This window comes from Streptomyces sp. EDA2-14, assembly GCF_054963755.1.
In genome coordinates, this window is record NZ_JBUEGE010000007.1 from 167,905 (window position 1) to 223,195 (window position 55,291).

Annotated in this window: 57 protein-coding genes (2 of these 57 running past the window's edge); 30 read left to right on the forward strand and 27 right to left on the reverse strand. The window is 71.7% G+C overall.

Going from position 1 to position 55,291, the window contains the following annotated elements; genetic code table 11:
* A protein-coding gene (locus tag ACY34M_RS20045; protein ID WP_462722305.1) for a cytochrome P450 crosses the window boundary here: on the forward strand, positions 1-991 show its 3' portion. It extends 236 nt beyond the left edge of the window; the window shows 991 of its 1,227 coding nt (coding positions 237-1,227); the start codon falls outside the window, past its left edge; its stop codon occupies positions 989-991.
* A 192-nt stretch (positions 992-1,183) separates the two neighbouring features.
* Entirely contained in the window at positions 1,184-2,254 is a 1,071-nt protein-coding gene (gene trpS, locus ACY34M_RS20050) for a tryptophan--tRNA ligase (RefSeq protein ID WP_462722304.1), read from the forward strand.
* A 185-nt stretch (positions 2,255-2,439) separates the two neighbouring features.
* Here trpS and ACY34M_RS20055 read toward each other — a convergent pair whose 3' ends face one another.
* On the reverse strand, positions 2,440-2,721 hold the full coding sequence (locus tag ACY34M_RS20055) for a zinc-ribbon domain-containing protein (protein ID WP_462722303.1): 282 nt from the start codon (positions 2,719-2,721) through the stop codon (positions 2,440-2,442).
* Between the two features lie 239 nt (positions 2,722-2,960).
* On the opposite strand from ACY34M_RS20055, the gene ACY34M_RS20060 reads away from it, so the two are divergent.
* Positions 2,961-3,452, forward strand: a complete 492-nt coding sequence (locus tag ACY34M_RS20060) for a peptidylprolyl isomerase (protein WP_462722302.1) — start codon at positions 2,961-2,963, stop codon at positions 3,450-3,452.
* 156 nt (positions 3,453-3,608) lie between these two features.
* A complete protein-coding gene (locus ACY34M_RS20065; RefSeq protein ID WP_462722301.1) occupies positions 3,609-4,928 on the forward strand; it encodes a S28 family serine protease in 1,320 nt (439 codons plus the stop codon).
* Positions 4,929-4,939: 11 nt separating this feature from the next.
* On the opposite strand, the gene ACY34M_RS20070 is transcribed toward ACY34M_RS20065, so the two are convergent.
* The 5 genes from ACY34M_RS20070 to ACY34M_RS20090 all read right to left on the reverse strand — a co-directional run bounded on the left by ACY34M_RS20070 (position 4,940) and on the right by ACY34M_RS20090 (position 10,639).
* On the reverse strand, positions 4,940-5,695 hold the full coding sequence (locus ACY34M_RS20070; protein WP_462722300.1) for a ferredoxin reductase: 756 nt from the start codon (positions 5,693-5,695) through the stop codon (positions 4,940-4,942).
* On the reverse strand, positions 5,688-6,299 hold the full coding sequence (locus ACY34M_RS20075; protein ID WP_462722299.1) for a sulfite oxidase-like oxidoreductase: 612 nt from the start codon (positions 6,297-6,299) through the stop codon (positions 5,688-5,690). The genes ACY34M_RS20070 and ACY34M_RS20075 overlap by 8 nt, the downstream gene beginning before the upstream one ends.
* Positions 6,296-7,588 carry an amidohydrolase gene (locus ACY34M_RS20080; protein ID WP_462722298.1) on the reverse strand — a complete coding sequence of 431 codons (1,293 nt, stop codon included), beginning with the start codon at positions 7,586-7,588 and terminating at the stop codon, positions 6,296-6,298. Before ACY34M_RS20080 ends, ACY34M_RS20075 begins: the two co-directional genes overlap by 4 nt.
* Positions 7,585-8,319, reverse strand: a complete 735-nt coding sequence (locus ACY34M_RS20085; protein ID WP_462722355.1) for a nucleoside phosphorylase — start codon at positions 8,317-8,319, stop codon at positions 7,585-7,587. The genes ACY34M_RS20080 and ACY34M_RS20085 overlap by 4 nt, the downstream gene beginning before the upstream one ends.
* A 124-nt stretch (positions 8,320-8,443) precedes the next feature.
* Positions 8,444-10,639 (reverse strand): FUSC family protein, encoded by a 2,196-nt coding sequence (locus ACY34M_RS20090; protein ID WP_462722354.1) that lies wholly within the window; start codon positions 10,637-10,639, stop codon positions 8,444-8,446.
* 258 nt (positions 10,640-10,897) lie between these two features.
* Between ACY34M_RS20090 and ACY34M_RS20095 the strand changes: the two genes are divergently transcribed.
* Both ACY34M_RS20095 and ACY34M_RS20100 read left to right on the forward strand, forming a co-directional pair.
* Positions 10,898-12,190, forward strand: a complete 1,293-nt coding sequence (locus ACY34M_RS20095) for an alpha/beta hydrolase (protein ID WP_462722297.1) — start codon at positions 10,898-10,900, stop codon at positions 12,188-12,190.
* Between the two features lie 69 nt (positions 12,191-12,259).
* Positions 12,260-12,832: a transcriptional regulator gene (locus ACY34M_RS20100; RefSeq protein WP_462722296.1), complete on the forward strand. Its 573-nt coding sequence runs from the start codon at positions 12,260-12,262 to the stop codon at positions 12,830-12,832.
* Positions 12,833-12,866: 34 nt separating this feature from the next.
* Here the strand turns inward: ACY34M_RS20100 and ACY34M_RS20105 are convergent, their stop codons facing one another.
* Positions 12,867-13,745, reverse strand: a complete 879-nt coding sequence (locus ACY34M_RS20105) for an SGNH/GDSL hydrolase family protein (RefSeq protein WP_462722295.1) — start codon at positions 13,743-13,745, stop codon at positions 12,867-12,869.
* A gap of 345 nt (positions 13,746-14,090) precedes the next feature.
* Here ACY34M_RS20105 and ACY34M_RS20110 point away from each other — a divergent pair, with 345 nt between their 5' ends.
* On the forward strand, positions 14,091-16,484 hold the full coding sequence (locus tag ACY34M_RS20110; RefSeq protein WP_462722294.1) for an ATP-binding cassette domain-containing protein: 2,394 nt from the start codon (positions 14,091-14,093) through the stop codon (positions 16,482-16,484).
* 71 nt (positions 16,485-16,555) lie between these two features.
* Here the strand turns inward: ACY34M_RS20110 and ACY34M_RS20115 are convergent, their stop codons facing one another.
* On the reverse strand, positions 16,556-16,957 hold the full coding sequence (locus ACY34M_RS20115) for a hypothetical protein (protein WP_462722293.1): 402 nt from the start codon (positions 16,955-16,957) through the stop codon (positions 16,556-16,558).
* Between the two features lie 380 nt (positions 16,958-17,337).
* Positions 17,338-18,123, reverse strand: coding sequence for a glucose 1-dehydrogenase (locus ACY34M_RS20120; RefSeq protein ID WP_422428666.1), 786 nt, complete (start codon positions 18,121-18,123; stop codon positions 17,338-17,340).
* A gap of 115 nt (positions 18,124-18,238) precedes the next feature.
* Here ACY34M_RS20120 and ACY34M_RS20125 point away from each other — a divergent pair, with 115 nt between their 5' ends.
* The gene (locus ACY34M_RS20125; RefSeq protein ID WP_462722292.1) at positions 18,239-18,826 is read left to right on the forward strand and encodes a TetR/AcrR family transcriptional regulator; all 588 of its coding nucleotides are present in this window, start codon (positions 18,239-18,241) and stop codon (positions 18,824-18,826) included.
* A gap of 166 nt (positions 18,827-18,992) precedes the next feature.
* Here ACY34M_RS20125 and ACY34M_RS20130 read toward each other — a convergent pair whose 3' ends face one another.
* From ACY34M_RS20130 to ACY34M_RS20140, 3 genes are all read right to left on the reverse strand, one after another.
* On the reverse strand, positions 18,993-20,585 hold the full coding sequence (locus tag ACY34M_RS20130) for an MFS transporter (protein WP_462722291.1): 1,593 nt from the start codon (positions 20,583-20,585) through the stop codon (positions 18,993-18,995).
* Positions 20,586-20,712: 127 nt separating this feature from the next.
* Entirely contained in the window at positions 20,713-21,189 is a 477-nt protein-coding gene (locus ACY34M_RS20135; protein ID WP_462722290.1) for a MarR family winged helix-turn-helix transcriptional regulator, read from the reverse strand.
* Positions 21,190-21,221: 32 nt separating this feature from the next.
* Entirely contained in the window at positions 21,222-22,127 is a 906-nt protein-coding gene (locus ACY34M_RS20140) for a LysR family transcriptional regulator (protein ID WP_462722289.1), read from the reverse strand.
* Positions 22,128-22,254: 127 nt separating this feature from the next.
* Here ACY34M_RS20140 and mdlC point away from each other — a divergent pair, with 127 nt between their 5' ends.
* The 5 genes from mdlC (at position 22,255) to ACY34M_RS20165 (ending at position 28,799) form a co-directional block, all read left to right on the forward strand.
* Positions 22,255-23,838, forward strand: coding sequence for a benzoylformate decarboxylase (mdlC, locus tag ACY34M_RS20145; protein WP_462722288.1), 1,584 nt, complete (start codon positions 22,255-22,257; stop codon positions 23,836-23,838).
* Positions 23,839-23,840: 2 nt separating this feature from the next.
* Positions 23,841-25,298 carry an aldehyde dehydrogenase family protein gene (locus tag ACY34M_RS20150; RefSeq protein ID WP_462722287.1) on the forward strand — a complete coding sequence of 486 codons (1,458 nt, stop codon included), beginning with the start codon at positions 23,841-23,843 and terminating at the stop codon, positions 25,296-25,298.
* 93 nt (positions 25,299-25,391) lie between these two features.
* On the forward strand, positions 25,392-26,621 hold the full coding sequence (locus ACY34M_RS20155) for an MFS transporter (RefSeq protein WP_462722286.1): 1,230 nt from the start codon (positions 25,392-25,394) through the stop codon (positions 26,619-26,621).
* 43 nt (positions 26,622-26,664) lie between these two features.
* A complete protein-coding gene (locus ACY34M_RS20160) occupies positions 26,665-27,150 on the forward strand; it encodes an N-acetyltransferase family protein (RefSeq protein WP_462722285.1) in 486 nt (161 codons plus the stop codon).
* Positions 27,151-27,248: 98 nt separating this feature from the next.
* Complete coding sequence (locus tag ACY34M_RS20165) at positions 27,249-28,799, forward strand: MFS transporter (RefSeq protein ID WP_462722284.1); 1,551 nt, start codon at positions 27,249-27,251, stop codon at positions 28,797-28,799.
* Here ACY34M_RS20165 and ACY34M_RS20170 read toward each other — a convergent pair.
* The 5 genes from ACY34M_RS20170 to ACY34M_RS20190 all read right to left on the reverse strand — a co-directional run bounded on the left by ACY34M_RS20170 (position 28,783) and on the right by ACY34M_RS20190 (position 32,580).
* Positions 28,783-29,718: a PDR/VanB family oxidoreductase gene (locus tag ACY34M_RS20170; RefSeq protein WP_462722283.1), complete on the reverse strand. Its 936-nt coding sequence runs from the start codon at positions 29,716-29,718 to the stop codon at positions 28,783-28,785. The two genes, ACY34M_RS20165 and ACY34M_RS20170, sit on opposite strands and share 17 nt — an antisense overlap.
* Entirely contained in the window at positions 29,715-29,885 is a 171-nt protein-coding gene (locus ACY34M_RS20175; protein ID WP_462722282.1) for a hypothetical protein, read from the reverse strand. The genes ACY34M_RS20170 and ACY34M_RS20175 overlap by 4 nt, the downstream gene beginning before the upstream one ends.
* Entirely contained in the window at positions 29,882-30,895 is a 1,014-nt protein-coding gene (locus ACY34M_RS20180; RefSeq protein ID WP_462722281.1) for an aromatic ring-hydroxylating dioxygenase subunit alpha, read from the reverse strand. The genes ACY34M_RS20175 and ACY34M_RS20180 overlap by 4 nt, the downstream gene beginning before the upstream one ends.
* 95 nt (positions 30,896-30,990) lie before the next feature.
* The gene (locus tag ACY34M_RS20185) at positions 30,991-31,758 is read right to left on the reverse strand and encodes an IclR family transcriptional regulator (protein WP_462722280.1); all 768 of its coding nucleotides are present in this window, start codon (positions 31,756-31,758) and stop codon (positions 30,991-30,993) included.
* 9 nt (positions 31,759-31,767) lie between these two features.
* Positions 31,768-32,580: an alpha/beta fold hydrolase gene (locus ACY34M_RS20190; protein WP_462722279.1), complete on the reverse strand. Its 813-nt coding sequence runs from the start codon at positions 32,578-32,580 to the stop codon at positions 31,768-31,770.
* A gap of 223 nt (positions 32,581-32,803) precedes the next feature.
* Here ACY34M_RS20190 and ACY34M_RS20195 point away from each other — a divergent pair, with 223 nt between their 5' ends.
* The 3 genes from ACY34M_RS20195 to ACY34M_RS20205 all read left to right on the forward strand — a co-directional run bounded on the left by ACY34M_RS20195 (position 32,804) and on the right by ACY34M_RS20205 (position 35,648).
* Entirely contained in the window at positions 32,804-33,661 is an 858-nt protein-coding gene (locus tag ACY34M_RS20195; protein ID WP_462722278.1) for a Cof-type HAD-IIB family hydrolase, read from the forward strand.
* Between the two features lie 177 nt (positions 33,662-33,838).
* Positions 33,839-35,176 carry a lipase family protein gene (locus ACY34M_RS20200; RefSeq protein ID WP_462722277.1) on the forward strand — a complete coding sequence of 446 codons (1,338 nt, stop codon included), beginning with the start codon at positions 33,839-33,841 and terminating at the stop codon, positions 35,174-35,176.
* 64 nt (positions 35,177-35,240) lie between these two features.
* The gene (locus ACY34M_RS20205) at positions 35,241-35,648 is read left to right on the forward strand and encodes a RidA family protein (RefSeq protein ID WP_462722276.1); all 408 of its coding nucleotides are present in this window, start codon (positions 35,241-35,243) and stop codon (positions 35,646-35,648) included.
* A gap of 61 nt (positions 35,649-35,709) precedes the next feature.
* On the opposite strand, the gene ACY34M_RS20210 is transcribed toward ACY34M_RS20205, so the two are convergent.
* The 3 genes from ACY34M_RS20210 to ACY34M_RS20220 all read right to left on the reverse strand — a co-directional run bounded on the left by ACY34M_RS20210 (position 35,710) and on the right by ACY34M_RS20220 (position 38,189).
* Positions 35,710-37,191, reverse strand: a complete 1,482-nt coding sequence (locus tag ACY34M_RS20210) for a SulP family inorganic anion transporter (RefSeq protein WP_462722275.1) — start codon at positions 37,189-37,191, stop codon at positions 35,710-35,712.
* Positions 37,192-37,199: 8 nt separating this feature from the next.
* Positions 37,200-37,781 carry a carbonic anhydrase gene (locus ACY34M_RS20215; protein ID WP_462722274.1) on the reverse strand — a complete coding sequence of 194 codons (582 nt, stop codon included), beginning with the start codon at positions 37,779-37,781 and terminating at the stop codon, positions 37,200-37,202.
* A 72-nt stretch (positions 37,782-37,853) separates the two neighbouring features.
* Positions 37,854-38,189 carry a hypothetical protein gene (locus ACY34M_RS20220; protein WP_462722273.1) on the reverse strand — a complete coding sequence of 112 codons (336 nt, stop codon included), beginning with the start codon at positions 38,187-38,189 and terminating at the stop codon, positions 37,854-37,856.
* A 202-nt stretch (positions 38,190-38,391) separates the two neighbouring features.
* On the opposite strand from ACY34M_RS20220, the gene ACY34M_RS20225 reads away from it, so the two are divergent.
* The gene (locus tag ACY34M_RS20225) at positions 38,392-39,126 is read left to right on the forward strand and encodes a nitroreductase family protein (RefSeq protein WP_462722272.1); all 735 of its coding nucleotides are present in this window, start codon (positions 38,392-38,394) and stop codon (positions 39,124-39,126) included.
* Position 39,127: 1 nt separating this feature from the next.
* Here the strand turns inward: ACY34M_RS20225 and ACY34M_RS20230 are convergent, their stop codons facing one another.
* The 5 genes from ACY34M_RS20230 to ACY34M_RS20250 all read right to left on the reverse strand — a co-directional run bounded on the left by ACY34M_RS20230 (position 39,128) and on the right by ACY34M_RS20250 (position 44,229).
* The gene (locus ACY34M_RS20230) at positions 39,128-40,768 is read right to left on the reverse strand and encodes an ABC-F family ATP-binding cassette domain-containing protein (RefSeq protein WP_462722271.1); all 1,641 of its coding nucleotides are present in this window, start codon (positions 40,766-40,768) and stop codon (positions 39,128-39,130) included.
* 83 nt (positions 40,769-40,851) lie between these two features.
* A complete protein-coding gene (locus ACY34M_RS20235; RefSeq protein ID WP_462722270.1) occupies positions 40,852-42,486 on the reverse strand; it encodes an ABC-F family ATP-binding cassette domain-containing protein in 1,635 nt (544 codons plus the stop codon).
* 215 nt (positions 42,487-42,701) lie between these two features.
* Positions 42,702-43,190: an HPP family protein gene (locus ACY34M_RS20240; RefSeq protein WP_462722269.1), complete on the reverse strand. Its 489-nt coding sequence runs from the start codon at positions 43,188-43,190 to the stop codon at positions 42,702-42,704.
* Positions 43,191-43,375: 185 nt separating this feature from the next.
* Entirely contained in the window at positions 43,376-43,540 is a 165-nt protein-coding gene (locus tag ACY34M_RS20245) for a hypothetical protein (protein ID WP_462722268.1), read from the reverse strand.
* Positions 43,541-43,671: 131 nt separating this feature from the next.
* Positions 43,672-44,229 carry a Dps family protein gene (locus tag ACY34M_RS20250; RefSeq protein ID WP_462722267.1) on the reverse strand — a complete coding sequence of 186 codons (558 nt, stop codon included), beginning with the start codon at positions 44,227-44,229 and terminating at the stop codon, positions 43,672-43,674.
* Positions 44,230-44,444: 215 nt separating this feature from the next.
* On the opposite strand from ACY34M_RS20250, the gene ACY34M_RS20255 reads away from it, so the two are divergent.
* Genes ACY34M_RS20255 through ACY34M_RS20265 form a run of 3 tightly spaced genes read left to right on the forward strand, consistent with a single transcriptional unit; the run spans position 44,445 to position 48,284 of the window.
* Positions 44,445-45,245, forward strand: coding sequence for an ABC transporter ATP-binding protein (locus tag ACY34M_RS20255; RefSeq protein ID WP_462722266.1), 801 nt, complete (start codon positions 44,445-44,447; stop codon positions 45,243-45,245).
* Positions 45,242-46,225 carry an ABC transporter substrate-binding protein gene (locus ACY34M_RS20260; protein ID WP_462722265.1) on the forward strand — a complete coding sequence of 328 codons (984 nt, stop codon included), beginning with the start codon at positions 45,242-45,244 and terminating at the stop codon, positions 46,223-46,225. The genes ACY34M_RS20255 and ACY34M_RS20260 overlap by 4 nt, the downstream gene beginning before the upstream one ends.
* 4 nt (positions 46,226-46,229) lie before the next feature.
* A complete protein-coding gene (locus ACY34M_RS20265; RefSeq protein WP_462722264.1) occupies positions 46,230-48,284 on the forward strand; it encodes an iron ABC transporter permease in 2,055 nt (684 codons plus the stop codon).
* A 20-nt stretch (positions 48,285-48,304) separates the two neighbouring features.
* Here ACY34M_RS20265 and ACY34M_RS20270 read toward each other — a convergent pair whose 3' ends face one another.
* The gene (locus ACY34M_RS20270) at positions 48,305-48,778 is read right to left on the reverse strand and encodes a peroxiredoxin (RefSeq protein ID WP_462722263.1); all 474 of its coding nucleotides are present in this window, start codon (positions 48,776-48,778) and stop codon (positions 48,305-48,307) included.
* A gap of 124 nt (positions 48,779-48,902) precedes the next feature.
* Between ACY34M_RS20270 and ACY34M_RS20275 the strand changes: the two genes are divergently transcribed.
* The 3 genes from ACY34M_RS20275 (at position 48,903) to ACY34M_RS20285 (ending at position 50,264) form a co-directional block, all read left to right on the forward strand.
* Positions 48,903-49,109, forward strand: a complete 207-nt coding sequence (locus ACY34M_RS20275) for a hypothetical protein (RefSeq protein WP_306321985.1) — start codon at positions 48,903-48,905, stop codon at positions 49,107-49,109.
* Positions 49,110-49,396: 287 nt separating this feature from the next.
* Positions 49,397-49,867, forward strand: coding sequence for an SsgA family sporulation/cell division regulator (locus ACY34M_RS20280; RefSeq protein WP_462722262.1), 471 nt, complete (start codon positions 49,397-49,399; stop codon positions 49,865-49,867).
* Between the two features lie 112 nt (positions 49,868-49,979).
* Positions 49,980-50,264 (forward strand): hypothetical protein, encoded by a 285-nt coding sequence (locus ACY34M_RS20285; protein WP_462722261.1) that lies wholly within the window; start codon positions 49,980-49,982, stop codon positions 50,262-50,264.
* Positions 50,265-50,342: 78 nt separating this feature from the next.
* Here the strand turns inward: ACY34M_RS20285 and ACY34M_RS20290 are convergent, their stop codons facing one another.
* A complete protein-coding gene (locus tag ACY34M_RS20290) occupies positions 50,343-51,089 on the reverse strand; it encodes an IclR family transcriptional regulator (protein ID WP_462722260.1) in 747 nt (248 codons plus the stop codon).
* 165 nt (positions 51,090-51,254) lie between these two features.
* Here ACY34M_RS20290 and ACY34M_RS20295 point away from each other — a divergent pair, with 165 nt between their 5' ends.
* The 7 genes in view from ACY34M_RS20295 to ACY34M_RS20325 are tightly spaced (at most 47 nt apart) and all read left to right on the forward strand, a layout consistent with a single transcriptional unit that may run on beyond the window.
* Complete coding sequence (locus ACY34M_RS20295) at positions 51,255-52,472, forward strand: amidohydrolase/deacetylase family metallohydrolase (RefSeq protein WP_462722259.1); 1,218 nt, start codon at positions 51,255-51,257, stop codon at positions 52,470-52,472.
* Positions 52,469-52,864, forward strand: a complete 396-nt coding sequence (locus tag ACY34M_RS20300; protein ID WP_462722258.1) for a hypothetical protein — start codon at positions 52,469-52,471, stop codon at positions 52,862-52,864. The genes ACY34M_RS20295 and ACY34M_RS20300 overlap by 4 nt, the downstream gene beginning before the upstream one ends.
* Positions 52,865-52,888: 24 nt before the next feature.
* Positions 52,889-53,257 (forward strand): SFCGS family glycine-rich protein, encoded by a 369-nt coding sequence (locus ACY34M_RS20305; RefSeq protein ID WP_462722257.1) that lies wholly within the window; start codon positions 52,889-52,891, stop codon positions 53,255-53,257.
* Entirely contained in the window at positions 53,254-53,589 is a 336-nt protein-coding gene (locus ACY34M_RS20310) for a DUF4312 family protein (RefSeq protein ID WP_462722256.1), read from the forward strand. Before ACY34M_RS20305 ends, ACY34M_RS20310 begins: the two co-directional genes overlap by 4 nt.
* Before the next feature lie 4 nt (positions 53,590-53,593).
* A complete protein-coding gene (locus ACY34M_RS20315) occupies positions 53,594-54,382 on the forward strand; it encodes a DUF4311 domain-containing protein (RefSeq protein WP_462722255.1) in 789 nt (262 codons plus the stop codon).
* Between the two features lie 13 nt (positions 54,383-54,395).
* Positions 54,396-55,133, forward strand: a complete 738-nt coding sequence (locus tag ACY34M_RS20320) for a DUF4310 family protein (RefSeq protein WP_462722254.1) — start codon at positions 54,396-54,398, stop codon at positions 55,131-55,133.
* 47 nt (positions 55,134-55,180) lie between these two features.
* Positions 55,181-55,291 carry the beginning of a DgaE family pyridoxal phosphate-dependent ammonia lyase gene (locus ACY34M_RS20325; RefSeq protein ID WP_462722253.1) on the forward strand. The gene runs 990 nt beyond the window's last position, so the window shows 111 of its 1,101 coding nt (coding positions 1-111); its start codon is at positions 55,181-55,183; its stop codon lies off the right edge, out of view.

Genomic DNA, 55,291 nt, shown 5'->3' on the forward strand with positions numbered 1-55,291 from the left:
GATGAGCGGGCGGGAGCACTCGGTGCGCCGCGCGCTCGTCGCCCCCGCGTTCCGCGGCAGCGAGTTGCAGGAGAAGTTCCTGCCGGTCATCGAGCGCAACTCCCGTGAGCTGATAGACGAGTTCAGGGGCAGGGGAGAGGCCGACCTCGTCACCGACTACGCGACCCGCTTCCCGGTCAACGTCATCGCCGACATGCTCGGCCTCGACAAGGCCGACCACGCGCGCTTCCACGGCTGGTACACCGCTGTGGTCGACTTCCTCTCCAACCTGTCGGGAGACCCGGAGGTCACCGCGGCGGGGGAGCGCACCCGCGTCGAGTTCGCCGAGTACATGATCCCGATCATCCGGGAGCGCCGCGAGAACCCGGGCGACGACCTGCTCTCCGCCCTGTGCGCCGCCGAGGTCGACGGGGTGCAGATGAGCGACGAGGACATCAAGGCGTTCTGCAGCCTGCTGCTCGCCGCGGGCGGCGAGACCACCGACAAGGCGATCGCCAGCATCTTCGCCAACCTGCTCGCGAACCCGGACCAGCTCGCGGCCGTCCGCGCGGACCGCTCGCTGATCCCGCGGGCCTTCGCCGAGACGCTCCGCCTCACCCCGCCCGTGCACATGATCATGCGCCAGTCGGCCGTGGACGTGGAGCTGACCGGCGGCACCGTGCCCGCCGGGGCCACCGTCACGCTCCTCATCGGCGCCGCCAACCGCGACGAGAACCGGTACAAGGACCCCGACCGCTTCGACCTGTTCCGCGAGGACCTCACCACCACGACCGCGTTCTCGGCCGCCGCCGACCACCTCGCCTTCGCGCTCGGCCGGCACTTCTGCGTCGGCGCGCTGCTTGCCAAGGCGGAGGTGGAGATCGGGGTGAACCAGCTCCTCGACGCCATGCCGGACGTGCGGCTGGCCGACGGCTTCGACCCGGTCGAGGCGGGCGTCTTCACACGCGGGCCCAAGGCGCTGCCGGTGCGGTTCACGCCGGTGGGAGCGTGACTTTCACGCGCCGTGAGATGTACGATTGCGGCATGCATCGTTCCTCGTGCCTGAACTGGTGGCGCCTCACTTAGAGGCGGCCGCACAGTCAAGCACGTACAAGGGCCGTCCCCGGACGGCCCTTTTCTCATGTCCTCCCACCACAGAGGTCACGCCGTCCCGAGGACGCCCGTGACCAGGGGAGAGACCATCATGAGCAGCACCACCGACGCCCTCGGCACGTCCGCCGCGCAGGTCCGCAGCGCCGAGCTCGAACAACTGATCCGCAAGGACCCCGGACAGTTCCGCATCCTCACCGGGGACCGGCCCACCGGGCGCCTGCACCTCGGGCACTACTTCGGCACCCTGCACAATCGCGTACGGCTCCAGGACCTCGGCGTCGAGACCTTCGTCCTGATCGCCGACTACCAGGTCCTCACCGACCGCGACATCGCCGAGAACCTCACGGCGCACGTCGAGGAACTGGTCCTCGACCACCTCGCCGTCGGCATCGACCCCGAGCGCTCCACGATCTTCACGCACAGCGCCCTGCCCGCCCTGAACCAGCTGCTGCTGCCGTTCCTCAGCCTCGTCTCCGTCGCCGAGCTCCAGCGCAATCCCACCGTCAAGGACGAGATCGCCCACTCCCGGCAGTCCGCCGTGAGCGGGCTCATGTTCACCTACCCCGTGCACCAGGCCGCCGACATCCTCTTCTGCCGGGCGAACCTCGTGCCCGTGGGCCAGGACCAGCTGCCGCACCTGGAGGTCACCCGCACCGTCGCCCGCCGCTTCAACGACCGCTACGGCAACGGCACCGAGGTCTTCCCGCAGCCCGACGCGCTGCTCTCCACGGCGCCGCTGCTGCTCGGCACCGACGGCACCAAGATGAGCAAGTCCCGCGGCAACGCCGTCGCCCTGTCCGCGACGCCCGACGAGACCGCGCGCCTGATCCGCGGCGCCAAGACCGACGCCGAGCGCCACATCACGTACGACCCGCAGGCCCGCCCCGAGGTCTCCTCCCTGATCCTGCTCGCCGCCCTGTGCGAGGGCATCGACCCGCACACCGTGGCGCAGGAGATCGGCGCCGGGGGCGGCGCCGCGCTCAAGCGGCGCGTCACCGAGTCCGTCAACGAGTACCTGGCGCCGATCCGCGCCCGCCGCGAGGCGTACGCCCGGGACCGAGGCCTGGTCAGGAGCGTGCTGCGGGCCGGGAACGAGCGGGCGGGGGCGATCGCCGACGCGACGCTCAAGGAGGTGCGGGCCGCCATGAACGCCGACTACTGAGAGGGTGTCGACGGCCGACAAGACGATTCTGCAGACGGCGTGCATGCTCGGCCGGATCGCGGGCAGCAGGAGGGTAGACGCTCAAGCGGCCCACCCCCCCCGGGCGCTCGAGCCTGTGGCCCTGTCGCCCCCTCTCCCCCCCTGGGAGGCGGCAGGGCCCCCTTCATGTCGCAGGGTCCGATCAACTAGCCCTGGTGGTGCTGTTGCTGCTGCGGCGCCCCGGCCTGCGGCCCCGTGGCCTGGGCCAGCATCCCGTCCACGTGCTCTTTGGGCACCTTGTGCGCGGCCCCGCAGAACGTGCACTGCGCCTGGTACTTCGTCGAGACCGGGAACAGCGGGATGAAGAACAGCGTGAACTTCGTGACGAACTTGCGCAGCGTGTGCGCCGCGGGGTTGCCGCAGTTTCCGCACACGTACGTGAGGATCGCGAGCTGGTACGCATAGCCCCGCGTGCCAAAGATGATCATTGGTTCCCTCCCGTGGTGTGGCCGCCGCAGAGCATTCGGCGTCCGCCCGTCATCGTAAGCGGCCGTGCCCTACGGCGTGCGGCCTCTCGGTGAGGGCGTGCAGGCGCGGGACCGGCTTGCGGCCTGAATGCTCGCGCCCCGCAAGCAAGGGGTCACGGAGCGTGCGAATGGCGTACGAAAATGGCCATGGCGACGGGCCGAATCGGCAATCCGGGCTTCGTGATGAAAGGATTGCGTCCATGGCAATCAAGACCTACTTCGACATCACGATCAACGACGAGCCCGCCGGGCGGATCACGTTCAACCTCTTCGAGGACGTCGTCCCGAAGACCGCGGAGAACTTCCGCGCCCTGTGCACGGGCGAGAAGGGCTTCGGCTACGCCGGCTCCTCCTTCCACCGCGTCATCCCGCAGTTCATGCTGCAGGGCGGCGACTTCACCGCCGGCAACGGCACCGGCGGCAAGAGCATCTACGGCGAGAAGTTCGCCGACGAGAACTTCCAGCTCAAGCACACCAAGCCGGGCCAGCTGTCCATGGCCAACGCCGGCCCGAACACCAACGGCTCGCAGTTCTTCATCACCACCATCGTCACCGACTGGCTGGACGGCAAGCACGTCGTCTTCGGCGAGGTCGAGGACGGCATGGAGCTCGTGAAGAAGATCGAGTCCCTCGGCTCGCGCAGCGGTGCCACCTCCGCCAAGATCACGATCGCCGAGTCCGGCCAGCTCTGATCCAGGCCGCACCGGCACGAGGAGCCGGGACCCCACTCGGGGTCCCGGCTCCTCGCATGTTCGGGGCGAGTCCAACTCCGTTGTCGGCGCCAGGGGTTAAGGTCTCGGTCGGTGGATCACCGATCCACCGCACCGTTCCCTACCAGGGAGGCTCTCGTGCGCCTGCGCGCCATACCCACGCTGCTGCTGTCCGCCGCCCTCACGGCGGGCGCCCTCGCCGCCACCGCGGCACCGGCGACCGCCGCGCCCGCCTCGTTCGAGGACCAGCTCCGCGCCCTGCCCGGCGTGAGCGTCACCGGCGTCACCGACAAGGAGGGCTTCCCGCTCTACTCCCTGTCGATCACGCAGCCGGTCGACCACAACAGACCCGGCCTCGGCACGTTCCAGCAGCGCTTCACGCTCTGGCACAAGGCCAAGGACAAGCCCGTCGTCGTCTACACCGGCGGCTACGGACTGTCCTCCTCGACCCGCGAACCCACCACCCTGCTCGACGCCAACCAACTCAGCGTCGAGCACCGCTTCTTCGGCCCGTCCGTGCCCTCCGGCGGCACCCCCTGGGACAAGCTGACCATCCAGCAGGAGGCGGCCGACGAGCACGGCATCGTGAGCGCCGTGCGCCCCCTGTACGAGAAGACGTCGAAGTGGCTCGCGACCGGCGGCTCCAAGGGCGGCATGACGGCCACCTACCACTACCGCTTCCACCCCGAGGACTACGACGGGGTCGTCGCCTACGTCGCCCCGAACGACGCCAACAACGCCGACGACAGCGGCTACGAGGACTTCTTCAAGCGGGTCGGCACCAAGGAGTGCCGCGACGCGCTGGCCGCCGTGCAGCGCGAGATGCTCGCGCGCCGCGACACCCTGCTGCCCAAGTTCGAGAAGACCGCCGAGGACGAGGGCTACACCTTCACCAACACCCTCGGCACCACCGACCGGGCCTACGAGTTCGCCGTCCTCGACCAGGTGTGGAACTTCTGGCAGTCCGGCTCGGCCGACGACTGCCCCACCGTGCCCGACGCGAAGACCGTCTCCGACGACGAGCTCTACAAGTGGTCCCTCGGCCACGGCCTGTCCGTCTACGAGGACTCCACTCTCGGCCCCAACAGCACGGGCCCGTACTACCGGCAGGCCGCCGCGCAACTCGGCTGGGCCGACCTCAAGTTCAAGAACCTCAAGGGCGTCCGCCACTACCCGGACATCTACCAGCCGAACTCGGTGCTGCCCGCCGACATGCGCACCACGTACGACGGCGCCGTGGTCAAGGGCGTCGACAAATGGGTGCGCACGCAGTCGCAGCGCATGCTGTTCGTCTACGGGCAGAACGACCCGTGGAGCGCCGAGCAGTTCACGCCCAGCAAGCGCGACTCGTACAAGTACGTGGTGCCGGGCTCCAACCACGGGGCCCGCATCTCGGCGCTGCCCGCGAAGGAGCGGGACGCCGCGACGGCCACGATCAAGCGGTGGGCCGGCCAGTAGGCACGTGAGGGTCAGCCGAAGCGTTCGATGCGGATGCGGTCCACCGGCTGACCGAGGTCGACGAGGAGCCGCGAGGCGTGCTCGGCGAAGGAGTTGGAGCCGCACACGTACGCCTCCCACTCCGGCGCCCCCGCGCCGAAGCACGGCGCCAGATGGTCGGCCGCCAGGCGCCGGTGCTCGCCCTCACGGGTGAGCACCGGCGTCGTCTCGGCGCCGTACTCGTCCGCGTAGATCAGCTCGGCCCGCGTGCGCGCCGACACGAACAGGCGCAGCGGGACGGTCAGCCGGTGCTGCCTGTGGTGACGGATCATCGACATCAGCGGCACCACGCCCGACCCGGCGCCGAGCAGCAGCGCCGGCCGGTCGCCCGGCCACGCGAAGAATCCGCTGAGCGGGCCGCGCACCTCCACCTCGTCGCCGACCCGCGCCTCGCGGTGCAGAAAGCCGGAGACCTCGCCGTCCTCCACATGGTCGAGGGTCAGCTCGATGTGCCCCGAGTCGTCGGGGGCCGAGGCGAGCGAGTAATGGCGCTGGGCGGTGTACCCGTCCTCGGCGGTGAGCCGCAGCATCAAATGCTGGCCGGGCAGATGCCCCTGCCAGCCGGGCACCGCGAAGCGGAACGTCGACGCGTGCGCCGTCTCCCGGCGGACCTCGGTGAGCACGGCACGCTGCCACAGGGCGGCGCCCTGGCCGGCGGCGATGCGCCCCGGCACGGCGAACCGGGTCGGCGGGGTGAAGGCGGTGGTCTGCGGCACGGTCTCAGTCACCTGCGTATCGCTGTTCTTCCCACGGGTTGCCCCGCGCGTGGTACCCGTTCTGCTCCCAGAAACCGGGCTCGTCGTGGTCGAGCAGCCGCAGGCCCGCGACCCACTTCACGCTCTTCCAGAAGTACAGGTGCGGCACCAACAGACGGGCGGGCCCGCCGTGTTCGGTCGGCAGCGGCTCGTCCTCGTAGGTGAACGCGATCCACGCCCGGCCGCCCGTCACATCGGCGAGCGGCAGGTTCGCCGTGTAGCCGGTGTGCGAGTACGCCATGATGTGCGTCGCCCGCGGGGAGGGACGTACGGCGTCGAGGAACGTGTCGAGCGAGACACCACCGAAACGCACCCCGAACTTCGACCACGTCGTCACGCAGTGGATGTCCCCGCTGTACGTCGACGGGGGCAGCGCCCGCGCCTCCTCCCGGGTCCAGGTGCGGGGCTCGGCGACCAGGCCGTCGATCCGGAACGTCCAGTCCTCGGGGGCGAGACGCGGTGTCACCTCGGCGGACAGCACCGGCCAGTCGTCGCCCGCGTCGTACTGGCCGGGCGGCAGACCGGGGTTGTGGACGCGGGGGCGGCCGACGAAGCCGCGGGTGGCGTGGCCGTTCATACGAGGGCCTCCAGATCGGCGAGGACCGCGCTCTCGTCGAGCGTCGTGAGCGTACGGTCGCGCATCAGGACCCTGCCATCGACGACGGTGTCCCGCACGTCGGAGGCCTGCGCCGCGTAGGCGAGCATCGCGTACGGGTCGTGGCGCGGGGTGAGGTGCGGCCGGTTGGTGTCGAGGACCACCAGGTCGGCGCGCTTGCCGGGCTCCAGGGAACCCAGCCGGTCGCCGAGGCCGAGCGCGCGGGCGCCCTCGATGGTCGCCATCCGCACGGCCTGCTCGGCGCCCACCGCCGTCGGGTCGCCGCCCGCCTTGTGCACGAGCGCCGCCTGCCGCACGGCGCCCAGCATGTCCAGCGTGTTCGAGCTGACGGCGCCGTCCGTGCCGAGGCCGACCGTGACGCCCGCGCTCAGCAGCCGGGGGACCGGCGCGATGCCGCAGCCCAGCTTCAGGTTCGACACCGGACAGTGGGCGACCGAGGCCCCTGCGCGGGCGATGGCCGCGATCTCGCCGCCGGTCAGGTCGACGGCGTGCGCGAGCACCACGTCGGGCCCCAACAGGCCGAGGGATTCCAGGAGTTCCACGGGGCGCCTGCCGTGCGCCACCTCGACGCCCGCGACCTCCGCGGCGTTCTCCGCCGCGTGCAGGTGGATCAGCGCACCGAACTCGCGGGCCAGCGCGAAGCACTCGACGAGCTGTTCGGGGGAGAGGGTGTACGCGGAGTGCGCGAACAGGACCGGGCGCTCGCCCTCGGCGCGCGCCGCGAGGTCCCGGCGCGCCCACTCCATGCGCTCCTTGTACGGCCGACCGTCCGGCGGCCCGGGGACGTCCATGAACAGCGGCCCGGTGTGCAGCCGCCAGCCCGCCGCACGCGCGGCCTCCTCGGCGGCCTCGTGGAACCAGTACATGTCGAGCGCCGAGGTCACTCCGGCCCGCACGCTCTCCGCGACGGCGACGCGCACGGCGGCGGCCACGGTGCGCGGGTCGAGCAGGCGGGACTCCGCCGGCACGACACGGCCCAGGAACTCCTGAAGCGTCACGTCGTCGGCGGTGCCGCGCAGCAGCGTCATCGCGAGGTGGGTGTGCGTGTTGATCAGTCCGGGCAGCACCAGGGCCCCGGACGCGTCCAAGGTCTCCGTGGCGGTGTGCCGGGCGCGCAGCTCGTCGGCCGGGCCGACCGCCACGATCTCCCCGTCGCGCACGGCGACCGCGCCGTCGTCGAGCACGCTCGACGCGTCGTCGACGGTGAGGACGGTGCCGCCGTGGACCAGCAGATCGACGGACTCGGTCACAGTTGCTCCTCGGTCAGAATGCGCAGTGCCTCCAGGGCCACGACGCTGCCGCGCGCCACGCCCTCGGCGACGACCTCTCGGTGCGGGTCGTAGCCGCCAGTGCTTTCCCGGTCCACCAGCTCGTCGGCGTTCACGCCGTCGACGACGAGCACGGCGCCCGCGACGAGTCCGCGCAGCGACGCCGTGACGAACAGCGCGGACACCTCCATCTCGATCGCCGCGAGCCCCGCCCCGTCGTACTGGTTCAGCGGGATGAGTCCCGGCTGGAACGCGGCCCGCGTCCACACGAGGCCCCGGTGGTGCGGCGCCCCGGCCTCGCGTGCCGCCCGGGTCAGGGCGAGGACGGCCTCCGGCGTCGACACCGCGGGGTACTCGGCGGGCACCAACTGCCCGGTCACCCCGTCGTCGCGCACCGCCGCCTCGGCCACCACCAGATCGCCGTCGCCGATCCCCGGCCGCATCGCGCCCGCCGTACCGAACCGCACGAACGTCCCTACGCCGGCGTCCGCCAGCTCCTGGAACAGCAGGATCGCGCCGGGCCCGCCGACGCCGTGCGAGGCGACGACGACCGGCATGCCGTGCCACGTCCCGCTGAACGTGCGGTACTCGCGCCGGTACGACACCTCCACGGCATCGTCGAGCAGCGCGGCGACGGCCTCGGCGCGGGCCGGATCGCCCACGACGACGGCGCGCGGCGGCAGGCCCGTGCGCGGGACACCGGACAGCGGCATGCGGGGCGGGGAGTCTGGTACGGCGGCACTCACGCGGGGGCTCCAGTCGGCGCTCATCGAGGTGCAAAGACGTGATCCGATGATCGTATCCCCAGGTCGGAGCGGTTCCGAAGCCAGGCCCTCGCTATGTGCGCGGTCCCACAGACACGCCGAGCGGACGGGCCAGACCCGAGATTCCCTCGTCGAGCCGCTGGAGGTGACGCAGCACGCGGTAGGTCACGGTGTTCGCGGCCGGCACGCCCTGGCCGTCCGTCTCCAGCATCGCCGCGATGCTGGCACCGGCCTCCACGCTGCCCGCGGTGTCCTCGTCGTTCACCTGCGCCAGCAGCACATCGATGTTGTGCGCGATGCGCCGCGCCGCCCGGCCGAGCCGCGGATCGGCCGCCACGTGCTTGCTGTACGGGACCAGCTCGGCGGTCGCCGCCAGGGAACGCGCGTGGTACGCCGACGTCTCCAGGAGCGCCACCAGATAGCGCACGGTCTGCCGCCGCTCGCGCTGCGGCGCGATGGCGTGGGTCAGCGGCCTGGTGGAGGCCCGCAGGTCGTCCAGGGCGGTGTCCAGATCGCGCGCCCGGTCGAGCAGATCCGCGGCCGGACCACCACTGAGCTGCTCCACGGCGCCCGCGACGACGTCGCCGAGCCGCTCGAGGACGGTGGCGAGCAGCTCGTCGGTGCGACTGTCGGTACGCACCGGAAGCACCAGGATCGCCGCGATGATGCCGCAGGCCGCGCCGAGCGCCGTCTCCTCGATGCGCAGCACCAGCACGTCGAAGCTGTAGGTGTTCAGGAGTGTGTACAGCAGGCCGAGCATCGCGGTCACGAAGAACGACATCAGCGCGTACGACAAGGGCGCGGTGAAGAACGCGGCGAACACGCACAGCAGTACCAGGACGAACGCCAGCCACGTGTGATTGCCGACCGCTCCCGCGAGCAGCACACCGGCGAGGACGCCGAGCACCGTGCCGAGGACCCGGCGGTACCCCTTGATGACGATCTCGCCCGTGGAGGCGGTGTTGAGGAACACGACCCAGCAGGTCAGGACAGCCCAGTACCAGCGCTGGCTGGAGAGGAACTCGCCGCCGACGATCGCGAGACCGGAGCCGACCGCCACCTGGAACGCGGCGCGGGTGGTGGGCCGGTCGAGGCCCGAGCGGTCGTCCTCCTCCTCGCCGACCGCCTTCTCCGTGCTGGTCAGGGCGACGGTGCCGGTGATCGACATGTCCTCCGCCTCCAGCTCCTCGCGCGAACGCGTCGTGGCGGGGGAGTCGTCGGACTCGTCCTGCGGCCCGTCGAGCGCGATCCGCAGACCCATCACCGCGCGGGCCGCCTCACCGATGCCGCGGAACACGTCCTGCACGGCGAGCGTCGCACCCGGCGGCATGCGCTCCTCGTCGCGGTAGCCGAGCAGCCGGTTGCGGACGTGGGCGACGGCGGTGCCCCGGTTGGCCTCGGCGGGGCGCGCCACCATGAGGTGCAGGGCGCTCAGGTCACGGCGGAGCGTGGCCGTCGCCTCGTCCTCCTGGCGCAGCAGCTTGCCGAGGGCGGGCGCGGGCGCGTGCGGCAGGTGCAGCGTCAGGGTGTCGGCGCGCTCGGTGCTGCGCGCGTTCAGCAGCAGCATGCCGAGGCGCTCCGCGGAGATCTCGGCGTCGGCGATACGCCGCTGGATCAGCGAGGCGGTCGCCGCGTCCCCCGCACCGTCCTCCAGGCGCCCCTGGATCATCAGCGCGGTCTCGTGCAGCCGCGCCGTGTGGTGCCGCAGCTCGTTGAGTACGTCGTCCAGGTCCTCGGGCGCGGCGTCGAGCAGCCGGGTCTGCGCGATCACCAACTGTGCGAGCCGCGCCCGGAACGCGCCGCGCAGCCGCCCGAGCACGCGCTGCGGTGTCTCCGGCACCAGCGCGAAACGTGCCAGCGCACTGGAGAGGAAGGCCACGGCCAGCGTCCCGGCGAGCACCGGCAGTTGATCCACGGTCGCGTTCACGAACAGCGACACGAAGTAGACCTGGAAACCCATGAGCCCGAGGGCCGTGCCGCGGTCGCCGAACCGGCGGAAGTACACCGCGCTGAAGATCAGCGCGATGAAGAAGAGGTCACCCGCGACGACCTTGCTGTGCAGCAGCGCGCCGAGCGACACGGCAGCGAGCGCCACCGGGAATCCCCACGCGAGCGTGATCGCCTGTCCCCGCAGATTCTTCTCACGGATCGCGAAGGTGCTCACCATCGCGGACATCGCGCCCGCGACCATGTGCGTCACATCCGTGCCGATCAGCGCGAGCACGGCGAGCGTGAGCCCGATGGCCGCGACGATGCGCAGCCCCGCCATCAGGCGCAGCAGCCCCGGATCGGATGCGATGAAGCGGTCCCAGGTGTCCCTCGGCCGTCGCGCCACCAGTGTTCACTCCAAGATCAGTCCGTCGGCGTCGCCCCCGAGCATACGAGGAGGTGGGCGGGGCTTTGACGCGAGTATCGACAGGTGGACAGCGTGCGACCTGGCCACATGGTGACTTCTGGGGGATTGCCCCCGACACGAAGGGGCGCTGGCCGGATGGTGCGCCGGGCGCGGGGCCGTGAATCTTGCCGCATGAATGATCGCGGCACGATCTCGACGCGTGGACCGGCCCGGCGCGGCGTACTGGCGGCCGGTGCGGCCCTGTTGGCCTATGGTGCGGCGCCACCGGCCGTGGCCGACACCGCGCCACGGCGGGTGCGCCCGCGGCTGCCGGCGCCGAGCGGCCCGTACCCGGTGGGCAGGGTGACACTGCGCCTGGTGGACCGGGCCCGCCGCGACCCGTGGACATCCGCGGCCGCGCGGGAGTTGCTGGCCGACGTGCGGTATCCGGCGCGCACGGTGGCCGGACACGCACGGGCGCCGCAGCTGACGGCGCGGGAGGCGGCGGTCTTCGACCGGCTCAACAACTTCGCGGGCCTGCCCGCGGGCCGCGTCGACTGGGCGGCCACGCGCACCTTCGCCCACACCGCCGCACCCCTCGACCGCCGCGCGGCCCACCCCGTGGTCCTGTACTCGCCGGGCGTCCTCGATCCCCGCTCCCTGGGCACGACCCTCACGGACGATCTGGCGTCCCGCGGCTACGTCGTGATCGCCGTCGACCACCCCTACGACGTGTCGGCCGTGGAGTTCCCCGACGGGCGCGTGGTGGCCTCCCGCCTCCCGCAGGAGTTCGAGCGGGCCCAGCAGGCAGGCCCGGCCGCGGTGACCGCACTGCTGAAGAAGACGGCGGACGTACGGGTCGACGACGCCCGCTTCGTCCTCGACGTGGTCCAGCGGGCCTTCGCCACGCACCGGCTGCGCAGGGCGCCGATCGGCATGTTCGGGCAGTCCGCGGGCGGCTTCGCCGCGCTGCAGACCCTGCACGACGACGAGCGGCTCGCCGCCGCCGTCAATCTCGACGGAGTGCTCGCGTACGTCCAGGACGACCACGACGAGGGCCACCTGTCGACCGTCGCCGCCGAGGGCGTGGACCGGCCGGTGCTCCTGATGGGCAGCGAGGGCAACGACCGGACGAACGTCCCGTCCTGGCGCGAGCTGTGGCGGCACAGCGGCGGCTGGCGGCGCGACCTCACCCTGCGCGGCTCCCGGCACACCACGTACACGGACGCGACGACGCTGCTCCCGCAGATCGCGGCCCGCCTCGACCTGCCGCGCGAGACGCTGACGGAGTGGGTCGGCACGGTGCCCGCCACCCGCGCGGTCGCGGCCCAACGGGCGTATCTCGCGGCCTTCTTCGACCGCTGGCTGCGCGGCGGGGACGGCACGCTCCTCGACGCGCCCTCACCGGCATACCCGGAGATCGCCTTCGTCCGAGCGGGCCCGGCGGCGGGGCACGCGCGCGGGGAACGGCGGCACCGACGATGATCCGGTAGCCTCGAACCGCCCCACGGGGCACCGTGGTGAGGACGTGTCAGCACTGGATCGGGAGGCGCGGTGCCGGAGCGGAACATCGAGTTCGGGAAGCTGGGCGCGCAGGGTGTCAAGGGCCACGAGGCCGTCGCCCGGCAGCTCGACCGGCTCGCCGGATTCGTCGCCACGCCGGTCACCGCGCGCCGCGGACTGCTGGCCCGGCTGCACTACCTGACGCGCAGCGACCACGCGCGCGCCACGGCCCGCGCCGCCGGGCTCACGGTCACCGACCGCACGCTCAACGCCTGGCTCGCCGAGCGGCGCCGCCCCACCGCGAAGAACCTGGAGCGCATCGAGGCGGCCTACCGCACGGTGCGCCGGCAGAACGTCTCCCGCTACCTCCTGGGCCGGCTCAACCGCTCGGGTCGCGGCACGCGCGTGGAGATCCACCCGCTGAACCAGTCCCGGGTCGCGAGGCCCCAGCAGCGGGTGATCGAGTTCCGCTCGCTGAACGTGCGTCACTGGGACGCCGTCGTCGACGCCTGGGCCTCGGGCGACGACCGGGCCCTCGACGACGCGTGGGTGGAGCAGATCGTGGACCTGGGCTCGCAGTGGGGCTCGTACGAGTTCGTGACCAACGTGGGGTTCGCGGCCTGACGGGTCAGGCCGCGGCACTGCTCCGGGGCTCCGGTCAGCGCATCCCCAGCGCGCCCATCGTCGCGTCGGCCATCGCCGATTCGCCCAGCGCGTTCGGGTGCACGGGGACGAAGTTGGTGCCGAAGAGCGCCGGTTCGACCCAGCGGGTGCCGGACGGTTGGCAGGCGTCGTGGCCCTCGGAGGACTGGGAGAAGTCCACGTAGGTCGAGCCGGTCTCCTGCGCCGCGCGCCGCACCGCGTCGTTGAGGTGGGTCTGGATGTCGCGCACGTACGGCACGTCGCCGGACGCGATCGGCATCTTCGCGAAGCAGCCCTTCTGCGCGACCGCCGGCATGATCCACGGGTAGCCGAGGACGGCGACCCGCGCGTTCGGCGCCTTGTTCTTGACCGCCTGCAGCGCGGACTTCACCGCCGGATACGTCTTGGTGTCGACGGCGTCGCTGAACTTGTCGCCGTACAGGGTCTTGCACGGGTGGCCCTGGCCCGCGGACGCGACTCCCGCCGAGGCGCAGGCCAGGATCGTGCTGATGAACGTGTTGTTGTCGTTGCCGCCGATGGAGAGGGTCACCAGATCGGTGTCACCGTCGAGCGCGTCGAGCTGCGGAGCCACCCCCGGGTACTGGGCGCCGGCGAAGTCCTTCGTCTGCGCGCCGCCGCACGTCACGTCCTTGAGGTCGGCGCCGGTGCGCTTGGCGATGACATGGGGGTAGTTGGCCGTGGACCGGGCGCACAACGGGCTGGCCGTCGGGTCGAGCGGGAGCACCCCGGAAGCGGCGCTGTAGCTGTCGCCCAGGGCGGCGTAGGAGAGGGGCTCGGGGGCCGCGTGGGCCGGTGCGGCGAGGATGAGGAGGGCGGTTGCGCCGGTCGTGGCCGCAAGGGCGGTGAGTCTGCCGCTGGACGCGCGGTTCGCCATCTGGTGCTCCTTCGAAGCCTTCGGAACCTGCGAAACAGGGCCGGGGACGGCCAAGTTCCGTGTGAGGCAAGGGGGTTCAGCGCGCTGGTAGTTGAAGCTACCGACGAGTTTGAATTTGCGTCAATAGGCGTGCACGCGGTCGTGACCAGGGGAGAGTCGTGCAGCACCGGATTGTCAGTGGTGCTCGATAGCCTCACAGACGGATGACAGGTCCGTCGGCAGGCCGCCCCGGCGTGTTCACCGATTGCGGTGGCGGGGGCGGCGAGGACGGCGACAATCGAACACACCGAATCAGGCGACGCCGAGCACTCTCACAGGCTGCCGTGGACACCCGATGGAGACATGATGAGCAAGGTCGCGAGGACGGGAACCCCGTCGTCAACGTCGCACCCCGCCGACAGCCACGACCTGATCCGCGTGCACGGCGCGCGGGAGAACAACCTCAAGGACGTCAGCATCGAGCTGCCCAAGCGGCGCCTGACGGTGTTCACCGGCGTCTCCGGGTCGGGCAAGAGCTCGCTGGTGTTCGACACCATCGCCGCCGAGTCGCAGCGGATGATCAACGAGACGTACAGCGCCTTCCTCCAGGGCTTCATGCCGACGCTCGCGCGGCCCGAGGTCGACGTGCTGGACGGGCTGACGACCGCGATCACCGTCGACCAGCAGCGGATGGGCTCCGACCCGCGCTCCACGGTCGGCACGGCCACCGACGCCAGCGCGATGCTGCGCATCCTCTACAGCCGGCTCGCCAAGCCGCACATCGGCGGGCCCGGCGCGTACTCCTTCAACGTGGCCTCGGTCTCGGCCCAGGGCGGCTTCACCGTGGACCGCGGCGCCGACAAGACGAAGACGGAGAAGGTGTCCTTCAGCCGCACCGGCGGCATGTGCACCCACTGCGAGGGCCGGGGCACGGTCTCCGACATCGATCTGGCGCAGCTCTTCGACGACTCCAAGTCGCTGAACGAGGACCCGTTCACGATCCCCACATACACCGGGGACGGCTGGGTGGTGCGGGTCATCAGGGACTCGGGCTTCTTCGACCCGGACAAGCCGATCCGCACGTACACCAAGAAGGAGCGGCACGACTTCCTCCACCGCGAGCCCACCAAGGTCAAGATCAATGGTGTCAACCTCACCTACGAAGGCCTGATCCCGAAGATCCAGAAGTCCTTCCTCTCCAAGGACCGGGAGTCGATGCAGCCGCACATCCGGGCCTTCGTGGACAGGGCGGTCACCTTCCAGACCTGTCCCGACTGCGGCGGCTCCCGGCTCAGCGAGCTGGCCCGCTCCTCGAAGATCAAGCGGAAGAGCATCGCGGACCTCTGCGCGATGGAGATCAGAGACCTGGCCGAGTGGGTGCGCGGCCTCGACGAGCCGTCGGTCGCGCCGCTGCTCGCCAAGCTGCGGCACACCCTTGAGTCGTTCGAGGAGATCGGCCTCGGCTATCTCTCCCTCGACCGCGCGGCGGGCACCCTGTCGGGCGGCGAGGCGCAGCGCGTCAAGATGATCCGCCACCTCGGCTCCTCGCTCACCGATGTCACGTACGTCTTCGACGAACCCACCATCGGCCTGCACCCGCACGACATCCAGCGGATGAACAACCTGCTGCTGAGGCTGCGGGACAAGGGCAACACGGTGCTCGTCGTGGAGCACAAGCCGGAGGCCATCGCCATCGCCGACCATGTCGTGGACCTCGGCCCCGGCGCGGGCACGGGCGGCGGCAGCGTCTGCTTCGAGGGCACCGTCGAGGAGTTGCGCGCGAGCGACACCATCACCGGGCGCCACCTCGACGACCGGGCAGCGGTCAAGGACGCCGTGCGCGAGCCCACCGGCAAGCTCGCGATCCGCGGGGCGAGCGCGCACAACCTCCGGGACGTCGACGTCGACATCCCGCTCGGGGTGCTCACGGTGGTCACCGGTGTCGCGGGCTCCGGTAAGAGCTCGCTCGTGCACGGCTCCATCCCCACCGACGAGGGCGTGGTGGCGGTCGACCAGACCCCGATCCGCGGCTCGCGGCGCAGCAACCCGGCGACGTACACCGGTCTGCTCGACCCGATCCGCAAGGCCTTCGCGAAGGCCAACGGCGTGAAGCCCGCCCTGTTCAGCGCCAACTCGGAGGGCGCCTGCCCGACCTGCAACGGCGCGGGGGTCGTGTACACGGACCTCGGCATCATGGCGAGCGCCGCCGCCACCTGTGAGGAATGCGACGGCAAGCGGTTCGAGGCGTCGGTGCTCGACTACCGCTTCGGGGGCAAGGACATCAGCGAGGTCCTCGAGATGCCGGTGACCGAGGCGGTGGAATTCTTCGGGGAAGGGGAGGCGCGCACCCCGGCCGCGCACAGGATTCTTGAGCGGCTCGAGGACGTCGGGCTCGGTTATCTCACCCTCGGCCAGCCGCTGACCACGCTCTCCGGTGGCGAGCGGCAGCGGCTCAAGCTCGCCGTGCACATGGCCGACAAGGGGGGTGTCTACGTCCTGGACGAGCCGACCACGGGTCTGCACCTGGCGGACGTCGAGCAACTGCTCGGGCTGCTCGACCGGCTCGTGGACTCCGGCAAGTCGGTCATCGTCATCGAGCACCACCAGGCGGTGATGGCACACGCCGACTGGATCATCGACCTGGGGCCCGGCGCGGGACACGAGGGCGGCAAGGTCGTCTTCGAGGGGACGCCCGCCGACCTCGTCGCCGACCGTTCCACCCTCACCGGCGAACACCTGGCGCAGTACGTGGGCGCCTGACCGGACGCCGTCGGCCCGTGGGGGAGGGCCGCGGCAAATGCGCCGACCGGGAGGGCCGGCCGCAGTGGCGGTCAGCCCTCCTGCGTCGGCTCCTGGGGCTGCTGGGGCTGGAAGGCCTTCGGGAACTGCGGAGCCTGCTCGTCCTGCGCCGGGGCGCCGGACTGAGGCTCCTGCCGGCCGGTGAAGCCCTGCGGGGCCTGCTGGTCCGGGCGGGACGGCAAGGCCTGCCGGTCCTGGAAGGCCGGCGGCGTCTGCTGCTCCTGGAAGGACGGAGCGGCCTGCTGGTCCTGGAAGGGCTGCGGGGGCTGGGGAGCCTGCTCGGCTCTGGGGGCTTCCGCGTGCCCGAAGTCGAGCACGCCCTCCGCGGTGCGCTCGGCCTTGTGCGCGGCCTCACGCGCGTCGGCGAGCACATCACCGTGCTCGTCGACGAGTCGGTCGTAGATGGGCGCCGGGGCAGTAGACGGTGCGGGCACGGGAAGAGCTCCTGGTCGTCGAGGTCTAGATGCCACCCTGTGGGTGAACAAAAGGGGACCCTACGTCGATCAGGTGACGTGGGTACATCCGGGGTGGGGTTGAGAGGCCGAAGTCTGTAACCACTGGTAAGGGCGACAACGGTGTCGAGCCCGCGGGATCCCCCTGAGCGCCGGGCGGCCCGACGGCCGGAAGCGGGCGCTGTACCGGCGGATCGCCGGGCTCGCGCCCGCCTGCGCGGGAACCGGGCCGCGCGACGTGCTCGTCACTGTCACCGAGAACCGGTCGATCGACCGGTCGTCCGGCGACGGTGTCGCCCCGTACGCGCCGGCCGAGGTGGACGGCCGGCGCTGAACCGCCGGTCATCCCGGCAGGGCGGTCCTCAGTACTGCTCGGACTGGCCGCCGTCGATCGGGACGACCGTGGCGTTGATGAAGGACGCCTCGTCGGAGAGCAGGAAGGCCACCAGGTTCGCGACCTCCTCGGGACGCCCGAAACGCTTCATCGGGTTGGTGCTGACGAACTGGCGGCCGGCCTCCTCCCAGTTCACCGGGTCGAGCTGCTTGAGGGAGCCCTCGACCATGGGCGTCATGATCGCGCCGGGCGCGATGGCCTTCACCGTGATGCCGAAGCGGCCGTACTCCACACCCGAGTTGCGGGTCAGGCCCACGACGCCGTGCTTGGCGGCGGCGTAACCGGACTGGTTGCCCACACCGCGGATGCCGCCCACGGAGGCGGTGTTCACGACGGTGCCGCTGCCCTGCTCGCGCATGACGGCGAGCACGTGCTTGAGGCCGAGGAAGACGCCCCGCAGGTTGATGTCGACGACGCGCTGGAACTCGTCGCTCCCGAACTCCTCGGTGAGGTTCTGCTTGCCCTCGATGCCGGCGTTGTTGAAGAAGGCGTCGATCCGGCCGTAGGCCCGCGTGGTCTCGGCCACGTAGCGCTCGACCTCCGCCTCGTCGCTGACATCGGCGGTGAGCGTCAGGACCTCGGCGCCCGGCGTGGCCTTCTCGATCTCGGCCGCGCTCTGCGCGAGCCCTTCCGCGTTCACGTCGACGAGCGCGAGCTTCGCGCCCTCGGCCGCGACCCGCAGCGCGGCGGACCGGCCGAGACCCGAGCCGCCACCGGTGATGAGGACGACCTTGCCGTCGAACCTGTTGTTCATTGCGGACCTCCTGAGGGGACTGTGTCGCGGTCCGCCGTCGGCCGACGGGCCTGTCACTATTCTTAGACGATACGTACTGTCTAGAAATTCCCGTACGCGGGGATCGGAGCGAGGCATGGACGAGTCGACGGCCCCGCGTCCCAGGCGTGGGCGCTACCGGGACCCGCAGGCGCACGCCGCGGTGCTGAGCGCCGCGCGCGAGCTCGTCGCCGAGCTCGGCTATCACAAGGTCACGATGGAGCGGATCGCCGCTCGCGCCGGCGTCGCCAAGATGACCCTCTACCGCTGGTGGCCCAACAAGGCGGCGGTGATCACCGAGGCCGTCACCGACCAGCTGGCGCCGGGCCCGCTGCCGGACACCGGCTCCGTGTGCGAGGACGCCCGGGCCCACATCACCGACCTCGTCCGCACGCTGACACTGCTCGGTGACCCGAGCGTCGTTGCCGGTGCGCTCGTCGAGCGCGGCGAGGCGGGCCGCGCGGAGCTGCGGGATCTCCTGGTGGCCTGGAGCGAGCCGGGGGCCGAGCTGCTGCGGCGCGGGATCGCTCGGGGTGAGCTGCCCGCCGACCTCGACGCGGGGGCGGTGATCGACAGCTGGCTCGGCTACGCGCTGTACCGGGTGGTCTTCCTGGAGAGCGCGCCGAGCGAGGCCGATCTGGCCGGTCTCGTGGACGCGCTGCCGTACACGGATCGCAAGGCCTGACGGCCCCAACCACACTCCACGTTCGAGTGGTTGGCTGGATGTGGCTCACCGGAGACAGGTCGCTCGGCGTGGTCGACGTGCTGGGGACGGCCTTCGGTGGGCCGGTGGCTGCGACGCTGCTGATCGAGTCGGCGCCCACGTACTTCGGTGGGCGCCGACCGCGATGTCAGTGCTGTGCCGGTGCGGTCCTGCGCAGCCCGGCCGCGGCGAGGACGGCGCCGAGCACGCACAGCACACCCGTCACGGTGAGCGCGGCGTGGACGCCGTTCATGAAGGCCTGGCCACTGCCCTCCACCACGGCTGCCTGCAGCCGCTCCGGCATGTCACCGGAGACCGGCGCCACGCCCATGGCCACGGCATCCTGTGCCCCGGTCAGACCGTTCGCGACGCGGTCCGGGACACCCGCCGACGTCAGTTCGCCGACGAGCGAGGAACCGACCCGGCTGCTGATCAGGGACACCAGGACCGAGGTGCCGAGCGCGCCACCGATCTGCAGCGATGTGGCCTGCAGACCACCCGCCACACCGCCGTCCTCGACCGGGGCCTGCCCCACGATCGCGTCGGACGAGGCGGCCAGCACCATGCCGACACCGAGGCCGAGCGCGATGAACGGAGGCCACATCGTCGCGTACGACGAACCGGTGTCCCACGTCAGCATCCCGAACATGGCGGCGGCCTGGAGCAGCATGCCGAGCGGCATCGCGACGCGCGCCCCGCGCTTCTGCGTCAGCGCCGCGCCGAGCGGCGACGCCACCAAGGAGGCGAGGCTCAGCGGCAGCGTGCGCACACCCGCCTCGACGGGCGTGAAGCCACGCACGTTCTGGAGGTAGAGCATCACGAAGAAGATCACACCGAGCATCACGAAGAAGTTGAGCGCGGTGATGATCGTGCCGATGGTCAGGGCACGGCTGCGGAACAGACGCATCGGCAGCAGCGGGTGCGCGAGCCGCTTCTCGTAGAGCCCGAAACCCACCAGGATCAGCATGCCGACGGCGATCGCACCCAGCGTGCCGGCGGAGGCCCAGCCCCACGTCTCTCCCTTGACGACGCCGAAGACGACGCACAGCAGGCCGAGCGCGAGCAGCACGACACCGAGCACGTCGAAGCGCTGCCGCGCGGCCGACGCCCTGCTCTGGGGGAGGACGGCCGCGCTCACGATCAGCGCGACGACACCGATGGGGGCGTTGATGTAGAAGACGGACTCCCAGGTGACGTGCTCGACCAGCAGACCGCCCACGATCGGGCCGAGCGCGGTGGACACGGCGGAGACCATGGCCCAAATGCCCACGGCCATACCGAACTTGCGCGGCGGGAACGTCGCGCGCAGCAGACCGAGCGTGTTCGGCATCAGCAGACCGCCGAAGAAGCCCTGCACGGCGCGGAAGACGATGACGCCGGTGACCGACCCGGACAGGCCGATGGCGACGGAGGCGAGCACGAACCCGGTGACGCCCACCATGTAGTAGGTGCGCCGCCCGAACCGGTCGCCGAGTTTGCCGCCGAGGATCAGGGAGGCCGCGAGCGCGAGCAGATAGGCGTTGGTGACCCATTGCAGATCGGCGGTCGACGCGTCGAGCGCGCGACCGATCTCCGGGTTGGCGATCGCCACCACGGAGGCGTCGAGCTGGACCATGAACAGCCCGAACGCGACGGCGATGAGCGTGAGCCACGGATTGGCCCGCCTGCCGTGAGGGGCGACCGGAGCGGCCGGTGCGGGGTGCGAGGGCATGCGTGAGCGATCCACGTCGGTGGATGACATGAAGGGATGGCCTTGTCTTGTGCGATGACGGAAGAGGTGACAACAGAGCCACCCCCGGCGGCGGGAGGGCCGGCACGGGGGAGTGGAGAGGGCTCTGCGGGAAAGCGGGAAAGAAGGCGGGCAGGTACTAGACCTGCGGCGACGGGTGCAGAGCCCGCGTCAGGGACTCCAGCGCGCCGAGCGCCGAACCGAGCGCGTCCAGCTCGCCGTCGTTGAGGGATTCGAGGGCCTGCGCGAGATGCCTGCCCTCCAGGCCGCGCACCTCGGCGAGTTCACGCCGGGCGCGCGCCGTCGGGTACAGATGGGCGATCCGCTTGTCGGCACGGTCCTGCCGGCGCTCCAGGAGCCCCTGACGGGTGAGCTGCGAGACGATCGCACTCACATTGTTCGGCCGCATCAGCAGCGCGTCCGCGGCCTCGCGCACGGTGGCGCCCTCCTGCTGCGTGACGAACCGCAGCAGCGCGATCTGGCCCTCCGGCGGCTTGGGCCCCGCGAAGTCCTGCCCGACCCGCCGGTCGAGCGCCCGGTTCAGCGCAGGCAGGGATGCGGCGAGGGCACCGGCCACTCGCTCGACGTCCTGCTCGAAGGCGCGGGAATCAGGCATGAAGGAAAGGTAAGTCCGACAAGATAGGTATGTCAAAGGATGTATGTGGCGAGAGTCTCCCGCATGAAGTCCACCAGCCAGTGCTGCGCCGGAGTGCGGGCGTGCGCGTGCCGGGCGTAGACCGCGACCTGCGCCGGTTCGATGTCGATCGGAAGCTCCAGCAGCCGCACCCGGTGGTCGGCGGCGAACATGCGGGCCACCAGCCGCGGCGCCACCGCCACGAGTTCGCTGTCCTGGATGAGGTACGGCAGACCCGCGAACCGGGTGACGTCGAGCACCACGCGGTGCAGCAGACCGTGCGCCTCCAGGGCGCGGCGCGGCCCCTCGTGCCCGGCGGGCCCTGAGACCGTCACATGCTGTTCGGCGCCGAGCGCGGCGAGGTCCACGGAGTGGCCGCGCAGCCGTGGATGGTCGCGGGCCACCACGGCGACGTATCCCTCGGAGAACAGCGGGGTCCGCTCCACCCGCGGCGAGCCGAGCGGTGTCGAGGCGATGAACGCGTCGATCTCCCCGCGGCCCAACTGGTCGGCGGCGCCCCGGATGTCGAGCGGCCGCACCGTGAGCGTGGTGCCCGGCGCCTGTCGCGGCAGCGCTGCCATCAGCCGCGGCAGCAGAGCCACCTCGCCCAGGTCGGACAGGCACACCGTGAACGCGGCGCGCGCCGTGGCCGGGTCGAAGGAGCGCGCACCGCTGACCGTCGTCTCGATCTCCGAGAGGGCGCCGCGCAGCGGTTCGTACAGGGCGCGGGCCGTGGTCGTCGGGGCGAGACCCGCGCCCGTGCGCCGGAACAGCTCGTCGTCGAAACGGCGGCGCAGCTTCTGCAGCCCGTAACTCACGGTCGGCTGGGTCACGTGCAGGGCCTCGGCGGTCGCCGTCACGCTTCTGGTCTCGTAGAGCAGCACGAAGGTGCGCACGAGATTGAGGTCGAAGTCCCGCATGATCCGTCAGTCTACGAGGCGTGATATCGATCCTGTCTATGAAGCGAGTAGGCAACATTGATTGGAGCGCGGTCGGCTTTATTTCTAGGCTCAACCACATCACCCCCGGTCAAGGAGGAGCCCGCGCATGCCGACCGCACGCCGCATCGCCCACGCCTTCCTGGAGCGCCAGGGCCTGACCACGATCTTCGGGAACCCGGGCTCCAACGAACTGCCCTTCCTGGCCGGGCTCCCGGACTCCTTCCGCTACGTCCTCGGCCTGCACGAAGGCGTCGTCGTCGGCATGGCCGACGGACACTCCCAGGTCACCGGACGTCCGGCGCTGGTGAACCTGCACGCCGCGGCCGGTTCCGGCAACGCGATGGGCGCGCTCACCAACGCCGTGTACGCGCGCTCCCCGCTGGTGCTCACGGCTGGCCAGCAGGTGCGTTCCGCGATCGGCCCGGAGGCGATGCTCGCCAACGTCGACGCCCCGCAGCTGATGCGCCCGCTCGTCGGCCACTCCGCCGAACCGGCCTGCGCCGCCGACGTCCCCCGCTCCCTCGCCCAGGCGGTCTTCGAGGCCGAACTGCGGCGCAGGCCGAGCTATCTCTCCGTGCCCTACGACGACTGGGACGCCGACCTCGCACCGCAGGCCTCCGAGGTCCTGGAGCGGCGCGTGCGCCGCGGGCTCGTCCCGGACGAGGCGGAACTCGACGACCTCGTGCGGGAGGTGGGCGCCGCCCGCAATCCCGTGCTCGTGCTCGGCGGTGACATCGACGCCGCCGGACTCTTCGACCGGGCCGTGGCCTGCGCCGAACACCTCGACCTGCCGGTGTGGATCGCCCCCTCGCCGCACCGCCTGCCGTTCCCCAACCGGCACCCGCTGCTGCGCGGTGTGCTGCCCGCCGGAATCGGCTCCGTGTCCTCCGCGCTGGCCGGGCACGACCTTGTCCTCGTCGTCGGCGCGCCCGTCTTCCGCTACCACCAGCACGTGCCGGGACCGTATCTGCCGGACGGCGCCCGGCTCATCCATGTCACCGACGACGCGGACGCCGCGGCCCGCGCGCCGATGGGGGAGGCACTGGTGGCCGACCCCGGCCCGGTTCTCACCGCCTTGCTGACCCGGCTCCCCGAACGGGCAAGCGGGCCAGGGGAGTTCACGACCCCACCCGAACCCGCCACCGCTCCCGGCGGCGCCCTCCATCCCGAGGAGGTGTTCGCCGCCCTCCGCGACACCCAGCCGCCCGACACCCGCTACGTCGTCGAGTCGACCTCCACCAACGGCGCCTGGTGGCGGCAGATGGACCTGCGTCACCCCGGCTCCTACTTCTTCCCGGCGTCCGGCGGGCTCGGCTTCGGGCTGCCCGCCGCCGTCGGCGCGGCGATGGGCGACCCCGGCCGGCCGGTCGTCGCGGTCGTCGGCGACGGCTCCGCCAACTACGGGATCACGGCGCTGTGGAGCGCCGCCCACTACCGGGTGCCGGTCACCTTCGTGATCCTGCGCAACGGCACGTACGGCGCGCTGCGCTGGTTCGGAACGCTGCTCGACACACCGGACGTACCGGGAACCGAGATCCCCGGCCTCGACTTCACCGCGCTCGCCGCGGGCTACGGGGTGCCCGCCACCGCCGTGACCGACCTCGCCGATCTGCGCGAGCAGTTGAAGCAGACCGCGACCGACGGGCCCCGCCTCGTCCAGGTCGACACCCACCCCACCACACCGGAGTGAACATGACTCTCCTCGAAGACCCCGTATGGCACGAGCGCATCCACCTCGACGGCTGGACCGCGGGCGGCGGCGGCACGACCGATGTCGTCGAACCCGCCACGGGGCAGCGGATCGGCTCGATCGGCAGCGCCACCGCCGACGACGTGGCCCGTGCGGCCGCCCGCGCCGCCGAAGCGCAGCGCGCATGGGCCCGGACCTCGCCCGCCGAGCGCGCCGCCGTGCTGCGCAGGGCCGGTGACCTGTTCGCCGAGCACGCCGAGGAGATCAAGGACTGGATCGTCCGCGAGGCCGGCTCGACCCGCGCCAAGGCCGCCGTCGAGACCGACTTCGCCGCCGCCGAGTGCTACGAGGACGCCGCCCTTCCCGCGCACCCGCTCGGCGACGTGCTCAGCAGCGGCGAACCGCGCTGGTCGTTCGCGCGCCGCGTGCCCGCGGGCGTCGTGTCCGTCATCGCGCCGTTCAACTTCCCGCTGATCCTCGGCATCCGCTCCGTCGCTCCCGCGCTCGCCCTCGGCAACGCCGTGCTCCTCAAGCCGGACCCGCGCACCGCCGTGTGCGGAGGTGTCAGCATCGTCCGCATCTTCGAGGAGGCGGGCCTTCCTGAGGGACTCCTTCACCTGCTGCCGGGCGACGCGAGCGTCGGCGCCGCCGTCGTCGAGGCCCCCGAGGTCTCCGTCGTCTCCTTCACCGGCTCGACCGCCGCGGGCCGCAAGGTCGGCGAGGCCGCCGCCCGGAACCTGAAGAAGGTCCACCTGGAACTCGGCGGCAACAACGCGCTCGTGGTGCTGCCCGGCGCCGACCTGCCCGCCGCCGCCTCGGCCGGCGCGTTCGGCTCGTACCTCCACCAGGGCCAGATCTGCATGGCCACCGGACGCCACCTCGTCCACGAGTCGCAGGCCGAGGAGTACGTGGCCCTGCTCGCCGAGAAGGCCGCGAACCTGCCCTTCGGCAACCCGGCGACCGGCGACGTCGCGCTCGGCCCGATCATCGACGGGCGGCAACTCGCCCACATCGACAAGGTGGTCACCGACAGCGTCGCCGCCGGGGCCCGTGTCGAGGCGGGCGGCAAGGCCGACGCCCCGTACTACCCGGCGACCGTGCTCACCGGACTCGACGACGACAGCCCGGCCTGGCGCGAGGAGATCTTCGGTCCCGTCGCTCCCGTGCGCACCTACCGCGACCTCGACGAGGCGGCCCGCATCGTCGACGCCTCGCCGTACGGCCTCTCCGTCGGCATCCTCGGCGATGTCGGCACCGCGATGACACTCGCCGACCGGATCAGCTCCGGCAAGGTGCACATCAACGAACAGACCGTCATGGACGAGCCCGCGGCGCCCTTCGGCGGTGTCGGCGACTCCGGCAACGGTTCCCGGTTCGGCGGCGCGCAGGCCAACATCGAGGCGTTCACCGAGACGCAGTGGGTGACCGTGCGCCCGCAGATCGCGCCGTACCCCTTCTGAACCCCGCAGAAGGACCCCGCAGCACCCCAGTCCCTGTCCCCCAGGAGCAGCGCGTCCCCGTCCCCATCCGCTCGTCCGGCAAGGAGCACGGCAATGACGACGTCTCCCACGCGGGCAGCCAGCACGGCGGTGCTGTGCTGGCTCACCGTTCTGCTCGAGGGATACGACCTGGTGGCGCTCGGCGCCACCATTCCCACCCTGCTCAAGACGCACCACCTCGGTTTCACCGCGGCCGATGCCACCGCGGTCGCCACCGTGTCCCTCGTCGGGGTCGCGGTCGGCGCCGCGGGGCTCGGCCCGCTCACCGACCGCTTCGGGCGGCGCGGCATGCTCATCGGCTCCGTGCTGCTGTTCTCGGTGTTCACCCTGGTGACACCGCTCGCCCCGAACGTGACGGTCTTCGCCGTCCTGCGCTTCCTCGCCGGGCTCGGCCTCGGCGCCTGCATGCCGGTCGCCCTGACCGTCATGTCGGAGAACCTTCCCGAACGCCGCCGCGCGAGCGCCAGCACCTTCACGATGACCGGCTACCACGTCGGCGCGGTGCTCACCTCCGTGCTCGCGCTCGCCGTCGCCGGGGACTGGCACTGGCTGTTCTACGGCGGGGGAGTGGCCGGCCTCCTCGTCGTCCCGCTGATGTGGTGGCGGCTCCCGGAGTCCGCCGCCTACCTCGCCGCGCGGCAGCAGCCCGACGCCGAACGCATCGGCATGCGCGACCTGCTCGGCCCGCGCGTCCGCCGCACCACCCTCGCCGTGTGGGGCGGCTCCTTCATGGGGCTGCTGCTCGTGTACGGGCTCAACACCTGGCTGCCCCAGCTCATGCGCAGCGCGGGCTACCCGATCTCCCAGTCCATCGCGCTCCTGCTGGTCCTCAACATCGGCGCCGTCATCGGGCTCGTCGTCGCGGGTGTCGTCGCCGACAAGTACGGCATCCGGCGCGTGGCCCGCATCTGGTTCGCGGCGGGCGCCGTCCTGCTCGCCGTCCTGAGCCTGCGCATCGGGTCCGGTCTGCTGCTGAACGCGCTGGTGCTGCTCACCGGCGTCTTCGTGTTCTCCGCTCAGGTCCTCATCTACGGGTACGTGGCCCACGTCTTCCCGGCCCGCACCCGCGGCACCGCGCTCGGCCTCGCCTCCGCGGTGGGCAGGCTCGGCTCGATCACCGGCCCCTTCGTCACCGGCGCCCTCGTCACGGCGGGCATCGCCCACCCGTGGGGCTTCTGGTTCTTCGCGGGCGTCGCGGCCCTCGGCCTCGGCGCGATGCTGCTGCTGACCGCGCCGACGGCCGAGGACCGGGCCGGAGCGCCGAGCGCCGCGTTCACCAGCTGAACGCCCCGGCAGGACGGCCGGACCCCGTGCCAGACTCGGCCTCATGAAGATCAGAGACATCGAGGACGGGGACTGGGAACGGATCTGGCCGTTCTGGCAGCGGATCGTGCGCGCGGGCGAGACCTACGCCTGGGCCCCCGACACCGGCGAGGCCGAGGCCCGCGCCCTGTGGACCGAGGGCGCGGGCAAGCGCGTCCTCGTCATGGAGGACGACGCGGGCACCGTCGTCGCGAGCGCCTACCTGAAGCCCAACTACGGCGGCCCGGCACGGGAAGTCGCCAACGCCGGGTTCATGGTCGACCCCGACCAGGGCGGCCACGGCTACGGCCGCACGCTCGCCGAGTACGTCCTGACCGCGGCCAGGCAGGACGGTTACCGCGCGATGGTGTTCAACGCCGTCGTCGAGACCAACCCGGCCGTACGGCTGTGGACTTCGCTCGGCTTCGCGATCCTCGGCACGGTGCCCGACGCGTTCGACCACCCCCGGGACGGCAGGGTCGGGCTGCACATCATGCATCGCGCGCTGTAGCGCCGCAGGGCGGTGCGGACACGGGACACCAGCTGAGTTAGGGTTACCTAACCAACGGGGTGGTTCCCGTGTTCTTCACCTGCCTTCAAGGAGCCCGCATGACGGCGACGCCCGCCGCCGAGCAGCCCACCGCCCCCGCGCCCGCCCGGCCGAGGGACCCGCGCCGCTGGCTCATCCTGGGCGTGATCTGCCTCGCCCAACTCGTCGTCATCCTCGACAACACGATCCTCAACGTCGCGGTCCCCACCCTCACCGACGACCTCGGCGCGGGCACCGCCGACGTCCAGTGGATCATCAACGCCTATGTGCTGGTGCAGGCCGGACTGCTGCTCGCGGCCGGGGCCGCCGCCGACCGCTACGGCCGCAAGAAGCTGCTCCTGACCGGCCTCGTGCTGTTCGGCGCGGGCTCGCTCGCCGCCGGACTCGCGCAGAGCACCGGCCAGTTGATCGCCGCACGCGCCGGCATGGGCATCGGCGGCGCCTTCCTGCTGACCACCACCCTCGCGGTGGCCGTGCAGGTCTTCGACGACGACGAGCGCGTCCGCGCCATCGGCGTCTGGGCCGCCGTCAACGCCCTCGGCTTCGCGGCCGGTCCGCTGGTCGGCGGCGTCCTGCTCGCGCACTTCTGGTGGGGCTCCCTCTTCCTCGTCAACGTGCCCGTCGTACTGATCGGCCTGTGTGCCGTCGGCGTTCTCGTACCGGAGAGCAGGGCCGATCAGAGCCACCGCCCCGACCTGCTCGGCGCGCTGCTTTCGACGGTCGCGATGGCCTCGCTCGTCTACGCCGTCGTCTCGGGCCCCGACCACGGCTGGTCGTCCCCGTACGTCCTCGCGGGCGCGGCGCTCGGCGTGTGCGCGCTGACCGGGTTCGTGTTCTGGGAGCGGCACGTCACCGACCCCATGCTCGACATGGGCTTCTTCCGGGACCGGACCTTCACCGGAGCCGTGTTCGGCGCCGTACTGATCACCTTCGGCAGCGGGGGAGCGCTCTTCCTGCTCACCCAGCAGCTCCAGTTCGTCCTCGGGTACGGCCCCTTGGAGGCCGGTCTGCGCACCGCGCCGTTCGCGCTCACCGTGGTCCTGCTGAACTTCACCGGCCTGTCCGCCCGGTTGAGCAAGCGGCTCGGCATTCCGGGGTCCGTGGCCCTCGGGATGACGCTCCTCGCCTCCGGGCTCGCCGCCGTCGCGCTCGCCGGGCGGGTCGTGGACGGGTACGGGGGACTGCTCGTCGGGCTCGTCCTCATGGGCGTGGGCTGCGCGCTCGCCAACCCGGCGATGGCCGTGGCCGTCCTCGGCTCGATCCCCCGGGAGAAGGCGGGAGCGGGCGCCGGCATCCAGGGCACGGTCACCGAGTTCGGCAACGGCCTGGGCGTCGCCGTCCTGGGCGCCGTGCTCAGCGCCCGCTTCTCCGCGCTCGTCCCGGTCGCCGCGGCCTCACTGCCCGCCGCGCTCGCCGCGACCGACTCGGCGGCCGAACGCCACACGGTGAAGCGGTCGTTCGGCTCCGCCCTGGAGACCGGTCAACTCGTCGGCGCGGCCGCCGTGCTGACCGGCGGCCTCGTCGCGGCCGTGCTGCTGCGCCGGGCGGAACACACCACGCGGCCGGAACCCGAGCCCGTCGCGGACGCGACGGTCACAGATCCAGCGTGAGCCGCTCGCCCTTCGCCCGCGAGACACACACCATCATCGTCTCGTTGGCGTCCCGCTCCGCGGCGGTGAGCACACTGTCGCGGTGGTCGACCTCCCCGGCGAGCACATCCGTCTCGCAGGTGCCGCACGTCCCCTCCGTGCACGAGTACAGGACCTGGATCCCGGCCTCCTGCAAGGTGGCGAGTACCGTCCGGTCCGCCGGAACCCGCACCGTCCGCCCACAGCCCGCGAGTTCCACCTCGAACGCCGTGTCACCGCTGGTGTCGGTGTCCGTCGGCGCGAACCGCTCCGTGCGCAGCGCCTCGGCGGGCACCAGCGCCTCCACGGCCGTGAGCAGGGGCTCGGGGCCGCAGGCGTAGACGAGTTCACCGGGTCGCAGGTCGGCGAGGACCGCCGGGAGGTCAAGCAGCCCCTCGACGAGTTCGATCCGCCCGGCGGGGTGCCGGGCGGTCAACTCCTCGGCGAACGCCATGGTGTCCCGCGAGCGGCCCCCGTAGGCGAGGGACCACTCGGCGCCCTGCCCGGCCGCCGTGGACAGCATCGGCACGATCGGCGTGATGCCGATGCCGCCTGCCACGAACCGGTAGGCGGGCGCCGGTTCGAGCCGGAAGTGGTTGCGCGGCCCACGGGCCCGTACCGTCGCCCCTTCCTGAAGCTCGCCGTGCACATGCGCCGAGCCACCCCGCCCGTCCTGCTCGCGCAGCACGGCGATCCGCCAGGAGTGCGCGTCGCCGCCGCACAGCGAGTACTGCCGTTCAAGACCCTCGGCCTCGGACAGGATCAGGTCGATGTGGGCGCCCGCCTCCCACGCGGGCAGCGGCGTGCCGTCCGGGCCCCGCAGGAGCAGGGAGACGACGCCGACGGCCTCCTGGCGGCGTTCGGCGACGACGAGGTCGTACGTGTCGAGCGGGTCGCTCACTGGGTGCGGTCCTTCGGGTCGGTGGTCTGCGGATGGTCGGGGTGGGCCAGCATCCACTCCCACATGGCGACCGGGTCCTCGCTGGTGTGCCGCGCGCCGCAGTGGCAGCTGCCGTCGAGGAGGTCGGTGCCGGGGAGCCATTCGATGCGGTAGACGGGCCGTGTCATTCGGCGGCCAGCTTCGTGAGGATGCGGCGCGCGGCCAGGCCACCCGTGTCGATGTTGATGCTCAGCTCCTGGTACCCCTCCGGTTCGGTGTCCAGGGTGCGCTGCAGCAGATTGAGCGCGTCCACGTCCTGCATGACGACCGTGTGGTTGAAGTCCCGCAGGAACGTGGTGACTTCGTCGTCCTCCGTCGCGAAGTTCCGTGACACCGCCCAGAAGTCGTACACCTTGCCGGGCGAGGACGGGGTGATCGCGTACGTGATCTCCGTGCGGAACGCGGGGGTCTCCTGCCCCGACGGGCTGATCGTGCTGTGCAGCAGATACAGGCACGGCGCGTGGTACTCAATGTCCTGGCGCCGGTCGATGCGGCCCTCGATGCCGGTGGAGCGGGCGTAGAACGGCGGGCACTCGGCGTCCTTCATGTGCCGCGACACCCGCACGATGCCGGACTCCTCGTCGACCTCCGTGGTGATGGGTGTCTCGGCGACCTCGGGGGTGCCGATGTAGCCGCCGTGCAGATACGTCTCGTGCGACAGGTCCATCAGGTTGTCGACGAGCAGCATGAAGTCGGCGTCGATCGGCTCCATGCCCTCCACGGTCACGAAACCGTCCGCGACCAGGTGCGGGGCGCGCGGGATCACATCGGGGTCGGCCTGCTCCGGGTCACCGACCCACACCCACACCATCCCGTCGACCTCCGCGACCGGGTACGAACTCACCCTGGCCGTACGGGGGACCCGCTTCTGCCCCGGCACGAACACACACGTGCCGGTCGTGTCGTAGGTGAACCCGTGGTACCCGCACACCACCCGGTCCCCGTCGAGGCCGCTCGCCGACAGCGGGTAGCGGCGGTGCACACAGCGGTCCGCGAGGGCCACCGGCTCCCCGGCCTCCGTGCGGTAGAAGGCGATCGGCTCCCCGAGGACCGTCCGGCCGAGCAGCTCCCGGCCCACCTCCTTCGACCACGCGGCGACGTACCACTGATTGCGGGCGAAGGCCGAACTGGCGCTCATGACGGGCGTCCCTCCTGTCACCGCGCGCGGCACCGTCGCCGCGCGTCGCAGACCACAGTGGTGACCCGGGCCACAGCCCCACAACCACGCTTCCGTCAGACGGAAGCCGGGCGTTCACCCGAGACGGGTTGCCAGCCCAGGGCCCGCGAAATACCGCGACCGGCCAGCTGCACCGCCGGAATCAGCGCAGGCGTCCGCGCACCCTCTACCGGTACGACGACGGAGACCGCCGCGACGACGTCGCCACGCGGCCCGCGCACCGGGGCCGCCACCGACAGGGCGTCGCCCGTGATCTGACGGTCGCTCACCGCGACGCCGCCGCGCCGCACTTCGGCGAGCATCCGGCGCAGCCGCGCCACGTCGGTGACGGTGTACGGCGTGAACGCGGCGAGTCCGCCCTCGGGATAGCGGTCCTGAAGGTCGAGCCCGGCGTGCGCGAGCAGCACGAGACCCACGCCCGTCGCGTGCAGCGGCCAGCGCGCGCCGACCCGCGAGTGCACCCCCACCGCCGAACGGCCCGACAGGCGCTCGATGTAGACGACCTCCAGGCCGTCGCGGACCGCGAGGTGCACGTTCTCGTGTGTGGCCTCGTACAGGTCCTCCAGGAAGGGCAGCGCGGCCTGGCGCAGCCCGAGACCGCGTGGGGCGAGCGCCGCGATCTCCCACAGCCGCAGCCCCACGTGGTAGTTGCCCGCCTCGTCGCGCTCCAGGGCGCCCCAGCGGGTCAGTGCGCCGACGAGCCGGTGCGCGGTGGGCAGCGGAAGGTCGGCGCGGTGCGCGAGTTGGGTCAGCGTGAGGGACGGGTGGTCCTGGTCGAAGGCGCCGAGCGCGTCGAGCAGCCGGTCGCTCGCGGAACGTGTCACGGCCCGGCCCTACCCGGTCGGGAAGCGGTCGCGCAGAAAGTCCAGGAGCACGGCGTTGAACAGCTCGGGTTGCTCGACGCCCGGCAGGTGCCCGGCCCCGTCGATCACCCGCAGCACCGAGCCCGGCACCAGCTTCACGATCTCCTCGGCGTCCGAAACGGGCGTGTAGGCGTCGTCCGCGCCGACGACGACGAGCGTGGGGACGCGGACGTCGGGGAGGCTCTCGCGGTAGTCGGGGCGCTCGGCCCGCCCGCGCAGCGCAGCGGCCGCCCCGCGCGGATCGGTGACCTGCATCATGCCGAGGACATGGGCGGCGGTCTGCGGCAGCGCCGCCACGTTGTACCGCGCGAGCATCTTGTCGATCACCTCGTCCGCGTACCCGCCCATGCCCTCGGCGAGCAGCCGCACCGCGAGCCGGTTGCGGTGCTCCTTGCCCTCGGGGGTCTCGGCGGGCGCCGAGGTGTCGGACAGTACGAGGGCGCGGGCGCGGTCGGGGTGCCGCAGCTGGAACTCCATGGTGATCTGGCCGCCCATCGACACACCACCGACCACGGAGGAGTCGATCCCCAGCTCGTTAAGGAGCCCGGCGATGTCGTCGGCGAAGCGCGCGAGCAGCACCTGCCCCGGAGTGACATCGCTCTCGCCGTACCCGCGCAGATCCGGGGTGAGCACCCGGTACCCGGCCGCCGCGAGCGCCTCGGCCTGCGGGGCCCACAGGGTCCGGTTGAACGGATGGCCGTGGATCAGCACCACCGGGACACCGTCCGCCGGGCCGTGGTCGTCGTACCGCAATACGGTGCCGTCCAGCGTGAATCGGGGCATGACGTGCTCCTGGTTGGTGGGACCCGCGCGGGGTGAACGCCGGAACCGTACGGTGCGGGCCTCGGCGCGATCAAGAGTGTTGCCCGGTCAGAGCGGCAGGGCAAGGGTGTGTCGGGCGGGCCGGAAGTGCACGGGAACCGCTGGTGGGGCACCTCTTTAGACTGGATGTGCCGTGCCCTCGCACCGCGGCCCGGCACACCGCACCACGGAACCAGGAACCATCGTGAGCACCCAGCAGCACCGGCCGAGCGCCACCACCCCGCCCGACATCCGCCTGATCGTCACCGACATGGACGGCACCCTCCTGGACGGCGACGGGAACGTACCGGACTCCCTCTGGCCGCTCCTGGCCGAGCTGAACGACCGGGGCATCGCCTTCTGCCCCGCCAGCGGCCGGCAGTACGCCACCCTCGCCGCCCAGTTCGACGCCGTGGACGACGGCGGCATGGTGTACGTCGCGGAGAACGGCGCGTACGTGGTGCGCGGCGGCGCCGAGGTCAGCTCCGACCCGCTGGAGCCTGCCGTCGTCGAGTGGATCGTCAAGGCGATGCGCCAGCTCGTCGACGAGGGCGGGGTCGACGCGGGGGTCGTCGTCTGCGGCAAGCGGTCCGCGTACGTGGAGCGCTCCGACGAGGCGTTCATGGAGCAGGTCCGGAAGTACTACGCCGCGCACGAGGTCGTGGACGACGCCACCGCCGTCGAGGACGAGTTCGTCAAGGTGGCGCTCTTCGACTTCGGTGACGCGCAGGACACCACCGCCCCGGTCCTCGCGCCGCTGGCCGACACGCACCAGGTCGTGGTCTCCAGCAAGCACTGGATCGACGTCATGAACCCGGCCGCGAACAAGGGCGCCGCCGTTCGCAGGCTCCAGGACGCCCTCGGCATCACGCCGGCGCAGACCATGGTGTTCGGCGACTACCGCAACGACCTGGAGATGCTGGACACCGCCGACTGGTCCTACGCCATGGCCAACGCCCACCCCGACGTCCTCGCCCGGGCCCGCCTGCGCGCCCCCGCCAACACCGAGAACGGCGTTGTCCGCACCGTCCGTGACCTGCTCGGACTCGCGGCGCAGGGTTAAGTTACTGAACCGTAACCTTCCGGGTGCTACCCCTGGTAACAGCGGTCTGGATAGCGTCCGCCCAGGCGTGTGGCGACGGTGGGACGACCGCCTGCGACGCGCCGTCGGCCTGCCCGATGTTCCGGCCGACAGCCGCCAGGCGGGGGTCCGCCCCCGCCCGTAGCCCGGAGGTTCGCCTTGCCCGCCGCCCCCACCCGCCTGCTGGCCGCCGCCGTCACCGTCGCCGCATGTGTCGGCGCCCAGGCCGTGCCGGCCGCGGCCGCCACCGGTTCGGACAACTCCGCCGACACGGTCTCGCGCGGTGTCACGATCCCCGCGTTCTACAACCCGCCCGCCGAACTGCCGGACGCCGACGGAACGTTGATGCGCAGCGAGGCGCTCCCGCTCGCGCTGAGCCTGCCCGGCCTCGACGGACCGCTGCCGGGCCGGGCGACCCGCATCATGTACAAGACCACCGACTCGAACGGGAAACCGGCCGCGTCCACGGGTGCGTACATCGAGCCCAGCGCCAAGTGGCGCGGCTCGGGGCCCCGCCCGCTCGTCGCGCTCGCCCCCGGCACGCAGGGGCAGGGCGACCAGTGCGCCGCGTCGATGGGCCTCGAACACCCCCTGCGGGTCAACGGGCAGACGCTGGTGGCCGGTTACGAGGACCTGGCGATCTACCGGCTCCTCGCCAAGGGCGTCGCCGTCGTCGTCACCGACTACATCGGCCTCGGCGCCACCGACCGCCTGCACACCTACGTGAACCGGGTCGACGAGGCGCACGCCGTGCTCGACGCCGTGCGCGCGGCCCGCGCCGTCAAGGACACCACCGTCACCAGCGGTTCGCGGGTCGGCCTCTTCGGCTACAGCCAAGGCGGTGGCGCCACCGCGGCCGCCGCCGAACTCCAGCCCACCTACGCGCCCGATGTCACGCTCTCCGGCACGTACGCGGGAGCCCCGCCCGCCGATCTGACCGCGACCACCAAGGCCATCGACGGCACCGACCTCGTCGGGGCGCTCGGCTGGTCGCTCAACGGATTCCTGCAGTCCGACCCGGAGCTGCGGGCGATCGCCGACAAGCACCTGAACGACAAGGGGCGCGCCGCACTGAAGGACCTCTCCACGGCCTGCGTCGGCGACGCCATCCTCGGCTACTCGTCCCAGAAGAGCTCGACCTGGACGAAGGACGGCCAGAGCCTCGAAGACATCATCAAGGCCGAACCGCGCCTCCAGGAGTTCCTCGCCCAGCAGCGCATCGGCACCGTCAAGCCGCAGAGCCCGGTCCGCGTCGCCACCGGTGTCAGCGACAACCTCGTCCCGCACGCCCAGGCACGCCAGTTGGCCGCCGACTGGTGCGGGCGCGGTGCGCAGGTCACGTACAAGGCGGTGAACACGCCGGACGTCGGCCGCGCCCTGATCAACCACTTCGCCCCGCTGCTCACCGACCAGGGCCCGGCGATCGACTGGCTCGCCGACCGTCTCTCGGGCGAACCGGCGGCATCCACCTGCGCCCAACTTCCCGCGCAGCGCTGACCGTACGGGCGGGTGCGGGCCGTGGCACGATGACGGTCCACCGCACCCGTCCGAAGGGAACACCGTGGCCCGCGCCGTCACCCTGATCCGTACCGACGCCCTCTCCGACGTCGCGCAGTACGCGTACGCGGCGACCGCGCCCGCCGAGGCGCGGCTCGTCTTCCTCGCCGGATCCTGCCCGCTGGCGAAGGACGGATCGACCGTCGCCGTCGGCGACTACGCCGGTCAGGCCGCGAGCTGCGTCGAGAACATGCGGGTCGCCCTCGACGCGGCCGGCGCCACACTGGAGGACGTCGTCAACACCCGTGTCCTCGTGGCGTCGACGCGGCAGGAGGACCTGGTCACGGCCTGGAACGTGGTGCGCGACGCCTTCGGGGAGCACGACGTGCCCAGCACCCTGATGGGTGTCACCGTGCTCGGCTACGCCGACCAGCTCGTCGAGATCGAGGCCGTGGCCGCGGTCGTCGACTGAACCGGCCCACCGACATGCGTATGCCCCGACCGGCGCACCGGTCGGGGCATACGCGAGTGGATCAGGCGGACGTCACCTTCACCGGCTCCGTCTCGGCGGAACTGTGCCGTTCCGCCCAGTTCTCCAGGGCCGTACGGCACGCATGGTCCAGGTGGTGGACACCGGACAGGTTCAGCTCGACGGGACGATTCTGCGGCAGCGCCTCCAGGCTGTCGAGGATCTTCGGCAGCTTCAGGAAGGTCGCGTTGCCGGTCAGGTGGGCCTGGATCGGGCCCGCACCCTTGTCTATGACCTCGAGCTTGACGTGCGAGGCGTCCCAGGCGGTCTTCACGACCGACAGGGCGAGGCCGATGAGCACGCCCTCGAACATGCTGATCGCCACGATCGACACCGCGGTGACGACCAGGATCAGCGCCTCACCGCGATGCTCGCGCCACAGCCGCACCAGTGCCCGTACGGGAACCAGCTTCGCCCCGGCGTGCACGAGCACACCCGCGAGGGCCGGGATCGGGATGTAGGCGAGCAGTGCGGGCAGCAGCGCCGCGAACAGCAGCAGCCACACGCCGTGCAGCACACGGGACGCCTTGGTCTTGGCGCCCGCCTGCACATTGGCCGAGCTGCGGACGATGACCGCGGTCATCGGCAGCGCGCCGAGCACACCGCACACCGCGTTGCCCGCGCCCTGGGCGAGGAGTTCCTTGTCGTACTTGGTGCGCGGACCGTCGTGCATCCGGTCCACGGCCGCGGCGCTGAACAGCGACTCGGCGGACGCGATGAGCGTGAACGCCACGACCGTGCCGAGCACACCGACGGTGACGAGGTCACCGAACGCGTCGAGGGGCGGCGGCTGGATCGAACCGATCAGACCGCTGACCTCGACCATGGCGACGGGCGCGTTGAACACGAACGCCGCCAGCGTCGCGAGGCCCACCGCGGCGAGCGGCCCCGGCACGACGCGCGCCTTCTTCGGCATGTACTTCCACAGCACCAGGACCGCGACGGTACCGGCGCCCAGGGCGAGCGAGACCAGTGCGCGTGTACTGCCGAGCGCGTCGATGAACGCGGCCGGGAGTCCGGCTATCTTGCCGAGCCCCGACTCCGGGGCCTTCGCGTCGAGGACCGAGTACAGCTGGCCCGCGATGAGCACCAGGCCGATGCCGGCGAGCATGCCCTCGACGACCGAGACCGAGATGGCCCGGAAGTACCGGCCCACCTTCAGCGCGCCCATGGCGATCTGCAGCAGGCCGGTCGCCAGCACGATGGCACCGAGGACCGGCAGGCCGAACTCCTGCACCGCTTCGTACACGAGCACGGTCAGACCGGCGGCCGGCCCCGACACCTGGAGGCTGCTGCCCCGCATGAGGCCGGTGACGATACCGCCGACGATGCCGGTGATCAGGCCGAGTTCGGCGGGTACACCGGAGGCGACGGCGACACCGACGCACAGCGGAAGCGCCACCAGGAACACGACGAGCGAGGCGGTGAAGTCCGCCTTGAGATGAGGGAACTTGGGTGGTGATGCGTGGGGGGTGGTTTCAGTCATGACGGCGCTCACAGAGTCTCGAACGTGTCGGATTCGGCGCGGTGTTCGCGCACGCCGCCGGTGTGGACCTCGTAGTACCAGCCACGCAGCGTGAGGCGGCCGTCGGCGAGCCGGCGCTCCACACACGGGTAGGAGCGCAACCGCAGCAGCTGGGCGAGGACGTGCTGTTGGACACCCGAAGCGACCGTGACGTCGGCCGGGTCGCAGGCGCCGGGCTCGTCCGCGGCGTGCGCGAGCCAGTCCCGGACGGCGGGCACGGCCGCGAGGTCGTCGCCGCGCACCAGCGCGCCGACCGCCCCGCAGTGCGAGTGGCCGCACACGACGATGTCCTGGACGCCGAGGACTTCCACGGCGTACTCGATGGTGGCGGTCTCCCCGCAGGGGCTGCCGTTGGTGTAAGGGGGCACGATGTTGCCCGCGGTACGGAGCTCGAACAGCTCACCGGGGCGCGCGCCCGTGATCAGGGCCGGCACGACGCGAGAGTCGGAGCAGGTGATGAAGAGCACCTGCGGGGACTGGCCGTCGGCGTGACTGGCGAACTCCTCAGGGCGCGAGCCGAAGATACGGGCGTTGTCGATGAGGGGCTGCATGTGTGGTGATTCCTCCTGGCGCGCCGAAGAGGCGCGTCGGACGGGCAGGACAGGTCGTAAAGCACGTGCCTGTCAGCAGCGGAAGACCTGGAGCGACGCCGCTGACAACTCGTCGATGGATCTGTCCGGGCGGGTGTACGAGGCGTGCGCGGACGTGCCCGCGGGGGGCGCGGGCACCTCGGGCGCGGGTGCCTGGGCACAGCAGCACGGGAGTTGAGCCGTGCCGGATGCCGCCCGGTGCCGGTCGCGGCTGCGGATCACTTCGGCGGGACTCTGGAGGCCGCCGGTTCCTTCGCTCTGACAGGCGCGCACATCGGCCGGAGCCGTGACCGTGGCATGTGCGGGCGCGAACGGTTGTGCGGACGCGAAGAGGGGGAACGCCAGCAGCACGGCGACACAAAGTGCCACCGCTGCGCGCGTCTTCCCACCTCGCGACATGTTTTTCCCCGCGCCTCTCTCACCAAGAATGTGTCAACGTACGGTCAACTGAAGGTCAAGAGCCAGGTTAACTGTGCAAAGGTGGCTCGTGGGTTAACTCGGTGTTTCGGCTCGAAGGATGCGTGAAAGATGGGGGTGTTTTGGCGCGAATGACACCCCTAGACTCGCGATCATGAGTGAGGTCACCACAAAAGCCGAGACACCCCAAATCACCGACGACACAACCCTGTTCGGCACCATGTCCACGATGCGCGCCATGCGCCGGCTGCGCGCGGAGCCCGTCCCCGACGAACTGCTGGAAAGGCTGATTCAGGCAGCCGTGTGGGGTCCCAGTGGGGGCAACATGCAGCGCTATGAGTACGTCGTGGTCACCGACCCGACAGTTATGGCGGAACTGGAACCTTTGTGGAGTCGATGTGTGGACGCCTACTTGGCGACCACCGGCAAGCACGCGCCCGAGGGCATGGACGAGGCGGCGTACGCGCGGATGGTGGCCGCCATCGAGTACCAGCGCGACCACTTCGCCGACACACCGGCGCTCGTCATCCCCTGCTACCAGTTCCCCCCGCCGCGCGTCGACGAGGAAGGACTCGCCGCCTCGGCCGCCGCGCTCGGTCCCGCCGCGACCGCCGCGATGGCGGCCACGCAGGAGCGCTTCGCCGCGCTCGCGGAGGGCTCCTGCGTCTACCCCGGCGTACAGAACCTGCTGCTCGCCGCGCGCGGCCTCGGACTCGCCGCCAACATCACCGTCTGGCACCTGATGCTGGAGGACGAGTGGAAGGCCGCGCTCGGCATCCCCGACGACATGCGGACGTTCGCCGCCATTCCGATCGGCTGGCCGCTCGGCCGGTTCGGCCCGGTGCGCCGCAGGCCCGTCGAGGACGTGGTGCACCGCAACCGCTGGTAGGTCACCCCTCGGCGGCGTCGCTCCGCGCGAGCCGGACCTCGCGGCCCTTCCAGCGCTCGCGCAGCCAGCGGTCGTGACAGGCGACGACGATCGCGCCGGGGCCGGGTCCCAGCGCGTCCTCCAACTCGTCGCACAGCGTGGGGGACAGATGGTTCGTCGGCTCGTCGAGCAGCAGCAGTTCCGGCGGGTCGGCGACCAGCAGCGCGAGCGCGAGCCGACGGCGCTGCCCGACCGACAGGTGCCCCACGGGCTTGTCGAGGTCCGCGGGTCGCAGCAGCCCGAGCCCGGCCAGCGGCACCGCCTCGGCCCGCGCGAAGCCGAGCTCCCGCGCGTACGTGTCACGTGCGGTGTGCCCGGGCCGGGCGAACACGGAGTCCTGGGCGAGCAGCCCCACCGACAGTCCGGTACGTCGATGTGTTGCGCCCCGCGCCGTGAGCTGCCCGGCGAGCACCGCCAACAGGGTCGACTTCCCCGTCCCGTTGGCGCCGGTCACCAGCAGGCGGTCCTCGGGTGTCACGTCCAGCCGGTCCAGCGACAGCCGGCCGGGGACATGGACATCGCGCAGGGACACCAGTGGCTCGTCGGTGTCGTCGGACGGCATGTCGGCGAGTCGGTCGGGCCGGAAGCGCAGCGGTGGGGGAGGAGCGGCGACCTGCGTGCGTTCCAGTTCCTCCAAGCGGCGGGTGGCATTGCGGACGCGGCGGGAGATCTGGCTCTGCACCCGGTTGGCGCGGACGCCGTACCCCATCTTCTCGTTGTCGCGCGGACCGCGGTCGGGGGCGACGCGGCGCGCCGAGACACCGGCCGCGTGCCGCAGCGCCTCCAACTCCTCCTGCTCCTCGGCGAACCGTCGCTCCCAGCGCTCCCGCTCGGCCCGCTTCTCGGCGCGGTAGGCGCTGTAGCCGCCGCCGAAACGCACCGGGCCGTCCACCGCCGGATCGAGGTCGACGAGATCCGTGCAGACGGCGTCGAGGAACGCGCGGTCGTGGCTGGCGAGGACGACCACGCCGGGCAGGGCCCGCACCTGTTCCTCCACGAACAGCGCGGCGTCGTCGTCGAGATGGTTCGTCGGCTCGTCCAGGAGCAGCGCGGCGGGTCGGCGCACGAGCAGCGCGGCCAGGGCGAGCCGGCCGCGCTGACCGCCGGAGAGCGAACCCAGGGTGCGGGTGTGCGCGAACGTCCCGAGTCCGACACCGGCGAGCGTGATCGCGGCGCGCCGGTCCGCGTCCCACGCCTCGCGCTCCCGCGCGCTCTCCAGCAGACGGCCGTAGGAGTCGAGGAGTTCGCCGTAGACGTCCGAGTCCTCCGGTGTGTGCGCGAGCTGTTCCCCGAGCCGGTCGAGTTCGGCGAGTTCGGCGCGGGTCTCGCGCAGGGCGTCGTCCAGTACGTCCGCGATCGTCGTCGTGGCGTCGTACGGCGCCTCCTGCTGGAGGAAGCCGAGATCTGGCGGTCGGACGACGCTGCCGGAGTCGGGGGCGTCCACACCGGCCAGCAGGCGCAGCAGGGTCGACTTGCCGACCCCGTTCTCGCCGATGAGGCCGATACGGCGGCCGGGCGCCGCGGTGAGCGACACACCGTCGAGGACGCGACGGGTGCCGAGGGTGCGCGTCAGGTCGTGGGCGACGAGGGCAGGTTGAGACATGAGAGATGTGCTCCGTTCGACGTGAATGGTCCGGGCCCGCCGGGCGTACGCCTCGGGGCGGGCCGTGTCGGCACGCCGACGGTTCACATCTCGGGCGCCCCCGCATCGGTCAACGCGCCATCGGCAAGGCGGAGTTGGCGCTCCACGCCGATCCGGGCCAGGAACCGCTCGTCGTGGCTGACGACCATGAACGCACCCATGTAGGAGCCGAGCGCGCTCTCCAGCTGACCGACGCCGACCAGATCGAGATTGTTCGTCGGCTCGTCGAGCAGCAGCAGCTGTGGCGCGGGCTCCGCGCACAGCACGCAGGCCAGGGTGGCCCGCAGCAGCTCCCCGCCCGAGAGCACCCCGACCGGCAGATGCGCGCGCGGTCCGCGGAACAGGAACCGGGCCAGCAGATTCATCCGCTCCGCCTCCGGGCGCCCCGGCGCGAACGCGGCGAAGTTCTCCGCGACGGTGCGCTCGGGGTCGAGCAGGTCGAGACGCTGCGACAAATAGGCGATCCGCCCGTCGGCCCGCTTCACGCTGCCGCTGCTCGGCCGGAGGTCACCGCTGACGAGCCGCAGCAGGGTGGTCTTCCCCGACCCGTTGGGGCCGGTCAGCGCGATGCGTTCGGGGCCGCGCACCATGAGGTCGACGCCCTCGGCGGCGAACAGGTCCTGCTCGCCCCTGCGCACCTGTGCGTGCTCGGCATGGACGAGGGTGCGTCCCGCGGGGACCTTCGTGTCGGGGAGGTCGAGGACCAGGCGGGGATCGTCGCGCACGGCGCGCTCCGCCTCGTCGAGCCGCGCCTTCGCCTCGCCGACGCGCGCGGAGTGTGTCTGCCCGGCCCGGCCCGCCGACTCCTGGGCGCCCCGCTTCATGTTCCCGGCGAAGATCTTCGGCAGTCCGGCGCTCTTCAGGTTGCGGGCGGCGTTGCTCGCGCGGCGCTCGGCGCGCTCGCGGGCCTGCTGCATCTCCCGCTTCTCGCGCTTGACCTCCTGTTCGGCGTTGCGGACATTCTTCTCGGCGACCTCCTGCTCGGCGCGGACCGCCTCCTCGTAGGCGGTGAAGTTGCCGCCGTACCAGCGCAGCTCGCCGTGGTGCAGCTCGGCCGTGCGCTCCATGCGGTCGAGCAGGGCGCGGTCGTGGCTGACCAGCAGCAGGCAGCCGGTCCAGCGCTCCAGCACGTCGTACAGGTGGCGGCGGGCGTCGAGGTCGAGATTGTTGGTCGGCTCGTCGAGGAGCAGCACGTCGGGCCGGCGCAGCAGTTGGGCGGCGAGGCCGAGGGAGACGATCTGGCCGCCGCTGAGCGTGTCGAGGCGCCGGTCGAGGGCGAGCGCGCCGAGACCCAGGGAGTCGAGCTGGGCGCGGGTGCGCTCCTCGATGTCCCAGTCGTCGCCGATGACGGTGAAGTGCTCCTCGCTCACATCCCCGGACTCGACGGCGTCCAGGGCGCGGACGACCTCGGCGACACCCAGTACCTCGGCAACGGTGAGCGAACCGGCCAGCGGCAGGTTCTGCGGGAGATGGCCGAGCACACCGTGCACGGTCACCGAGCCGCCGGTGGGCACGAGTTCACCGGCGATCAGCTTGAGCAGTGTGCTCTTGCCCGCGCCGTTGGGCGCGACGAGCCCGGTGCGGCCGGACGGCACGGAGAAGGACAGGCCGTCGAACACCGGAGTGTCGTCGGGCCAGGAGAAGGACAGGTTCGAGCAGACGACGGAAGCGTCGGACACGGAAGGAGACCTCGCGTGGGAGACGGGCAGACCGAAACGGCTGCCCGGAACAGGAAAAGGGGACGACTGAGAGGCCACCGGGGCGGTGCTTCCACGCACCGGCCGCTGGCCCGACGGAGCCGGGTATCACCCGGAGATGTCGTCGTCCACCGCCATGTTCGTTCTCCTCGATACGAGTCAAAGGTCCGAGAACACTAACAGGTGGGGTCCCGCGGTCACCAGCTCAACGGGTAACGCACCGGGTGTCCGCCGATCCGGCCCGGCAGCATTCCGACCGCGACCAGCAGTACGGCGGCGAGCGCGAGAAGGGGGAGGAACGGGAGCGGGTGCGGGGCCTGCAGCACGACGATCGCGGCGGTGGCGGCGGCGGGGGAGTGGGAGAGATGGGTCAGCATCATCGCCCCGAGAGAGAGCCCGGCGGCGACGGCCGCGCCCCAGCCGTTGCTCCCGGTCACCGCCAGCGTCCCGAACCCGATGGCGGCGGAGATCAGCTGGCCCCCGACGAGATTGCGCGGCTGCGAGATCGGCAGGCCTGGGGCGCCGTGCACCAGGGCGGCGCTGGCGGCGAGCGGGGGTATGAGGAGCGGCTGCCGCAGCAGCACCCCGACACCCACCAGCACCAGCAGGGCACCGATCGCGAAGACGGTGGCGCGCAGGGCGTGCAGGGGGTGGGGCCGGGGCACGGCGGACGGGGGCGTGGACATGCGATCTCCGGGCAGGGGGAAGCGGGGTCCCGGTGATCATAAACAGACTGTTGAAGCCCGGACACATCCCTTGCCTCTGAGGCAAGAGTGCTGCTCAGAAGTGTGTGGCGTACATCGCACGACACGTGTGCCGTGCGTCGCCACACGAGGGGATGTCGTCGCGGCGGGTCCGCCACCCTCGCCGGTCACTGCCGCCGGTTGTCCTCCGCGATCCGTGTCGCCCGCGAGCGCACGTCCTCCTCGGACAGGCCCGCGTCGCACACGATCGTCATCACGCTGCCGTCGTCCAGCGACACCTGCCGCATCTCGACGCCCAACATCCGTGACCGCTGCGGCTCTTCGTCGGACATGAGAGCTCCTCACGGTCGACGTGGCACCGTGCCACGTCGACTCAACAATTGACGAACTGCCACGGTAGACACACCGGGTGGGGTACGTGGTGCACCGGCGGGGCGCAGTCACACGTTCGGGCCCGTGGACGTCACCGGACGGCCTGGTGTGCCGCCTCCGTCTCGGTGTCCGCGTCGCTCGTGCGCAGGGCGCCGCCCGCCGTCTCCAGGTGGGCGCGGACGAACCACTGGAACTGCTCCAGCTCCCGCAATTGTCCGATCAGCAGGTCCTGGGTGGCCGGGTCGATCCTGCCGGTCTGCTCGACCGCCTTGCGGACGTCGCCGATGACACCCGTGTACACGACGTCGAGCGCGCCGAGGTGGGCGATGGCGTCCGCCCGGCCGACGCTGTAGTCCTCCCAGGTCCGGGCGGCGACGAGCACACCGGGCGTGCCGTGGCTGACCCCGCCGAGCGCCGCGGTGCGCTCCGCGACGTCGTCCGCCATGTCGCGGACCTTGTCGACCTGCGGGTCGACCATCTCGTGGACGGCGATGAAGTGCGGGCCGACGACGTTCCAGTGGATGTGCTTGAGGGTGAGGTGCAGATCGTTCAGGGCGTGCAGGCGCAGCTGCAGGATGTCGATGAGCTCTCCTGCCTCGGCCACGGTGAGGCCGGGCACGGTGTACTTCGGGTTGCTCCGCAGAGGCATGGTGCATTGCTCCCTTCGGACTTCGATCGGGGTGAGCTGCACTGACGGACTACCCCGCATGCGGGATCCATGCCTGATCGGCGCCGATCGTGGGGCCGCCCCCGGGGTTCCCCAGGGAGTAAGGTTAGGCTAACCTTCAGTCCGTGAGATCTGGTGAACGCGCAGGCAGCGCCCCTAGTCCGCGCGGTCACGAACTGTCGGCCGAGCACGTGACCGTGTCGTACGACGGAGTCGACGTCGTACACGACGCGGCCCTCGTCCTCAGACCCGGCGAAGTGACCGCCCTCGTCGGCCCCAACGGCAGCGGCAAGTCGACGCTGCTGCGGGCCATCGCCCGGTTGCAGAGCCCCCGGCACGGCACACTGACCCTCGACGCGGGAACGTCCGACGCCGCCGACGGCTTCGACCTCACCGCCCGTCAGTTCGCCCGCCGCGTCGCCCTGTTGACGCAGAGCAGGCCCACACCGGGCGGGCTCACCGTGCGCGACGTCGTCGAGTTCGGCCGCTACCCCTACCGCGGCCGCTGGGGGCAGGCGGACACCGAGGGCCCCGAGGTCGTCGACCGGGTCCTCGCGATGACCGGCGTCGAGGACCTCGCGGACCGGGGCGTCGACCAGCTCTCCGGCGGGCAGTTGCAGCGCGTGTGGCTGGCCGGCTGCCTCGCGCAGCAGACCGGCGTGCTCCTCCTCGACGAGCCGACCACCTACCTCGACCTGCGCTACCAGGTCGAACTCCTCGACCTCATCCGGGACCTGGCGGACGACGGCGGCATCGCCGTCGGCGTCGTCCTGCACGACCTCGACCAGGCCGCGGCCGTCGCCGACCGGATCGCGCTGCTCAGCGCGGGCCGTGTCATCGCCGACGGCGTCCCCGAGGACGTCCTGCGCTCCGAGCGCCTCACCGAGACGTACGGGATCCGCGTCGACGTCGACACCGACCCCTTCACCGGACGGCTGCGCACCCGCGCCATGGGCCGTCACCACAGCAGAAGCGAAAGGCTCCAGAGCACCTCATGAGACGCCCCCTGATCGCCCTGGCGAGCGCCGCCGCCGCGGCCCTCGTCCTGTCCGCCTGCGGAAGCTCCGAGCCCGCGAAGACCGGAGCCGACTCGAAGTCCGAGAAGATCACCCTCACCGGTGCGGACGGCAAGAAGGTCAGCCTCGACGGCCCGGCCACCAAGGTCGTCGGCACCGAGTGGAACGTCGTCGAGTCCCTCCTCACGCTCGGCGTCGACCCCGCGGGCGTCGCCGACGTCAAGGGCTACAAGGCCTGGGACACCGCCGCGCCGCTCACCAACTCGCCCAAGGACATCGGCACTCGGGGCGAGCCCAGCATGGACAGCATCGCGGGCCTCACCCCCGACCTGATCATCTCCACCACCGATCTCTCGGCGTCCGCGGTCAAGCAGATGAAGAAGATCGCCCCCGTCCTCCAGGTGAAGTCCGCCGACGGCAAGGACCAGGTCGGCACGATGTTCGACACCCTCGACACCATCGCGAAGGCCACCGGCAAGGAGGACGAGGCCAAGGCAGCCAAGAAGGCGTACGAGTCGAAGCTCGCCGAGGGCAAGAAGGCCCTGAAGGACGCGGGCGCCGACGGCTCGAAGGTCGCCGCCGCCGACGGCTACGCCGCCTCCAACCAGGTCTCCGTGCGCGCGTTCACCAGCAACTCCCTGCTCGGTGCCGTCAACGAAGACCTCGGCCTGAAGAACGCCTGGAAGGTCAAGGGCGACAAGGACTACGGCCTGGCCACCACGGACGTCGAGGGCCTCACCGGGCTCGGCGACGACGTGCAGTTCACGTACATCGGCAACAAGAAGGCCGGCGGCTCCGACGTCTTCACCAAGGACCTCGCCGACAACTCCGTGTGGAAGTCGCTGCCCTTCGTGAAGTCCGGCGATGTGCACCGGCTGCCCGACGGAACCTGGCTGTTCGGCGGCCCGAAGTCCATGGAGCAGTACATCGACGGCGTCGTCGCCGCCCTGACGAAGAAGTAGGCCCGTGGCCGTCACCGCACCACCCCGCGCCCTCGCGCAGCCCCGGCTCGGCGGCGCCGCGGTGACGGCGGGGCTCGTCCTCCTCGTCGCCGTGCTCGCCGTCGCCGACATCGCCTACGGGACGGCCGACGTCGGCGCCCGCCAGGTGTGGCAGGCCCTCACCGGCCACGCCGAGGCGGGCGACGCCTCCGTCGTCGTCGCCTCCCGGCTGCCCCGCATGGTGGCCGGGCTGCTCGTCGGCGTGGCGCTGGGTGCGGCGGGCGCCGTGCTCCAGGCGGTCAGCCGCAATGTGCTCGCCTCGCCCGACACCCTCGCCGTCAACGCCGGTTCGTACCTCGCGCTCGGCGTGCTCACGGCCAGCGGCGTCACCGCGTCGGTGTTCACGTCCTCCGCGGTCGCGTTCCTCGGCGGGCTCGCCGCGGCGGCCGTCGTGCTCACCCTCGCCGGGCGCGGCGCCACCACCGTCCGCCTCGTCCTCGCGGGCAGTGCCCTCGCCCTCGGCCTCAACGCCGTCACCGAGGCGCTGCTCCTGCTCTTCCCCGAACAGACCGACGGCCTCTACCAGTGGGGCCAGGGCAGCATCGCCCAGAACGGCTTCGCGGGCGTCGCCCGCATGGCACCGATCGTCCTCGCCGCGCTCGTCGGCCTGGTGCTGCTCGCCCGCCGCGTCGACGGACTCGCCCTGGGCGACGACGCGGCGCGCGGCCTCGGCATCCCGGTGCGCGGCACCCGCGTCACCGCGGTCGTGCTCGCCGCGCTCCTGTCGGCGGCCGCGGTCACCCTGGCCGGGCCGATCGGCTTCGTCGGCCTGTGCGCCCCGGCCCTGGTCAGGCCGCTCGCCCGCCGGGTGCGCGCGCTCGTACGGCACCGGGTGCGGATCCCGGTGGCCGGACTCGTCGGCGCCGCGCTCGTGCTCGGCTCCGACCTGCTGCTGCGTGTCGTGACGTCCGCACAGGTCGCGGTCACCGTGCCGACGGGCGTGGTCACCAGCGTCGTCGGCGCGGTGTTCCTGGTCGTGATGGCGCTGCGGCTGCGCGACGGGGACGCCGCCGCGCCACCGGACCGGATGCGCATACCGAGCCGGAAGGTCTTCGCGGTCACCGTGGTCGCGCTCGTGGCCGTAACCGTCGGCGTGACCATCGGTGGTGTCCTCCTCGGCGACAGCACCCTGCTCCTCGGCGACGTCGCCAACTGGACCCGCGGGCAGGCGGAGCAGGCCATCACGTTCGTCCTCGACACCCGGGTGCCGCGCGTCCTCGCGGCGCTGTGCGCGGGCGCGGCGCTCGCTCTGTCCGGCACCCTCGTGCAGTCGGTGACCCGCAACCCGCTCGCGGAACCCGGTGTCCTCGGGGTGTCCGGCGGCGCGGCGCTCGGCGCGGTCCTGCTGGTCACCACCATGCCCGGCGCCGGGTCGTGGTCCATCGCCGCGGCGGCGTTCGCCGGTGCGGGTGTCACGGCCGCCATCGTGTTCGGGCTCTCGGCCAAGGGCGGCTTCCAGCAGAGCCGGCTCGTCCTGGTCGGCGTCGGCACGGCGTCGGGGACGGCCGCCCTGATCAGCCTCCTGATCGTGCTCACCGACCGGTTCAGCGCGACCAAGGCCCTGGTGTGGCTGTCGGGATCGACGTACGGGCGCAGCTTCCCGGACCTCGTGCCGGTCGCGGCCGTGCTCGTCGTCGCCGCGGTGCTCGCCGTCGTCCGGCGCAGGGAACTCGACCTCGTCTCCCTCGACGCGGACACGCCGCGCCTGCTCGGCCTCGACCTCGCGCGCGGACGCCTCGGCTTTCTGCTGCTCAGCGTGGTGCTCAGCGCGACGGCGGTCGCCGCCGCGGGCACCATCGGCTTCGTCGGCCTGGTGGCACCGCACGCGGCCCGCGCCCTGGTGGGGCGCAGACATGTGCGTGTCGTGCCCGTCGCGATGCTCCTCGGCGCCGCGCTGGTCTGCGTCGCGGACCTGCTGGGCCGCACCGTGATCGCCCCCGCCCAGCTGGGCGCGGGCCTGATGACGGCCGTCGTCGGCACGCCGTACTTCGTGTACCTGCTGGTGCGCGGGCGCCGCTGACGCCCCGGCGCGGCGGCCGCTCAGCCGGCCGCCGCGCGCAGCACCTCGAGCGCCCGGTCCGCGTGCGCGCTCATCCGGAACTCGCTGCGGACCACCTCCAGCACCCGCCGGTCCGTGCCGATCACGAACGTGGCGCGCTTGGTCGGCAGCGGACCGAAGCCGCGCGCCACCCCGAACCGGCCGCGCACCTCGCCCTCCGGGTCGGACAGCAGCGAGAACCCGAGGGTGTGCCGCCCCGCGAACTCCCGCTGCCGCTCGACGGCGTCGGAGCTGATCCCCACCGGGCGCGCGCCGACCGCCGCGAACTCGGCCGCCAGGTCCCGGAAGTGGCAGGCCTCCGCCGTGCAGCCGGGGGTGAGCGCGGCCGGGTAGAAGAACAGCACGACCGGTCCGTCCGCGAGCAGGGACGACAGCGTCGTGGGCGTCCCCGTCTCGTCGGGCAGCGTGAAGTCGTCGACGGTCGAGCCGACTTGAATGCGGGCGGACGTGGGCATGCGATCTCCAGGCGTGCGGCGGCAGGCGTGTGTGTTACCCCCACGTATACCGGACAGTAGGGTGCACCGAACAGAATGTGCCGCGGGGATGTTGAGGCGGTGCCAGGTGGGTAGGGGCGATTTCATGGACGTGTCGCATGACCAGAACGTGGAGACGGCGGTGGCCGCTGCCGCCTTCCTCTCCGGACAGCAGGTCACCGAGAAACAGTGCGGTGGCTGCGGAACAGTGGTGGCGGGCATCAACGGCCGCTACGCGTGCGGCGCTTGTGGCTGGATCAACCACTGGTCGGACGGTGACACCCACCTCCCCGGGGCGGAGGACGACGTCTGACAGGCGTCGCGGGGAGCGGGCGCGCTCGAACGTTCCTGCCCTTGAACCGTCTCGCGTCGAACTGGTTGTGAAGGCCGCCCGGGGGTTGGCGCATATGCCAGCTGAGGTATGCCCTTTGGCCTAAGGTTTGCGATGTCGCCTTTGTGTGGCGATGACGCGACAGCACAGTCCGGCGGGAGCGATGAAGGGCCGGGCGACCCCATGTACCGGGCGGTGTCGCCCGGTGTGGGGCAAGGAGTGGGGAGCGCTCCCGCACAGGTGGGACAGCAGGGATGGGGTGGGTCGGGGTGAGCCCTGACGAAAGGCACACGGACGGGCGCCTGGAGGCGCTGGCAACGGGATTCATCGCCTACCCGGACGGTGAACAGCTCGCGTGCGAGGTCCGGTTGAGGTACTCCGCGGACGATCCGCTCGTCGTCCGCATCGTCGCGCCCGAGACCGCGGCGCGCGGCGGGAGCTGGGCGCTGTCCCGCGATCTGCTCTCCGCGGGGCTCACCGGCACGGCGGGCATCGGCGACGTCACGGTGCGTCCCCTGGCGAGCGAGGGCGAACCGCTCAGCGTGGAGATCGAGATCCGCGGCGCGCGGGCGGGTTGGCCCGTTCGCTTCGTGATGGGGCACCGGACACTGCTCGCGTATCTGGAGCGCAGCCACGCCCTCGTGCCGTTCGGCTCGGAGGCCGACCAGGGCGCCATGGAGCGGGAGTTGGAAGGGCTGCTCGGTGGCGGGGATCCTGCGGAGGGCGGCCCGAATGCGTGATAAACCGCGCATTGCGCCCTTCGTGTGATCCTCGGCCCCTCCCGCAACCGGCGCACGCCGCCCGTGGCTCTCAGCCTGCAAGACGACGGCGTACGCCACCAAGGAGGCCGGCATGCAGACCATCACGACCGGGCTGGACGAAGAGCAGACCTGCGCCACCGACTGGGCGGCCGACTGGCTGCTGGCCCCGCCGGACCCGGCGCACCGCATGCCCTGCCAGGTGGACCCGAGGGACATGCGCCGACTGGAGCTGCACGCGGTGCTCACCGCTTCGGGCATCGCGCCCGCGCCCGGCGACGCGGAGGCCATCGAGCGGCTCAGCGCGCTCCCCGAGTCCGTGCACGCCACCCTGCGCCGCTGGCTGGGCTGCTGCGGACAGTGCGGATGCACCGCCTGAACCCCGCAGGACGGCCGGACGACGACACCACCGCGACGAGCCCCTCCACACCCGGTGTGGAGGGGCTCCGGTCTGTCGTCACAGGCGGCGGGACACGTCCTGCGCCGCCTGCCGCACGGCCGGGGCGAACCCGGCGAGCTGCTCCTCGGTGACGAGGAACGTGAGCGAGGAGACCGAGACGGCGCCGACCGGCGTGCCGTCCGCGTCGAGGACCGGGGCCGCGATCGAACAGATCGACGCGTCCGCCTCCTCGTAGTCGGTGGCGTACCCGGCCTCGCGGATCGCGGCCAGCTCCTTGCCGAGCGCCGCGCGGTCGGTGTGGGTGTGCGGAGTGCGGGCGGGCAGCCCCGTGCGGTCGAGGACGGCTGCGGCCTCGTCGGCCGGCAGATGGGCCAGGAGCGCCTTGCCCGCGGCGCTGGCGTGCAACGGCAGCGGGGCGCCGACGTCGGTGGCGATCCGGTAGGCGTGACCGGGGTCGACCTTGTGCGTGTACGTCGCGTGGTCCCCGCTCGGCACCGCCAGATGCACGGCCTGGCCGAGCCGCTGCTGCAGGGCGCGTAGCACGGCGTCGATGCCGACCGCGTCGTCGGCGAGGACCTGCGCGGCCATCGCGCGCAGTTGGTTGCCGCAGCCGTAGCGGCCCTCGCCGTCGGCGGCCGCGTACCCCTCCTCGACGAGGGTGGCCAGCACCCGGTGCGTGCTGGCCTTGGAGACGCCGGAGCGCTCCGCGATGTCGCCGAGCCGGTGCGGTCCGTCGGCACGCGCCACCGCGTGCAGCACTCGAAGTGCCTTGACGACGGAATTCGCGGGCTTGCTCGGTTCCATTGACCCTCCGAGGAGACGCGGGCTATGTTTCCACTCGATCCGCCGAGCGGAACGTCATTCTACTCTACGGAACACCTCGGGTCCGAAGAAGCGGCACGTCCTGCCGCGCTCCGCCGCGCCCGTCGCCTTACGCACCACTCTCATGCTGGGGAAAGGTCGCCGTCCATGGCTGTGCACACAGCTCCGTCCGAGAACCCGCAACGATTCGATCTCGTCGTCACCGGCGGCCTGTTGGCCGACCCGCTGCGCCCGGAGCCCGTCGCCGGTGACCTCGCGGTGCGCGACGGCCGGATCGTCGCGACGGGGGAGCCGGGCACACTCGCCGCCGAACAGCGCGTGGACGCCGCGGGACTGCTCGTGGCACCCGGCCTGATCGACCTCCACTCCCACGTCTACGCGCCCCGCACCTCGCTCGGCGTACCCGCCGACGCGGTCGGCGTCGAGCAGGGGGTCACCACCCTCGTGGACGCGGGCAGTTGCGGCAGCGACCACTGGGACGACTTCGCGGAAAACGTTGTCGAGGTTGCCGAGACCCGCGTCCTGAGCTGGCTGAACATCTCCCGGCACGGACTGGTCCACGGCCGCACCGAACTCGCGGGCGGCGCCGCCGACATCGACGAGGCCGCCACCGAGAAGCTGCTGCGCGAGCGCCCCGACCGGGTGCACGGCATCAAGGTGCGGATGAGCGCGTCGGTCCTCGGAGACAGCGGCCTCGCGCCGCTGCGGGCCGCGAAGCGGATCGCCACGCGGGTGGACCGGCCGGTGATGGTGCACGTCGGCAACGAACCGCCGCACCTCGCCGACGTACTGGACCTGCTCGGGGCGGGCGACGTCGTCACCCACGCCTTCCACGGAAAACCCGGCGGCCTGTTCGGCAGCGAGGACGCCGCGCGCCGGGCCGTGGCCCGCGGCGTCCGCCTCGACGTCGGACACGGCAGCGCCAGCCTCGCGTTCGCCACCGCCGAACGGGCCCTCGCCGCCGGCTTCACCCCGTACACCATCAGCACCGACGTGCACGTGGGCAATGTCGGGGGACCGGTGCACTCGCTCGTCACCACGCTCAACAAGCTGCTCGCGCTCGGCCTCCCGCCGCACGAGGTGATCCGGTGCGCGACGCTCCACCCCGCACAAGTCCTCGGCATGGAGGGCGAACTGGGCACCCTGCAGGTCGGCGGCGCCGCCGATCTGACACTCATGCGGCTCACCGACGGCCCCCTCCCGCTGACCGACGCCGAGGGCGACACACGGACCGCCGACACCCGCCTGGAGGCGGTCGCGACGGTGCGTGCGGGACGCCCGCACGCCATCGCGGCCCCCACCGGCCGACCGCCGGGGCCCCACCCACCGACCGCTCCACCGAACCACCGAGAGGCCCGTGAATGAGCACGCCCCTGATCGAACGGCTCGCCACGGCCGTCCAGGACACCACGCAGCCCGTCACCGACGAGGACCGGACCGACCTGGCGGAGTTCCTGCCGCTCGCGCGGGCCCACGCGCAGGTCGCCGGGATCGTCTTCGACGAGACACGGATGCTCGCCCTCGCCGTGCACGCACTCGCGTTCGTCCGCCGGGTGCGTGACATCGAACATCTCGACCCGCTCGACCCCGAACTCGCCGGCGAACTGGGCGCCGACCGCATCGCCGCCGCCCGCACCCTCGTCGACACCTACTGCGCGCCCCGCGAATTCCTCGCGGGTGACACCGAAGTCCTGCTGCTCGCCCTGCACTTCGAGGCGGCGGCACAGCTCCAGCACCAGTCCACCCCGCAGGCCTGATCCCACACACCAAGGAGCACCGCCATGACAGTGAAGATCGTGATCGGACACCGGCTCGGCAAGGGCCAGGCCGTCGCCGACGGCGTACGGGCCGCGGGCGGCGAGCCCGTCCTGATCGCGGGCCCCGGCGCCGACATGAAGGTCGGCGACGTGATGGCCGCGGAGGGCGCCGCGCTCGGCATCTCGTTCTGCGGCAGCGGCGGGGCCGGAGCGGTGACCGCCAAGGCCAAGTACGGCCACGAGATCGAGTTCGGCATGCGCTCGGCGCAGGCCGGGGTGACCGCCGTCCAGCAGGGCCGCACGGTTCTCGGCTTCGGCTTCCTCGACAGCGAGGAACTGGGCTTCAAGGTCACCGAGGCACTGCTCAAGAAGCTCGGGGAGAACGCCTCGTGAAACAGACCCGCCACACCCTGCGGCTCACCGGCTCCGGGCCCACCAGGGACAAGGCCTTCGCCACCGCCATCGGTCAGGTGCAGTCCGCCGTCGACAAGAAGACCGACGGCGTGTGCTTCCGCGTCGAGCCCCTCGAACTCGACATCGTCTCCGCGGTGGAACACCGCTGGACGGAGCGGTTCCTCGGACTCCTCTTCCCCCGCACCCGGCGCCGCTTCGAACTCACCTTGCGGGTCGAGGTGCAGGTGGCCTCCCTCGACCTGGAATCCGTCGACTTCACGGTGCGCGAGGAGCGGCTCTCGCCGGTCCAGCACGCCCTGCACATGAGGTGACCCGATGAACGAGACCCTCACCGTCCTGCTGGAGTCCCTCGTCATCGGCGGACTGATCGGCTTCGGCGCCTCCGCGGGCGTGGCCCGCATGTTCCACGCGCCGAAGGTCCAGGGCATGGGCGCCTTCCGCACCCTCGGCGAGCTGAACGCCTGTCAGAACGACCCGGTCGCGCACTTCTCGTTCGGGCTGGGCTTCCTGTTCAACGCCTGGTCGAGCGCGGTCGGCACCGGCGCGCTCACCTCCGACGTCGACCACCGCATCGTCCCCCACTGGACGGCGTCGGTCGCGATGATCAAGAACCGCAGGCTCGCCGAGACCCTGCACAACCCCCGCCGGATGGCGCTCACCGGCACCGTCGTCGGCATGGTCCTGGTGACGCTCCTCAACACCACCGCCGCCTCCATCCCGCACTCCCTGCAGGACGTCGCGGCGAAGGTGCTGGGTCCCGCCTCCGAGTGGCTGATCAACCCCGTCATGCCGATCATCTTCTGGATGGCCGCCGTCGACGCGGGCAGGCGCACCGGCGCCTGGGGCACCGTCCTCGGCGGACTCGGCCACCTCGTGATGGGCAACGCCGTGCCCGGCATCGTGCTCGGCATCGTCATCGGCAAGGGCGTCGACGACCTCGGCTGGACGAAGGTCACCAAGTCGCTCGCGGCCGTCGTGCTCGCGCTCTTCGCGGCCAGCACCGTGCTGCGCGGCGCCGACGTCACCCTGCTCCAGCAGATGAACGTGCACATCCCGCAGTGGCTCACGCACTTCCACGACGTGACCGGCACCAAGCCCGAGTGAGGCGGCCAGCGACATGACCGAGACATCCACCGCCGCCACCGGCGGCATACCGGAGCAGAACTCCGGCGAGCAGCGGTCCAAGGGCGGCTTCCTCACGAAGGTGCCGGGCGAGGGCAGCTTCTGGCTCTCCGAATGGGCCTTCCCCGTCTTCGTGGCCTGCCTCGCCGCGGGCATCTTCACCGGTACGCAGCTCTACTACACGTACGGGACCGGCGTGTTCAGCGACGTCGCGGTCGCCTCCATGCTCAAGGCCGGCATGGAGAACGGCAGTTACGGCGCCGCGGCCGCCTTCGGCGCGGGATTCCTGTTCGCCCGCGTCATCGAGGGGCCCATGGTCGGCATCCTCGACATCGGCGGATCCCTCCAGACCGGCGTCGGCATCGGCATCCCCGCCATGCTGCTCGGCGCCGGATTCACCGCCCCGCTGGAGCACTTCTGGCTCGCCATTCCGGTGGGCGCCCTGCTCGGCGGACTGATCGGCGTCGCGATCCTCGCGATCCGGCGCGCCACCGTGAACTCCACGGGTGGCACCTCCACGTTCGGCGCCGACGTGATGATGGGCGCCGGCAACTCCGCCGGACGCTATCTGGGCCCGCTCGTCATCATCTCCGCCGCCACCGCCTCCCTGCCCGTCGGCATCGGCTCGACCGTCGGCGCCGCCCTCTTCTACAAGTGGCAGAAGCCGCTGACCGGCGGAGCCATCATCGGCGCGATGATCGCGGGCCTCTTCTTCCCGATCCCCGGCAAGTGACCGTCCCACCGGTTCAAGTGACCGCCCCACCGGTTTGAGGAATCAGCGTGCAATCTCTCCACCATGACCTGGGCACACCGCCCGCCATCAACGCCAGCGGCAAGATGACGGCACTCGGCGGCAGCGTCCTCAGCGACGGCGTCGTCGCCGCGATGGGC

What these genes read in the sequence shown, in the direction of transcription:
- trpS (WP_462722304.1), top strand. Translation starts at nt 1,184, where the DNA reads ATGAGCAGCACCACCGACGCCCTCGGCACGTCCGCCGCGCAGGTCCGC.
- ACY34M_RS20055 (WP_462722303.1), bottom strand. Translation starts at nt 2,721, where the DNA reads ATGATCATCTTTGGCACGCGGGGCTATGCGTACCAGCTCGCGATCCTC.
- ACY34M_RS20060 (WP_462722302.1), top strand. Translation starts at nt 2,961, where the DNA reads ATGGCAATCAAGACCTACTTCGACATCACGATCAACGACGAGCCCGCC.
- ACY34M_RS20075 (WP_462722299.1), bottom strand. Translation starts at nt 6,299, where the DNA reads ATGAACGGCCACGCCACCCGCGGCTTCGTCGGCCGCCCCCGCGTCCAC.
- ACY34M_RS20085 (WP_462722355.1), bottom strand. Translation starts at nt 8,319, where the DNA reads ATGCCGCTGTCCGGTGTCCCGCGCACGGGCCTGCCGCCGCGCGCCGTC.
- ACY34M_RS20090 (WP_462722354.1), bottom strand. Translation starts at nt 10,639, where the DNA reads ATGGCGGGGCTGCGCATCGTCGCGGCCATCGGGCTCACGCTCGCCGTG.
- ACY34M_RS20095 (WP_462722297.1), top strand. Translation starts at nt 10,898, where the DNA reads ATGAATGATCGCGGCACGATCTCGACGCGTGGACCGGCCCGGCGCGGC.
- ACY34M_RS20105 (WP_462722295.1), bottom strand. Translation starts at nt 13,745, where the DNA reads ATGGCGAACCGCGCGTCCAGCGGCAGACTCACCGCCCTTGCGGCCACG.
- ACY34M_RS20110 (WP_462722294.1), top strand. Translation starts at nt 14,091, where the DNA reads ATGAGCAAGGTCGCGAGGACGGGAACCCCGTCGTCAACGTCGCACCCC.
- ACY34M_RS20120 (WP_422428666.1), bottom strand. Translation starts at nt 18,123, where the DNA reads ATGAACAACAGGTTCGACGGCAAGGTCGTCCTCATCACCGGTGGCGGC.
- ACY34M_RS20125 (WP_462722292.1), top strand. Translation starts at nt 18,239, where the DNA reads ATGGACGAGTCGACGGCCCCGCGTCCCAGGCGTGGGCGCTACCGGGAC.
- ACY34M_RS20130 (WP_462722291.1), bottom strand. Translation starts at nt 20,585, where the DNA reads ATGTCATCCACCGACGTGGATCGCTCACGCATGCCCTCGCACCCCGCA.
- ACY34M_RS20135 (WP_462722290.1), bottom strand. Translation starts at nt 21,189, where the DNA reads ATGCCTGATTCCCGCGCCTTCGAGCAGGACGTCGAGCGAGTGGCCGGT.
- ACY34M_RS20140 (WP_462722289.1), bottom strand. Translation starts at nt 22,127, where the DNA reads ATGCGGGACTTCGACCTCAATCTCGTGCGCACCTTCGTGCTGCTCTAC.
- mdlC (WP_462722288.1), top strand. Translation starts at nt 22,255, where the DNA reads ATGCCGACCGCACGCCGCATCGCCCACGCCTTCCTGGAGCGCCAGGGC.
- ACY34M_RS20150 (WP_462722287.1), top strand. Translation starts at nt 23,841, where the DNA reads ATGACTCTCCTCGAAGACCCCGTATGGCACGAGCGCATCCACCTCGAC.
- ACY34M_RS20155 (WP_462722286.1), top strand. Translation starts at nt 25,392, where the DNA reads ATGACGACGTCTCCCACGCGGGCAGCCAGCACGGCGGTGCTGTGCTGG.
- ACY34M_RS20160 (WP_462722285.1), top strand. Translation starts at nt 26,665, where the DNA reads ATGAAGATCAGAGACATCGAGGACGGGGACTGGGAACGGATCTGGCCG.
- ACY34M_RS20165 (WP_462722284.1), top strand. Translation starts at nt 27,249, where the DNA reads ATGACGGCGACGCCCGCCGCCGAGCAGCCCACCGCCCCCGCGCCCGCC.
- ACY34M_RS20175 (WP_462722282.1), bottom strand. Translation starts at nt 29,885, where the DNA reads ATGACACGGCCCGTCTACCGCATCGAATGGCTCCCCGGCACCGACCTC.
- ACY34M_RS20180 (WP_462722281.1), bottom strand. Translation starts at nt 30,895, where the DNA reads ATGAGCGCCAGTTCGGCCTTCGCCCGCAATCAGTGGTACGTCGCCGCG.
- ACY34M_RS20190 (WP_462722279.1), bottom strand. Translation starts at nt 32,580, where the DNA reads ATGCCCCGATTCACGCTGGACGGCACCGTATTGCGGTACGACGACCAC.
- ACY34M_RS20210 (WP_462722275.1), bottom strand. Translation starts at nt 37,191, where the DNA reads ATGACTGAAACCACCCCCCACGCATCACCACCCAAGTTCCCTCATCTC.
- ACY34M_RS20215 (WP_462722274.1), bottom strand. Translation starts at nt 37,781, where the DNA reads ATGCAGCCCCTCATCGACAACGCCCGTATCTTCGGCTCGCGCCCTGAG.
- ACY34M_RS20225 (WP_462722272.1), top strand. Translation starts at nt 38,392, where the DNA reads ATGAGTGAGGTCACCACAAAAGCCGAGACACCCCAAATCACCGACGAC.
- ACY34M_RS20230 (WP_462722271.1), bottom strand. Translation starts at nt 40,768, where the DNA reads ATGTCTCAACCTGCCCTCGTCGCCCACGACCTGACGCGCACCCTCGGC.
- ACY34M_RS20240 (WP_462722269.1), bottom strand. Translation starts at nt 43,190, where the DNA reads ATGTCCACGCCCCCGTCCGCCGTGCCCCGGCCCCACCCCCTGCACGCC.
- ACY34M_RS20245 (WP_462722268.1), bottom strand. Translation starts at nt 43,540, where the DNA reads ATGTCCGACGAAGAGCCGCAGCGGTCACGGATGTTGGGCGTCGAGATG.
- ACY34M_RS20250 (WP_462722267.1), bottom strand. Translation starts at nt 44,229, where the DNA reads ATGCCTCTGCGGAGCAACCCGAAGTACACCGTGCCCGGCCTCACCGTG.
- ACY34M_RS20260 (WP_462722265.1), top strand. Translation starts at nt 45,242, where the DNA reads ATGAGACGCCCCCTGATCGCCCTGGCGAGCGCCGCCGCCGCGGCCCTC.
- ACY34M_RS20270 (WP_462722263.1), bottom strand. Translation starts at nt 48,778, where the DNA reads ATGCCCACGTCCGCCCGCATTCAAGTCGGCTCGACCGTCGACGACTTC.
- ACY34M_RS20275 (WP_306321985.1), top strand. Translation starts at nt 48,903, where the DNA reads ATGGACGTGTCGCATGACCAGAACGTGGAGACGGCGGTGGCCGCTGCC.
- ACY34M_RS20285 (WP_462722261.1), top strand. Translation starts at nt 49,980, where the DNA reads ATGCAGACCATCACGACCGGGCTGGACGAAGAGCAGACCTGCGCCACC.
- ACY34M_RS20290 (WP_462722260.1), bottom strand. Translation starts at nt 51,089, where the DNA reads ATGGAACCGAGCAAGCCCGCGAATTCCGTCGTCAAGGCACTTCGAGTG.
- ACY34M_RS20295 (WP_462722259.1), top strand. Translation starts at nt 51,255, where the DNA reads ATGGCTGTGCACACAGCTCCGTCCGAGAACCCGCAACGATTCGATCTC.
- ACY34M_RS20300 (WP_462722258.1), top strand. Translation starts at nt 52,469, where the DNA reads ATGAGCACGCCCCTGATCGAACGGCTCGCCACGGCCGTCCAGGACACC.
- ACY34M_RS20305 (WP_462722257.1), top strand. Translation starts at nt 52,889, where the DNA reads ATGACAGTGAAGATCGTGATCGGACACCGGCTCGGCAAGGGCCAGGCC.
- ACY34M_RS20315 (WP_462722255.1), top strand. Translation starts at nt 53,594, where the DNA reads ATGAACGAGACCCTCACCGTCCTGCTGGAGTCCCTCGTCATCGGCGGA.
- ACY34M_RS20320 (WP_462722254.1), top strand. Translation starts at nt 54,396, where the DNA reads ATGACCGAGACATCCACCGCCGCCACCGGCGGCATACCGGAGCAGAAC.